The sequence below is a fragment of the Lysinibacillus sp. NPDC094403 genome (genome assembly GCF_050278745.1).
In the GTDB taxonomy this organism is placed as follows: domain Bacteria; phylum Bacillota; class Bacilli; order Bacillales_A; family Planococcaceae; genus Lysinibacillus.
In genome coordinates, this window is the sequence record NZ_JBNNTL010000003.1 from 173,015 (window position 1) to 221,753 (window position 48,739).

The 48,739-nt window shown below is 35.2% G+C and carries 45 protein-coding genes, 1 tRNA gene and 1 other RNA gene (1 of these 47 only partly in view); 20 read left to right on the plus strand and 27 right to left on the minus strand.

Going from position 1 to position 48,739, the window contains the following annotated elements; translation table 11 throughout:
* Positions 1-55: the beginning of a DNA methyltransferase gene (locus tag ACQKMV_RS07925; RefSeq protein ID WP_427503272.1), read on the minus strand. Its footprint begins 1,802 nt before the window's first position; only the first 55 of its 1,857 coding nucleotides appear in the window; its start codon is at positions 53-55; its stop codon lies off the left edge, out of view.
* 70 nt (positions 56-125) lie between these two features.
* Between ACQKMV_RS07925 and ACQKMV_RS07930 the strand changes: the two genes are divergently transcribed.
* On the plus strand, positions 126-908 hold the full coding sequence (locus ACQKMV_RS07930; RefSeq protein ID WP_427503274.1) for a hypothetical protein: 783 nt from the start codon (positions 126-128) through the stop codon (positions 906-908).
* 272 nt (positions 909-1,180) lie between these two features.
* On the opposite strand, the gene ACQKMV_RS07935 is transcribed toward ACQKMV_RS07930, so the two are convergent.
* Complete coding sequence (locus ACQKMV_RS07935) at positions 1,181-4,444, minus strand: DEAD/DEAH box helicase (RefSeq protein ID WP_427503275.1); 3,264 nt, start codon at positions 4,442-4,444, stop codon at positions 1,181-1,183.
* Positions 4,445-5,113: 669 nt separating this feature from the next.
* Complete coding sequence (locus tag ACQKMV_RS07940) at positions 5,114-5,647, minus strand: hypothetical protein (RefSeq protein ID WP_427503276.1); 534 nt, start codon at positions 5,645-5,647, stop codon at positions 5,114-5,116.
* Positions 5,648-6,165: 518 nt separating this feature from the next.
* Between ACQKMV_RS07940 and ACQKMV_RS07945 the strand changes: the two genes are divergently transcribed.
* The 5 genes from ACQKMV_RS07945 to ACQKMV_RS07965 all read left to right on the plus strand — a co-directional run bounded on the left by ACQKMV_RS07945 (position 6,166) and on the right by ACQKMV_RS07965 (position 9,598).
* Positions 6,166-6,507: a helix-turn-helix domain-containing protein gene (locus ACQKMV_RS07945; RefSeq protein ID WP_427503277.1), complete on the plus strand. Its 342-nt coding sequence runs from the start codon at positions 6,166-6,168 to the stop codon at positions 6,505-6,507.
* 500 nt (positions 6,508-7,007) lie between these two features.
* A complete protein-coding gene (locus ACQKMV_RS07950) occupies positions 7,008-7,130 on the plus strand; it encodes a hypothetical protein (protein WP_427503278.1) in 123 nt (40 codons plus the stop codon).
* A 186-nt stretch (positions 7,131-7,316) separates the two neighbouring features.
* Positions 7,317-8,333 (plus strand): hypothetical protein, encoded by a 1,017-nt coding sequence (locus tag ACQKMV_RS07955; RefSeq protein WP_427503279.1) that lies wholly within the window; start codon positions 7,317-7,319, stop codon positions 8,331-8,333.
* 1 nt (position 8,334) lies between these two features.
* The gene (locus ACQKMV_RS07960; protein ID WP_427503280.1) at positions 8,335-8,922 is read left to right on the plus strand and encodes a lecithin retinol acyltransferase family protein; all 588 of its coding nucleotides are present in this window, start codon (positions 8,335-8,337) and stop codon (positions 8,920-8,922) included.
* Positions 8,923-9,136: 214 nt separating this feature from the next.
* The gene (locus tag ACQKMV_RS07965; RefSeq protein WP_427503282.1) at positions 9,137-9,598 is read left to right on the plus strand and encodes a JAB domain-containing protein; all 462 of its coding nucleotides are present in this window, start codon (positions 9,137-9,139) and stop codon (positions 9,596-9,598) included.
* A 204-nt stretch (positions 9,599-9,802) separates the two neighbouring features.
* Here ACQKMV_RS07965 and ACQKMV_RS07970 read toward each other — a convergent pair whose 3' ends face one another.
* Positions 9,803-11,125: a hypothetical protein gene (locus ACQKMV_RS07970; RefSeq protein ID WP_427503283.1), complete on the minus strand. Its 1,323-nt coding sequence runs from the start codon at positions 11,123-11,125 to the stop codon at positions 9,803-9,805.
* A gap of 286 nt (positions 11,126-11,411) precedes the next feature.
* On the opposite strand from ACQKMV_RS07970, the gene ACQKMV_RS07975 reads away from it, so the two are divergent.
* The 4 genes from ACQKMV_RS07975 to ACQKMV_RS07990 all read left to right on the plus strand — a co-directional run bounded on the left by ACQKMV_RS07975 (position 11,412) and on the right by ACQKMV_RS07990 (position 15,021).
* Positions 11,412-12,026: a hypothetical protein gene (locus tag ACQKMV_RS07975; RefSeq protein ID WP_427503284.1), complete on the plus strand. Its 615-nt coding sequence runs from the start codon at positions 11,412-11,414 to the stop codon at positions 12,024-12,026.
* Entirely contained in the window at positions 12,019-13,584 is a 1,566-nt protein-coding gene (locus tag ACQKMV_RS07980; RefSeq protein WP_427503285.1) for a DNA primase family protein, read from the plus strand. The genes ACQKMV_RS07975 and ACQKMV_RS07980 overlap by 8 nt, the downstream gene beginning before the upstream one ends.
* Entirely contained in the window at positions 13,574-13,753 is a 180-nt protein-coding gene (locus tag ACQKMV_RS07985) for a helix-turn-helix domain-containing protein (protein ID WP_427503287.1), read from the plus strand. Before ACQKMV_RS07980 ends, ACQKMV_RS07985 begins: the two co-directional genes overlap by 11 nt.
* Positions 13,754-13,854: 101 nt before the next feature.
* A complete protein-coding gene (locus ACQKMV_RS07990) occupies positions 13,855-15,021 on the plus strand; it encodes a tyrosine-type recombinase/integrase (protein ID WP_427503289.1) in 1,167 nt (388 codons plus the stop codon).
* A gap of 124 nt (positions 15,022-15,145) precedes the next feature.
* Here ACQKMV_RS07990 and ssrA read toward each other — a convergent pair.
* From ssrA to secG, 5 genes are all read right to left on the minus strand, one after another.
* Positions 15,146-15,501: a transfer-messenger RNA gene (gene ssrA / locus ACQKMV_RS07995) on the minus strand.
* Between the two features lie 443 nt (positions 15,502-15,944).
* On the minus strand, positions 15,945-16,412 hold the full coding sequence (gene smpB, locus ACQKMV_RS08000) for an SsrA-binding protein SmpB (RefSeq protein ID WP_049669013.1): 468 nt from the start codon (positions 16,410-16,412) through the stop codon (positions 15,945-15,947).
* A 116-nt stretch (positions 16,413-16,528) separates the two neighbouring features.
* Positions 16,529-19,066, minus strand: coding sequence for a ribonuclease R (rnr, locus tag ACQKMV_RS08005; RefSeq protein WP_427503290.1), 2,538 nt, complete (start codon positions 19,064-19,066; stop codon positions 16,529-16,531).
* Between the two features lie 35 nt (positions 19,067-19,101).
* On the minus strand, positions 19,102-19,848 hold the full coding sequence (locus tag ACQKMV_RS08010; RefSeq protein ID WP_427503291.1) for an alpha/beta hydrolase: 747 nt from the start codon (positions 19,846-19,848) through the stop codon (positions 19,102-19,104).
* Positions 19,849-20,299: 451 nt separating this feature from the next.
* Entirely contained in the window at positions 20,300-20,527 is a 228-nt protein-coding gene (gene secG, locus ACQKMV_RS08015; RefSeq protein ID WP_370042596.1) for a preprotein translocase subunit SecG, read from the minus strand.
* A gap of 368 nt (positions 20,528-20,895) precedes the next feature.
* On the opposite strand from secG, the gene ACQKMV_RS08020 reads away from it, so the two are divergent.
* The 6 genes from ACQKMV_RS08020 to dltD all read left to right on the plus strand — a co-directional run bounded on the left by ACQKMV_RS08020 (position 20,896) and on the right by dltD (position 27,579).
* Positions 20,896-22,536, plus strand: coding sequence for an alkaline phosphatase (locus tag ACQKMV_RS08020; RefSeq protein WP_427503292.1), 1,641 nt, complete (start codon positions 20,896-20,898; stop codon positions 22,534-22,536).
* A 785-nt stretch (positions 22,537-23,321) separates the two neighbouring features.
* Positions 23,322-23,459, plus strand: coding sequence for a teichoic acid D-Ala incorporation-associated protein DltX (locus tag ACQKMV_RS08025; RefSeq protein ID WP_370042601.1), 138 nt, complete (start codon positions 23,322-23,324; stop codon positions 23,457-23,459).
* A gap of 18 nt (positions 23,460-23,477) precedes the next feature.
* Positions 23,478-24,950 (plus strand): D-alanine--poly(phosphoribitol) ligase subunit DltA, encoded by a 1,473-nt coding sequence (dltA, locus tag ACQKMV_RS08030; RefSeq protein WP_427503293.1) that lies wholly within the window; start codon positions 23,478-23,480, stop codon positions 24,948-24,950.
* Positions 24,947-26,110, plus strand: a complete 1,164-nt coding sequence (dltB, locus tag ACQKMV_RS08035) for a D-alanyl-lipoteichoic acid biosynthesis protein DltB (RefSeq protein ID WP_427503294.1) — start codon at positions 24,947-24,949, stop codon at positions 26,108-26,110. Before dltA ends, dltB begins: the two co-directional genes overlap by 4 nt.
* Before the next feature lie 63 nt (positions 26,111-26,173).
* Complete coding sequence (gene dltC / locus ACQKMV_RS08040; RefSeq protein WP_134026129.1) at positions 26,174-26,407, plus strand: D-alanine--poly(phosphoribitol) ligase subunit 2; 234 nt, start codon at positions 26,174-26,176, stop codon at positions 26,405-26,407.
* Positions 26,404-27,579 carry a D-alanyl-lipoteichoic acid biosynthesis protein DltD gene (gene dltD, locus ACQKMV_RS08045; RefSeq protein WP_427503295.1) on the plus strand — a complete coding sequence of 392 codons (1,176 nt, stop codon included), beginning with the start codon at positions 26,404-26,406 and terminating at the stop codon, positions 27,577-27,579. The genes dltC and dltD overlap by 4 nt, the downstream gene beginning before the upstream one ends.
* Positions 27,580-27,779: 200 nt before the next feature.
* Here dltD and ACQKMV_RS08050 read toward each other — a convergent pair whose 3' ends face one another.
* On the minus strand, positions 27,780-28,196 hold the full coding sequence (locus tag ACQKMV_RS08050) for an N-acetyltransferase family protein (RefSeq protein WP_427503296.1): 417 nt from the start codon (positions 28,194-28,196) through the stop codon (positions 27,780-27,782).
* A 16-nt stretch (positions 28,197-28,212) separates the two neighbouring features.
* Positions 28,213-28,737 carry a GNAT family N-acetyltransferase gene (locus ACQKMV_RS08055; RefSeq protein ID WP_427503297.1) on the minus strand — a complete coding sequence of 175 codons (525 nt, stop codon included), beginning with the start codon at positions 28,735-28,737 and terminating at the stop codon, positions 28,213-28,215.
* 269 nt (positions 28,738-29,006) lie between these two features.
* Between ACQKMV_RS08055 and ACQKMV_RS08060 the strand changes: the two genes are divergently transcribed.
* The gene (locus ACQKMV_RS08060) at positions 29,007-29,615 is read left to right on the plus strand and encodes a hypothetical protein (protein ID WP_427503298.1); all 609 of its coding nucleotides are present in this window, start codon (positions 29,007-29,009) and stop codon (positions 29,613-29,615) included.
* A 371-nt stretch (positions 29,616-29,986) separates the two neighbouring features.
* Here the strand turns inward: ACQKMV_RS08060 and eno are convergent, their stop codons facing one another.
* The 12 genes from eno to ACQKMV_RS08120 all read right to left on the minus strand — a co-directional run bounded on the left by eno (position 29,987) and on the right by ACQKMV_RS08120 (position 43,193).
* Entirely contained in the window at positions 29,987-31,279 is a 1,293-nt protein-coding gene (gene eno, locus ACQKMV_RS08065) for a phosphopyruvate hydratase (RefSeq protein ID WP_427425895.1), read from the minus strand.
* Between the two features lie 2 nt (positions 31,280-31,281).
* Positions 31,282-32,823: a 2,3-bisphosphoglycerate-independent phosphoglycerate mutase gene (gene gpmI / locus ACQKMV_RS08070; RefSeq protein ID WP_427503299.1), complete on the minus strand. Its 1,542-nt coding sequence runs from the start codon at positions 32,821-32,823 to the stop codon at positions 31,282-31,284.
* Positions 32,816-33,577, minus strand: coding sequence for a triose-phosphate isomerase (tpiA, locus tag ACQKMV_RS08075; RefSeq protein WP_427503300.1), 762 nt, complete (start codon positions 33,575-33,577; stop codon positions 32,816-32,818). The genes gpmI and tpiA overlap by 8 nt, the downstream gene beginning before the upstream one ends.
* A gap of 22 nt (positions 33,578-33,599) precedes the next feature.
* Complete coding sequence (locus ACQKMV_RS08080; protein ID WP_427503301.1) at positions 33,600-34,784, minus strand: phosphoglycerate kinase; 1,185 nt, start codon at positions 34,782-34,784, stop codon at positions 33,600-33,602.
* A gap of 461 nt (positions 34,785-35,245) precedes the next feature.
* Positions 35,246-36,262 carry a type I glyceraldehyde-3-phosphate dehydrogenase gene (gene gap / locus ACQKMV_RS08085; protein WP_427503302.1) on the minus strand — a complete coding sequence of 339 codons (1,017 nt, stop codon included), beginning with the start codon at positions 36,260-36,262 and terminating at the stop codon, positions 35,246-35,248.
* Between the two features lie 123 nt (positions 36,263-36,385).
* Positions 36,386-37,417, minus strand: a complete 1,032-nt coding sequence (locus ACQKMV_RS08090; protein WP_427503303.1) for a sugar-binding transcriptional regulator — start codon at positions 37,415-37,417, stop codon at positions 36,386-36,388.
* Between the two features lie 423 nt (positions 37,418-37,840).
* Positions 37,841-37,963 carry a hypothetical protein gene (locus ACQKMV_RS08095; protein ID WP_263297453.1) on the minus strand — a complete coding sequence of 41 codons (123 nt, stop codon included), beginning with the start codon at positions 37,961-37,963 and terminating at the stop codon, positions 37,841-37,843.
* 397 nt (positions 37,964-38,360) lie between these two features.
* Positions 38,361-38,969 (minus strand): FMN-binding negative transcriptional regulator, encoded by a 609-nt coding sequence (locus tag ACQKMV_RS08100; protein ID WP_427503304.1) that lies wholly within the window; start codon positions 38,967-38,969, stop codon positions 38,361-38,363.
* Positions 38,970-38,986: 17 nt separating this feature from the next.
* On the minus strand, positions 38,987-39,223 hold the full coding sequence (locus tag ACQKMV_RS08105) for a glutaredoxin family protein (protein WP_349661842.1): 237 nt from the start codon (positions 39,221-39,223) through the stop codon (positions 38,987-38,989).
* Between the two features lie 201 nt (positions 39,224-39,424).
* The gene (locus ACQKMV_RS08110; RefSeq protein WP_427503305.1) at positions 39,425-41,701 is read right to left on the minus strand and encodes a S9 family peptidase; all 2,277 of its coding nucleotides are present in this window, start codon (positions 41,699-41,701) and stop codon (positions 39,425-39,427) included.
* Positions 41,702-41,859: 158 nt separating this feature from the next.
* The gene (locus ACQKMV_RS08115) at positions 41,860-42,612 is read right to left on the minus strand and encodes a TPM domain-containing protein (RefSeq protein ID WP_427503306.1); all 753 of its coding nucleotides are present in this window, start codon (positions 42,610-42,612) and stop codon (positions 41,860-41,862) included.
* The gene (locus ACQKMV_RS08120; protein WP_427503308.1) at positions 42,612-43,193 is read right to left on the minus strand and encodes a LemA family protein; all 582 of its coding nucleotides are present in this window, start codon (positions 43,191-43,193) and stop codon (positions 42,612-42,614) included. Before ACQKMV_RS08120 ends, ACQKMV_RS08115 begins: the two co-directional genes overlap by 1 nt.
* A gap of 216 nt (positions 43,194-43,409) precedes the next feature.
* Between ACQKMV_RS08120 and ACQKMV_RS08125 the strand changes: the two genes are divergently transcribed.
* A complete protein-coding gene (locus ACQKMV_RS08125) occupies positions 43,410-44,018 on the plus strand; it encodes a spore coat protein (RefSeq protein WP_427425885.1) in 609 nt (202 codons plus the stop codon).
* A gap of 55 nt (positions 44,019-44,073) precedes the next feature.
* Here ACQKMV_RS08125 and ACQKMV_RS08130 read toward each other — a convergent pair whose 3' ends face one another.
* The 4 genes from ACQKMV_RS08130 to ACQKMV_RS08145 all read right to left on the minus strand — a co-directional run bounded on the left by ACQKMV_RS08130 (position 44,074) and on the right by ACQKMV_RS08145 (position 47,102).
* Positions 44,074-44,796 (minus strand): amino acid ABC transporter ATP-binding protein, encoded by a 723-nt coding sequence (locus ACQKMV_RS08130; RefSeq protein WP_427503309.1) that lies wholly within the window; start codon positions 44,794-44,796, stop codon positions 44,074-44,076.
* Positions 44,793-45,497: an amino acid ABC transporter permease gene (locus ACQKMV_RS08135; protein WP_427503310.1), complete on the minus strand. Its 705-nt coding sequence runs from the start codon at positions 45,495-45,497 to the stop codon at positions 44,793-44,795. Before ACQKMV_RS08135 ends, ACQKMV_RS08130 begins: the two co-directional genes overlap by 4 nt.
* 231 nt (positions 45,498-45,728) lie before the next feature.
* Positions 45,729-46,523, minus strand: a complete 795-nt coding sequence (locus ACQKMV_RS08140) for a basic amino acid ABC transporter substrate-binding protein (RefSeq protein WP_427503311.1) — start codon at positions 46,521-46,523, stop codon at positions 45,729-45,731.
* A gap of 504 nt (positions 46,524-47,027) precedes the next feature.
* Positions 47,028-47,102 (minus strand) — tRNA-Arg (locus ACQKMV_RS08145).
* 590 nt (positions 47,103-47,692) lie between these two features.
* Here ACQKMV_RS08145 and clpP point away from each other — a divergent pair.
* Positions 47,693-48,283: an ATP-dependent Clp endopeptidase proteolytic subunit ClpP gene (gene clpP, locus ACQKMV_RS08150; protein WP_079563765.1), complete on the plus strand. Its 591-nt coding sequence runs from the start codon at positions 47,693-47,695 to the stop codon at positions 48,281-48,283.
* Positions 48,284-48,325: 42 nt separating this feature from the next.
* Positions 48,326-48,739, plus strand: a 414-nt coding sequence (locus tag ACQKMV_RS08155; RefSeq protein WP_427503313.1) for a hypothetical protein, incomplete at its 3' end; no start/stop codon positions are given.

The following is a 48,739-nucleotide window of genomic DNA, read 5'->3' on the forward strand; positions in this document are numbered from 1 at the left end:
AATAATCATTATTTTTTTCAAGAAGATTTATAAGTCTCTTATTTATGTCAAACATTTTATTACTCCTTATTATTTATTTTTTTGAAATTATATGGGATAATTCACATATAGAAAGGTGGTATAATATGACTGCATTACTAAATTACATTTATAGTTCATTTAAAAGAGATAAAAACAAAAATGTGTTTATCAGTGATCCTCCAGGTCCTGCAATTCTACTTTGGACAAACAACCAAACACATCCCAACCTAACAGGTATATCTGTGGTAAAAGAATTAAATTTAGATTATCAGAATCAAAATCAACATATCTCACATAATTTAATCACTACTATAGCTAATGAAATCAAAACAAATACTTCTATTCCTTTTTTAGAAATAGAGTATGACTTCTTGAATGATATTCTTATTATTAATGGTACTCGATATAATGTTTCAAATGGCGGAAATATAATTGCTAACACTTTCAATCTAACAATTAGTAATACGCCTACTAAAGCTGTTAATAATTCTCAATCTGTTACAGATATGTTCCATATTTGGTCAAGGTCTTTCTTTAGTGGAACAGCCGTAAGAAAAATTGATACAGATCTAGTAGTGGTAGACATTATTGATAACACTCTTTCAAGTTTTGTAGAAATCAAAAGAAGTGATAGAGTCAACTTTAATAGCTGGCAACCTTTTTCTAATGATTTATCAAATTATGAAATGATGTTCGCTCTATCCGATGCTTTAAATATTCCATTCTACACCATCCACCATAACGACGTAAATAATAAAATTATTGATGCTAATAAACTGGTAAATGTGTTTACTTATGACCCTAACTCTCCTGTGAATTGGGGCACATTCAGAAGCTTACAAAACCGACAACAGTTAACGGCTCAAGATATTGTAAATTCATTATAAAAGATATTATTTATGATGTCTGCGGACCATAAGACCTATTATCTTAACAAAATAATAAGACATAGGAAAAGAGCATTATACTTAATGCTCTTTTCGACAAAAATAGTATGATTCTACAACTCTTATAATCTTAAATCGCTTTTTCTATAATCATTTCTCCAAAATAACCATTCGCCACCGTTCTTCAATTATTCATCTTTATATATCTTCCTAAGAAATGTATGTTCATCTGGTAAAAGAATGTTATGTTTAGAAATAAAAAATTTCCTTATTTACTTACTGCAAATAATTTTCAAATTTATTCCGCTTGTTTCTTTTAAAAAGCTCTCTGTAACACCTAGTAATGTTAAAATATCTTCTCCAATATTTGATTTAGATATACTTGGTTGAACAATGTAAATTTCAAATTGCATCGGAATACGCCTTTTAGCCTTATCTTTTAGTAATTCCAAATCTTCTTTTGAACCTCTTTCAAGTCTTGAACATGTTTGTTTATTGTATGTCTTTTGCTCTCTTCTTAAAAGATGTTTGAAAAACTCATCACCCTTTTTAGATTTCCAATAGATAGATTTTTGAGCTTGTCCACAAACTTGGTAAAGATTTTCTATACTTTTAGATGTTTTTCCACCTTTTGCGTATTTTAAATGGTACATTTCTATTTTAATAATTTTATTTTCTTCTTTGATTGTAATAATATCTGCAATTTCTCCAGAGCCGTCATCATCATAAATAATATGATAATCCCCAACTTTCAACTTTTGAATCATAGCATATTGAATAGAATCTTCTCTTTTAGGTTTTACATACTGTGACTCTTTGGCTATATTTACACCATTCCAATCATACGGAATTAGCTTTTCTAAGGGATATTGATTAATTGTATGTTTTAACTCTACATACTCATTTCCTGTTAACGAAGAGCCATCAGCAAACCAAAATGTTGGTACGTATTCCTCTAAAAATTCTAAAAGACTCATTTTTCTCGAACCCTTTCTCACATAAACCAGTTCATCAGAAATTATATTAAATTGATAATCATAAACATCTAATTCTTCTTCAACTATTTTAGATAAACTATATTCCACTATTACTTCATAAATCCCAATTAATAATTTAAACTTTATAGTTTCTGAAATGATAAATTCATGGATTTGGAGTTCTACCTCAGATAAATCCTTACTAATATTTTCTCCATAATAAAATGTACAAATAGTTTCTGACTCAAATAATATTTCATAATCCCAATCTATGGCAAGCGGAACAATTCTAGGTATTTCATGGACCATCATAGGTACAAGACATTCTTTCAAAATTTCATTTGGATCAATTTCTGGATCTGTAAGTTTAGCTCCAACATTAAAGCACCAATTCTTTAAGTTTTTTATGTTATTTTGAAGCTTTGTCCAAATTCTCCCTTTATAAGAGCAACCAATATTTACAGAATTACCATTTTCAAAACCGGCCCCTACTATATATGCCTTTTGACTTCGTTGCTTTTCCATTAAAGAAATAGCAGAAGAAAGATCACTACCTACACTCATTCGATATCTAATATCCCTCCCTAAATTTAGCTTTAACCCAACATTTTGCAATTTTAAACGTTTAATATTATGTAAAGCTTTAAAGACATTCATTCGATTTATAAGTTGCGCACCAGATACTACCTTCTCTGCTAACTCCTTGTACAGACTATTGTTATCTGTACTATTTATATACAGCAACTTCTTTTCTGGATCCCACATTAAAATAATCATATCCCATTTTAAATCGAAGCTATTTTTATCTGTAAGCCAATCTAATTTAGATTTTTTTGCAAATACTACTATAGCTACATTTTCTTTTAAGTTGTCATCATAAAAGGCATATTCATATTTACTTTCGTTAATGTACATAGATTTCATCATTTTAGGTGACCAATTTATTACATTTGTTTTATATACTACAGTACTTAGCTTTGGACGAAGATTTTGAAAAGAAAACATCGATTGATTTATATTTTTAAACCCATCTAAAAAATCTTTGTACTCCATTTCTCCATCTATTGCAGCGCCACTAAAATTAGATAGTAATTCATTCCAATCTGCATCACTACTATATAAGTCTTCTAACGCACCTGAAACATTTAGGTCCGCTATATTTGCTATAAATGCTGCTTTACCTAAATTTTGATCATGTTTTGTTCGAGTGAATCTTCCAGTAAATTGGAGTGTAACAGGTAAGCTCTTTCTGATATCATGTAACGCTGCTACCTTTAGTTCTGGTAAATCAAAACCTTCACCTAACATATCCACACAAACAATGATTTTATGTTTCTTTTGACGAATAGCGTTATATATTTCAGTTTTATTTTGAATACCTGAGTATATTAAAGCCGGTTGTAAATGATCATATTTGCTATATAGATTAAAAATTTCAATTGCTCTATTCTTATTTGCACATCTTGCCATTAATATATGGGGAAAACCTTTTTCTAAATCCTGTTCAAGCCTCTTTACAGCTAATTTAGCAATTTTTTCATCTTCTTTCGTTTTATCATATTCTTTGACAGGTAGGAATTCTATTTCTGTAAAGTAACCATCTTTTTGAGCTTCTTTCAGTGGAAAATTAAAGATGATTTGCCCATCCAAATTCTTCCCGTCATTTCTAAATGGAGTAGCTGTAAATTGAATTACTTCATTTTTATTAAATCGCTTTCTAAATTTTTCCCATGTAGTAGCTTTTACGTGATGTGCTTCATCAATAAATACATTCGAACAACTGTTGGCTATTAACTCTTGGCTTTCTTCATTTATTGAAGATAATAAATTCATAGTTGTTACAATTACATTACTTTCGTTAATAAAATCTTGTAAGCAACTTATTTCCTTAATACCCTTATATAAAATCCCTACTTTAGGGTTTATTACTTCGTCAGCAATTATTTCAAACTCTTTTAACAATCCTAAGGTTAAAAACTTTGAGGCAACTTGATCTCTCAAAGCATCACTAGGTACAATTATTAATAACTTCTTACATTTCATTGTTAACAGGCTAGATAACATTGTTTCAGTTTTCCCTGTACCTGTTGGCATTACAACTGTAGCTATATCATTTGATACTTTTGAGTGGCTTAAAATAGCATACAGAGCTGCAATTTGTGGTCTTCTTAGCCCTTTTTGATTTCCTTCGATAGATTCTTCTTTAAAGACAAAGTTATTTCTCCAGCTATCACGAACATTGTCAACTGAATAATAAATATCTTCATTGGGATGTTTCAACCATCGTTTTGCACTAACTGAGTTTATCACCCCTTCATTAATTGCTCTTAAATCTTCAGGTTCAATTAATAATATGTACGCAGCTTCTTCTATCTTTTTATTTTTATTTCGGGTAAGACAATAAACCTCACCTTTAATAACTAATGAAAAATAATATCCATTAATCTCATTAATTTCTCCCTCAATGATTTTCTCATTCTGATTTATCTGTTTAACAATATTTTTACTCTTTTTGTAGTATTCGATATTTAATTCTGGTAGCTTAATATAAACTTTCATCAGTACTCTCCTCCCAAAAAATTGTATGATATTACTAAAAAACATTTAAATGTACAAACTATTACTTATTTTAATAAACATTACCCACAATTAACAGATTTGTATCTTGATGTAAACAAACTTTCGTAATTTTTTTTATAAAAACTTGTTTTCTTGAGTTCTATTAAATCAATCGTGTTTCCTGAATAGGATGATATAAAGAATTTATATGAAGGTTTCATGAACTCTAAATTTGCTTAGATAGGACATGAGAATTTACAAACTAAACTTGGCATTTATATTCAAAATAGTAACTTTTAAGTTGCGAATAAATTAAGTGACTTCATCAATCAAAAAAACAGTGAAGAAAACAAGATTGAACCTTATAGTGGTAATCAATTTAATCTAACTCAATATCAACAGTTCAAAATTGTCCTCAAAAAATAAGGAATCCAAAAAGCCTTAACATACCGGGCTTTTTGGATTCCCACAACTCGAAATTCTCATATAATATAATTAAATATATTGTGTCGTATCTTACTCTCCTAAAGTTAAACCTTGATTGACCAAGATCTCTGAATGTAAAACGTTAGAAGCAATAAAGAAGAAAATTAGGAGTTATATTATTTATAATAATCATTATCGAGGGTCAGCGGAATTAAGAAAAGATGCCTCCTGCAAAGGCTAGAATTACTTATTTTTCAAAATACTTCGCGCTTGCTTATAATATTCAGACTCCTCACTAAAAGATTCAAATATTTTAACTGCTTCTTCATAATTACCACTATTCCACAAAGCAACTGCTTTATTATAAAGTAAATATTCTTCTGCATCTTTAATTAATTTTTGTGCCTTTTTATACTGTCTTGAATCTTCTGGTATTTTTTTTGCAACTTCAAACGCTTCGTTTATTTCACCTTCGTTCCACAAATCTACTGCTTTATTATATGTATCAACATCTTGATTTAAATAAATATAACTACCGATTGGTATACCCAATGTTATCAATATCCCCAACACGCCAACAAAAAAGCTTAAAATTTTTGAGCCGTTAGTGGGCTTTTTATGACGTTCCAGTTCATTTTTTTTAATATTTGTTAATGGGTCATCTTTTTCGTTATAATACCTTTTTCTAACAGCTACATCTTCGAAACTTAGCTTACACTTTTCACAATAATTATTTCCGTCGGGACTTGGATGTTTACATAGTCTACAGATTTTCATATTGACACCTCACATACCGTATTTCTCATCTTGTAAATAAAAATTCAATCTTTAAAATCCAATAAATGATTCAGAGTAATAAAATAGATATTCTATTTTATTACACCATCATTTACTAAATTCAAAAATTGTCTTAGATTTTGTCCTCCTAACAATCTATCAAGATTAATAAATTAACTTGTCACTCTCACTATATAATTGAAGTCATTTTCACAAATGTTTTTCATACTCATTACAGTATTTTATCCATTCATCTAATCTGCAAAAAATTATTAGTCATAAAAGATTGATCTGAGTAACGCCAGTACAATTTAATTTCTTATATTCTGAGTGACATTGATTAAATATAAAAATATTAAGTGACTTTAATATCGTGGTAACTTTTTGCAATTTTTCCTATTCACAGTTTGATTATACACCCAAAAAATAATAATAGTATATATAATAAGTCAATAAATATTAATAGTATGTAGAATAAACAGAACCTTCCTACTAGGGTTATCTTAGGAGGGAATTAAATGGATAGTTTAGTCGAATCAGTCGGAATACACATCCGTATGTTAAGGAAAAGTAAGAAACTTAGTCAAGAAGAGCTTGCTTTTAAAGCTAATGTTCACCCAACATATATTGGTCAAGTTGAACGTGGAGAAAAAAACTTAACTATCTCTAGCCTTTATCAAATTACAAATGCATTAGAAATTAATCTTGCAGAGTTCTTTTCTGTAATTGAATCCAACTATGGTTCTACTGAAAATCTACCATATCGCCTGATTATTAAATTACTACAAGATGTAGAAATAAGTGAGCAAAGACAGTTGTACGAAATACTAAAGCAAATTGTTGACTGGAAAAAAAACTAAGAAGCTCCATGTATGTTGAGCTTCTTAGTTTTTTTAAATATTATTCATCTTCATATTGTACTTTCTCAACATCCAAACCTAGGGTCTCCAATGCTTGATTTAATATAAGCAGTGGATGTTGAGGAATATAGTTTAAATTGTATCAATAACATTACTATACTAATTTCAATTATATATTATCTATAAAGAGCAGCTAATCCTTATATTAAATGGATTAGCTGCTCTATTCGTATTCAAAATGAATATTTTCGAAATAATGATTAAACTTCAAAGCTTATTTCCACTGTGTTCTGCCGGCTTCTCGTTTCATCTAAGTTTCTCTTTAAAATATCAAAATATAACTTCCTAAAAAACGAGAAAAATATTTTGTTTTAAGGAATTGCTATTAGAGGATTAATCATCTCTTAACCTATTTCGTAAAAAATTTCATTTTCTATTCGAGATTAAATTATTAAAAATCGCGGATAGCATTCAGATTCAATAAAGGAGGTGTGAGATAAATGAAACTGAAATCTAATGATCCTTCCATTAAATATTTAATGCGTACAAAGGTGGGATTACAAATAGAGATATTTTATGCAGCAGAACAAGGTGATTTTATTGGATGTCTTACGAATGCCTAAATTAGGAAAATTGAAATTGTAGGTCGTTTTTGCGTTGTTCCAAACACATTTTGCGTATTGCGTCTTATATCTATCCCTACAAATTAACACTTTAAGCCATGCTAAATGCGACTTTCTTACAGGATCAACTAGACATTAACCGTTTCATCTAGAAAATCAATAACAACAAAGGATGTGAAAGAAATTATGTTACCTTTTGAAATCTCACCAGCACATGATATTGTATTAAATTCTCTATCAAAGCAGTTTCAAAATGCATTAATAAATCGTGCTTCTTTTCAAAATATTATCGATAAGACTTTTAATGATCTAAAATACACTTTACCGTTGGAATTAGAAGATATTGTCGATTTTTATGAAATCAATAAAACTCAAGATGCTAATAATTTGGGAAAGAAGGATTTACCTGCCGAAGAAGTAATTTTTACAAATTTAGAAATAAGGGAGGACCTTGCAACAATACTTTTGACCCGCAAGTTAAAAGATATTACTGATTTTAAAATAGGGATCATTTGTAAAAATGCAGAATCAATTGAAGTAAATCAAAATCTCTTAAAACTTAAAGTAAACACAGAAACTTTTGAAGTTATTGGATTAAATAAAAACGATTTTAATAGTTTAATCATTGCTAAATATTTATACTATTACTTTGTATCATCAGTTGGGAAAGAACAATTAGCGCAGTGTCTTGAAGTTATCGAAAATAAGCCATTAAAAACTTTAAAAGTTGGCCAATTGAAGCAACTACAAATCCCGATATATCCAAACCTTCGATACGTAGTTGAAAACATCGAAACTCAAATTAATTGGCATGATGCAGATCGATTTTCTAACCAATTGGATCATTTAACCACTTTGTTCGATTCGTTTGAATCAATAATTGGGGATTTAGCTAATAATCATCACCTTACCTATTTAGTTCCAAAAGATTTATTTACTTCACGTGAATTTGGTTTTTTATTGGCGCAGTACCTTGTAAATACCCCATTTTATTGTGATATAAATATTTCCGTTGTTTTAGAAAGTATGGTTCACTATGGATTGTTTGAACGTCATCAACAAAAAAACTGGGATGATGTACCAATAGAATTTTATAGCCCCCACCATGAAATCGAAGGTGATATCATAATCATAATTAAAAATTTTGAACAGGCATTACATTTACCTGCACAAGCAAAATTAATTTATTTAGAGGAGCGATAATATGCATTTTTTCAATGAGTTAAAAGACTTAGTAAAAAATATTTCCGCGATCAATAAAGAATTTGTTAGCGACGTAAAAGACCTCACAACTGAAACAAAACGAGATATCATTTCCGATTGGAAAAGAGAAGTTCCCGTAGTGGGTAATACCGTAGAGAAAGTGGATAGGGCTATAACAACTTTAAAGAATGTAAAAGAGCAAATACCCGATCCCTCTCCAAGGCCGTTTAATCCAAATCTACAACCTAGAAAAATTATTATACAAACAAAAAGAGCTAATAAAAAGGCCGTTAAAGATTCAATACAACGAGCTCAGCACTTAAAAGTAAACCGACTTTGTTATTCGCATCACGCTTTATCTATCGATGAATATGAAGTGATCCATTACCAAGACGGTGAAGTAAAGATTGAATCTATTGAAAGCTTTGCTAAAGGTGCTGAAATTTATATTTTAGCTACACCAAGGCTTTATAAAAAAGATGAGGTTATTGCTCGTGCTTATTCGAAGTTAGGTGAAAAAAAATATAATTTAATTTTTAATAACTGTGAGCACTTTGTGAGATGGACATTGAATGGTGATAAATATTAATATCTTTTAATAGCAAAATGCTTCATAGGTTATAATTGCTGTAGCAATCCATATAGCCTCATATACTTCAAATCTAACCTAACCCCTTTTAGGGAAATTATACATTTATTATATCATTCGATATTAAATTCGTTTTCAATAGATTTTCAAATCTATATTATCAATGTGAATAATAAGTATTATTCAGTATATATACAAAGGAGTGTATACGGGTATGAAAAGTAATTCTTCTAAACATGCAAAACGTGTCCAAATTGTCCAAGTCAAACTAGTTCGCGAAAAATCAATACTTTATAAAGAACGTAAAATTAGATCTCCTCACGATGCTTATACTCTTATGAAAGAATTCATTGGAGATGCTGATCGTGAACATTTTGTAGTTTTATGCCTTGATACGAAAAATCAACCGACATGTATTCAAGTAGTTCATATCGGCAGTTTAAATGCTAGTATTGTTCACCCACGTGAAGTTCTCAAATCTGCACTATTAAGTAATACTGCTTCAATTTTAGTTGGACATAATCACCCTAGTGACGTTCCAACTCCAAGTCAAGAAGATATCGAGGTAACTGAACGGTTAAAAGAAGCAGGAAAAATATTAGGTATCGACTTATTAGATCATATTATAATTTGCTCAGATTCGTTCATTTCATTAAAAGATAAAGGATATATTTAAGGAGTATAGATCTGTATCACTCAATAATAATATGCTTCTTCTTTATATTTGTGTTTATCGAGTTTATTTATTCTCTACTCCTCCCTCTTTGGATCGACGGATTGAGGCATTTGAAAAAAATTTAATGATGCAAAAATAAATTACGGACTTACTAAAGATCTTTAGTAAGTCCGTAATTATAGTTTTTTATTAGTAAAATAAATTTTAAAGATCTATCTCCTCATACATCTTCATATATCTCCCTACTTTACACATTAGAAAATCTGAATCTTTATTAATCTTTTCAATGTAATCATAGTGTTTTTTCATTTTTATTTGATATTTACAATCCATATTTATCTCTTCATCAACTATGTTAAAGTATGGATCAAATAATTTTAGCTTTCTAATAATTTTAAAGTCATCTACTTGCTTAGCAATATTAACTAACTCTAATTTCTCAGATTGAATAATAAAACACTCTAGACTCTGTACCATAGCTTCAAAGATTTGATTATAAATTTCAACTTCCTTTAATGGATTTTTGAAAATATTTAGTTTTCTTTCTTCATATATTAAATATCTTTTAATACCCAACCCGTTAATTTTCATAAGATGTCCTAGTTGAAACGAAAGTAAAAAATCGAAATTAAATAATCTATTTTTTTTACTTCTCTTTAATAATTTAGCTAGTTTTGAAAGGCTTTTTTCTAAATAAACAAAATCTACTAATCTTGAATACTTATTTAATGCATATAAATTCAACGATGCATTATAGCATTTTAACATTGTTGAAAGGTCATCCTTTTCGAAATTTATATTTCCTTCATTCATCTTTAATAAATTTATTTCATCAGCTATTTTCAAAAAATATGTATACTCTTTCCTGAAATCTAATGCTATTCGACAACGTTCTTTATAAGATTTAGATTCTACAACCTTAATAAAATTTTTTTTAGCCTCATCAAATTTTTTTACATTTATATTTTTGTTTCTTACGCACCTATGAACTAAATACAAATTAAAAACAGAAAGAATTTCTGGAAACTCTTTTTGTATATGTATTGTATTCTTTTGAAGATATTCTATATCTTCATGACTACAATCACCAATATTTTCCAATGAACTAATCAAATAATCTAAAGTACTTTCTTTTATATATGCAGTGGGTTCTATAATGTCTTTTTCATTCAAACCTTCTATTTTTCTTAACAAAAGTTCTAAACTTGCATCGTGGACCATCCATACTAAACTAGATGAATTTCCAAGAAACTCTTCTAAAAAATATAATATTTCAAGATTATTGATGCTATTTAATCTAATTTCTCCCGTCCCCCCATCGATTTCCCATTTAAAATCTGTTTTAAAATCGATATTCAACGATTTATTAAGAAATTTATCGTACTCTAGTTCATCGAAATAATAATCATCATAAAGATCTCCGCTACTCATCATTTCAATAATTTTATTTATCAAGATTTTTTCTTTCCTGATATAATTATTTTTTCTCTGAAACCTCCTGTTGTTTTTTATTTGATTAACTACCATCCTATTTCTCACTCCAATTCTATGTTCCAAAGTTCCAATTTTATTTTTATTTTAATTTAAATAACTAGGTAAATATTTAATTCCAAGGGTTATTTCTTCTATTATTCCTATAAATATTTGGAACAATGGAACAACTTTCCCTTTAGAATTCCAGTAGTTTAAAAAGTCAATAAAACTATATCGAAATATCTTTTTCCCAATTCATTTTAGTACCCATTTTCAAAACATCAGACACACGCCATAATACCCTTGTATAACAAAATAAAACTTTAAAGGGGAACATAACATGACTAAAGAAAAAAAAACAAAAGAAAACAATCTTCAAAATAAGTTGATGAAAATCTCTGAGCTATCTATGAAAGGTGGATATGATCATTTCATCATTGCGATGTCAAATTCCTTTACAATTCTCGATGGCTTAGGAAAAAGAAACTTAAATCTTTCCACTTGTATTTCTATGACTGATTTAAAAGACTCAAATACTTTGCAGGGCCATATCTATAACCAAAATATTAATAAAGAAATTATGAACCATAATAATGAAGAATCTAAGATTGTTTTATCTGCTGGGATAAATTTAGAGAAAAAAGATAACATTGAAATTATAACTTTTTCTCACAAAAAAGAAAGTTTGGAACAGAAAATTTTTTCTTCTAAAAAGAAAAACGGGCCATCAGGGTTACTGTATTTTGAAATTGAGAATTATTCATTTTTAATTATCACTTTAAATATTTCAGTTGAAATTAAATCAATTTCTCATGTTTACAACGGGAATACTTTAAATAAACTCTATTATAATAGAGCTTTATTACTGAATTTATTACCGATCGAGTTATCAGGGAATTTACGATCATTATTTGATAAGAAAACTTCAATATCTGAGGAGACTTTAAATGAGTAAAAAGATCAAGTTTGATAACAAATATTTTACTGAGGAATTCGTATCTATATATCTTGAGGTACAGAAAGATTTACCTTTATTTTCCGTACAAGATATTCTGCAACCCCCAGATATATCAGATGACCTCCCCTTATTTAATGAGAATCTCTGTTATTTGGACGGACTGAATTCTAATGATCAAATTAAATCTGAAAAACTCAATGTAAATCCGAATTCGTTAAGACCGAAGAATATTTCGGATCCTGACACTAACAAGAAATCTGCACGAACTATTTCAAATTCAGATATAGCTGACCTCTTTTTAGAGAATTTTCGATTCAAGTTATATCAGGATGTTCTTTATATTTGGGATCAAAGCAAGTCTTACTATATAAGATTTGAATATATTGCTGATAAATTTATTCGTCAAAATGTCCCAGCTGGCATCAAGGGTAAAATATCAAAAAATTCTATCATTGAAATTATTCAATGGATAAAATCATCTCCAAATATCGAGATTGATGAAGATAATATTCACCGTAAACTATCCTATGTCTGCTTTAATAATTTTATTTTCGATTTTCAGAACAATATAAGAATTCAACACGATCCAAATATATTTTTCACTTCAAAGATTCATGCTGATCATAAAATGAATCCTAATTACGGCAATACTTTCGAAAAATTTTTGGAGGATATTACCAAAGGTGATATGAAAATATATTATCGGATCCAAGAACTTTTTGGTTACGTTATTTCTGAAATTAGAAATATAAAATGTTTACCTATATTATACGGACCAAAAGATACTGGAAAATCAATTATCTTAAAACTGTTGGAAAAGTTGATTGGAGAGAAACACGTTTCTAACTATAGTTTCGAACAACTAACTAAAGATGATTTCTTATCTAATTTAATCGGTAAAAGGATGAATACATGCGGTGAAGTTTCTGATATTACACTTACTAGATTAGATTCTTTAAAAAAACTCACTGGAAACGACCGATTTTCTACACGTCAACTGTATGGACAACCGTTTGAAATGGTTAATGAAGCAGCTATTATATTTGCTGGAAATCAACTACCTACAATAAAAAAATATCATGAAACAAAAGCTTTCATAGAAAGGTTAGTAATTATTCCATTTTTAAATCCCATACCTAAAGAAAAACAGGATACAGAGTTAATAAAAAAATTATTACTTGAACTTGATTACATTGCCCAATGGTCAATTATAGGGTTAAAAAGATGGGTTAAAAATAATCACATTTTCACTAAAATTGATATAGAAGAAACAATAATAGAAACATATTATCCATCTAAAAATAGTTTTATTAAATTCATTGAGCAAAATTGTATTCTACATCCAGATGAAAAAGTTTACAAAGGGGATTTAGAAAAATATTACGAAAAATATTGTATACAAAATCAAATTAAGCCTGTTCTTAAAAAAGATAGGGAAATTCACCTTTTAGAATTAGGTGTAGGATTTTCTAAATTCCGACTAAATAATGATTCTACACCTAGACACGGTTATAAAGGTATCGTACTTAGAAAGGATGTTATAAATGCAAATTAATCCAGATAAAATGTGGTTATCACTTAAAGAAGCTGCCAATTATGCCGGCGTTTCCTATAACACCTTCATCAAATTCCGTCACAGAGGCTTAAAAGTTTGTGAAATTGAAGGTATTAAACGAGTTTCAAAAAAAGAAATAGATCGTTTTTTAGAAGAATATATTTTTTAAATGTTATGAGAGGATTTTTCCACAGTTAAATTATATATTATAACTGTGAGGATTAATCCTCTCCTTTATCTTGCCCCCGCAACGATATTAGGAGGATCGCTATGACTAAAAATAATTCTTCACCCATCAAAAGTTATCACAACAAAGATGGTAAAACGTTATATAAGTTTCAAGTTTATTTAGGTGTAGACGAGCTTACTGGTAAAGCGCGCAGTACTACTCGTAGAGGTTTTAAGACTAAAAAAGAAGCGGAGCTTGCTTTAGCACGCATCAAACTTCAAGTCTCTGAGGGCACCTACAAACAAAAGAGAGCGGAGACGTACCAAGAAGTTTACGACCTTTGGATTGCTCAATATGAAAATACTGTAGAAGAAAGTACGTTTGTTAAAACAGTTGGCTACTTTAAAAATCACATCTTACCTTCTATGGGCAATTATCGTATCGAGAAAATCACTATCGCTGTTTGCCAAAAACACTACAATGAATGGGCAGCAAAAGTAAAAAAAGCTCGTACAATTAAGTCTTATGCAAAAAAGGTATTAGATTTCGCTATTGTGCATAGCTTTATTCAAACGAACCCGTTCACTCATGTTGAAACAAAGGTAAAAAAAGCTTTTATAGATAGTGAAGAAGATGAAAATGAAAACTTTTATATAAAAGATGAGTTAATTTCATTTTTAGATAAAGCAAAAGAACATCTTAACTACAAAGCATATGCCCTATTCCGTTTGATCGCATATACAGGCATGCGTAAAAGTGAGGCTCTAGCTTTAACTTGGAATGATGTGAGCTTTGTAGAGAGTGAGCTTACTGTTAATAAAGCGATTGGGCGCGGCAAACAAACACAGCTTTATTTGAAAACGACTAAGACTGGTAAGTCGCGTACGATCAAATTAGATAAAACAACCTTATCAATCTTGAAAGAATGGAATAAACTTCAAAAGCAGCAGTATATTCAGCTAGGCATCAATACTTTAAAGAAAAACCAATTAATGTTCAGCAATACAAAAAATGAATATATACAGCCGGGACAAGTGCAGAAGTGGATGTATAGTGTACAAAATAAATACACTTTAAAAAAAGTGTCGCCACATGGATTACGCCATACTCACTGTTCGCTATTGTTCGAAGCTGGTGCGAGTATTAAAGAAGTCCAAGATCGACTTGGCCACTCTGACGTAAAAACTACTTTAGATATTTATACGCACGTTACGAAAAAGGCCAAAGAAGGCGCTATACAGAAGTTTGTGAACTATTTAGAAGGCTAAAGTTACTTGACTAGAAATTGACTAGATTTGAATGAAAACAGATGAAATCATATGAAATAAAAAAAGTGTCAAAACCCTTTCATATCAAGGGTTTTGACACTCATTGAAATCATTTGATTCCATAAAATGGAGACGGCGGGAGTCGAACCCGCGTCCAGAAACTCCAATACTTCAGCTTCTACGCGTGTAGTTTGCCTATTTACGATTCACGTAACATTATGCCGACAAACAGGCGTCCTGTACGCTAACCTGGAAATCTCTTGCCGGTGACTCAGGTGGCACCACCGACCGTATCCCACTAAAGTTGGGCCCCACGTTCTCTACATGGGCGATAGAGAGGCAGAGCGCTTAAGAGCTTACGCTGCGAAAGCTAAGTTTTGTTGTTTGCCAGTTATTATATAACTTCCGTTGATGACGGAGCCGAGACCTCCGACGCGCGACCAAAGCTTGAACCATCCCTGTCGAATCCGTAACGTCCCCTTGAATATGAATCGAAGCACTTGGCCTCGTTCAAGTATAAGGAGCTAGAATTTCTTCTAGTACGGTGGGAGCTAAAAGTACGCTTCCATGTAATCTGGCATTCAGTAATACATATTATAAAACAAAACTAGCTATAGTTCAAGTGTCCCGCCATAGTAGAAAAAATTGGCTAGCTCACTATGATTTTCTTATTTCATAATCTTAAATTTCATTTCTCGTAGTAGCAAAATTAGCTTTCCTAATTTGTAATCTGAGAGATAGCCGTAATAGACATCTACCTATTGCCAGTCAAAGTCGAATGCTCTATGTTCTTTCCTTCCTATTATAGGAATGCTGATTTCTCCTTATTAAAATCAGCGTCCTTTAGAACTTCCCCTGAGAATTCCATCCGTTCAAAGACAAAAAGCTCACCATCCATAAATAGTGAGCTTTCTAACAATCTATTAATCTTGATTTTTTGCTTTGAAGGCGCGTTCCATGTCGCGTTTTGCTTCTTTTTTACGCATATCGTTACGTTTGTCGTAATCTTTTTTCCCTTTGCCGACGCCGATTAGGAGCTTGGCGTAGCCGTCTTTAATGTACATTTTTAATGGGACGATTGTGTAGCCGTCACGTTTTACGGCACCGACTAGCTCGCCGATTTGCTTTTTATGAAGCAGTAGCTTGCGGGCGCGCAGTGGGTCATGGTTAAAGCGGTTGCCTTGTTCGAATGAGCTGACATGCATATTGTTGATCCATGCTTCACCGCTTCGGATTTGTACATAGGATTCTTTTAGTTGAACCCTTCCTGCACGGATGGATTTAATTTCTGTGCCTGTTAGCACCATACCCGCTTCGATTGTTTCTTCGATGAAGTAGTCGTGCCCGGCTTTTTTGTTTTGTGCTAATACTTTACCAGTACCTTTTGCCATATTATTCACCCTCTACTTAAAGGATAAGCAGGGTCAACCTGCTTTTATTGATAAAGTGAAAGCACCCGCTTCAAATTGCTTAAAGCGCTAATGGTGCCTTCGCCTATACTTTTACTTTATTTACGTTTTGATTTTTTCTTTTTGTTTTTCTTAGCGACGCCCTCGTAGAACTTTTGCTTTTGCTTCACGCCTTTTTTAGGGCCTGGGCTTGAGCCATCTTTGCGGCGTCCTCGTGGATCACGGTCGTTTTCACGTCGCTCTCCTTGTCCGCCTCGTCCTTCTTCATCGCGACCTCTACGACTGCCACGTCCGCCTCGTTCTTCTTCGTTGCGACCACTGCGACTGCCACGTCCGCCTCGCTCTTCTTCGTTGCGACCACCGCGACTACCACGTCCGCCTCGCGCTTCCTCGTTGCGACCACCTTTGCGGCCATTACGACCATCTTTGTTGTCGCTATAGTTTTTGCGTGCGTGAATAACAGTAGGTGCTGCTTTTCGAGTTCGTCCATAAGACGTTACCATTCCGACGATTTCAAAGTCAATTGATGACTCCTCAATAATAACATTTGCTACACGAACTGTAACTTCATCACCAATACGGAATTGACGATTTGTACGTTCACCAATCATGATCATTTGACGATCATCGAAGCGGTAGTAGTCATCTGTCATATTGCTAATATGGACAAGTCCTTCAATCGTGTTTGGTAGCTCCACGAAAATCCCGAAGTTTGTAATAGATGAGACGATACCTTCAAACTCTTCGCCAATTTTATCGGACATATATTGTGCTTTTTTCAGTGCGTCCGTGTCACGCTCTGCATCGACTGCACGGCGTTCACGTTCTGACGTATGGTCAGCGATTTCATCCATCGCCATACTCCACTGTGCAATGGTTTCTTTTGATGTATCTTTATTAATTAAATACGTACGAATTAAACGATGGACGATTAAGTCCGGATAACGTCGAATTGGTGACGTAAAGTGTGTATAGAAATCAGTTGATAAACCAAAGTGACCTATGCTTTCAGGGTAATATTTTGCCTGCTGCATTGAGCGTAGAAGCATCGTCGAAATAACAGGCTCCTCTGGCATGCCTTCAATGGCCTTTATTACATCCTGTAGCGCTTTAGGGTGCACTGTGTTTCCTGTACCTTTGATTAAAATACCGAAATTCGTGACAAATTCAAAGAAGCGTTGCAGCTTTTCTGGCTTTGGATCTTCGTGAATACGGTAAAGGAACGGTACATTCATCCAGTGGAAGTGCTCTGCTACTGTTTCATTGGCAGCTAGCATGAAATCTTCAATTAATTTCTCAGCTACTGTACGTTCGCGTAATTCAATATCTACTGGCCAGCCATCTTCGTCCACGATTACTTTAGATTCTTTAAAGTCAAAGTCAATTGCACCACGCATTTCACGTTTGGTACGTAAAATGTTAGAAAGCTCAGCCATATGTTTAAACATTGGCACTAGTGGCTCGTAGCGGGCAATTAGCTCTGCGTCTTGTTCCTCTAAAATTTTGTAAACGTCTCTATATGTCATACGCTCAGTTGTTTTAATGACACTTTGGAAAATTTCATGTGAAATCACATTACCATTTGCATCAATAATCATTTCACAAGACAGTACTAATCGGTCAACCTGTGGATTTAAGGAACAGATACCATTCGATAATCGATGAGGAATCATCGGAATAACGCGGTCTGTTAAATATACACTCGTCGCACGATCATAAGCTTCAATATCTATTACAGAGCCTTGTGTTACATAATAACTAACATCTGCAATATGTACGCCAAGTTTAAAAGTACCGTCTACATTTTTCGTTACGGTTACAGCATCATCCAAGTCCTTCGCGTCAGCTCCATCGATTGTCACAATCGTTTCGTGGCGTAAATCACGGCGACCTTCTAAATCTGCCTCTGTAATTTCATCCGGCACTCGTTGCGCAGCAGCAACCACTTCTTCTGGGAATTCAGGTGGAATGTCATGCTTATATAAAATAGATAGAATGTCCACACCTGGGTCATTTTTGTGCCCTAAAATTTTTGTGATATAGCCTGTTGCTGATTTTAAATCTTCTGGCCAAGTTGCTACTTCAACGACAACCTTGTGTCCATCGACAGCTCCTAACGTATCGCCCTTAGCAATGAAAATGTCCATCGGTAGTTTTTTGTCATCTAAAACAACAAAGCCGAAGCCTCGATTTGCTTGGAACGTCCCAACAAAGCTCGTTTGTCCACGCTCTACTACCTTTGTCACTGTTCCTTCACGGCGATCACCGAATGATTCCTTTAAAACACGTATCAAAACGATATCGCCGTTAATCGCACCATTTATTTCATGCGGTGGAATGAAGACATCATCCATCCCCTCAATATCAGGTGTCACAAAGCCAAAGCCTTTCGCGTGTCCGATAAATTTACCTCGAAGTAAATTCATGCGCTCTGGTAGGCCATAACGATTGGAGCGAGAACGCACAACTAAGCCTTGCCCCTCCATACGCACTAACGTTTTTACTAGCTCTTTAAATTCGTCAGCATCTTCAAAGCCAAATAAGTCTTCGATTTCACCAACGGTTAATGGTTTATATTCTTCTTCACCGAAAAAATCGAGTAAACGACTTTGTAGTGTATCTTTTTGGTCTTTCATAATTTCCCTCCTTCATGAGAAAATCCTAATATGTTTTATTGTGCCCAATTTAGGCTTTCTAAAAAGCGATAAATATCTTCATGTAGCTGATCTTTTTCTTGATCTAACGTAATAACATGTTTTGAGTTTTCATACCACTTGATCTGTTTTTCAAGTGACTCAGTTTGATTATATATAATGTTGGCAGATTCTGTCTCAATTACCTCATCATTTGTCGCCTGTACGACAAAAATTGGTGCATAAATCATGTCAATTTCCTGACGTGTCCGAGCAATGAATTCTCGCAACTCTTGTAGAGATGGCATGCCCTTTTCAGCAATTAACGCAACCTCAGCTTCGATTTGATCCTCGTCTTTACCTTGGAACTTTTTATAGTCCCTCGCATATTTCAGTACACCTTGAAACATAACATCCGTTGTACGCATCGTCATCGGGGAACACATTGTCACAATACCTTTCACCGGGTTATTCAGTGCAACGTTTAAAGCCATAACACCACCCAATGACAAGCCAGCAACAGCTATTTCCTGATAGCCCGCATCCTGCAGCTGTTTATACGCAGCTACGACATCCTGCCACCAATCAGCAGGACCAGTTGTAATGAGTTCCTCAGGTTCCACACCGTGACCTTTATAATGAGGTGCTAATGTAGTATACCCTTTTTTCTCTAAATATCTACCAAGCATTCGCACATCCGCCGAACTTCCCGTAAACCCATGCAATAATAAAACTGCTCTAGGTCCTGCTTGAAAGAAAAAAGGCTGTGATAACGATTTTTTCATTGCGAGCTCTCCTTCATCCAAATATGTACTATAACCATTATAGCCATACTAAAGCTTCTTCAAAAGCTTCTGCGATTGTTACTTTTTTATGAGGTTTTATTGGATAATTTGATGGGTTTTTTCAGCATTTTGATGGTCTTTCTGGCATTTTGAGAATTCTATCCATCATTTTGGCTCTTCAATCCACGATTTTGGGGATTCTATCCACGACTTCGGGGTTTCTATCCACGGTTTTGAAGATTCTATCCATCATTTTAGCTTTTCCATCCGTGATTTTGCGATTCGCGGGTATTTCCTTGCTTCGCGCGGGTATTCGTCTTGCTTCCGCGGGTATTCGCCTTGATTCCGCGGGTATTTTCCTGCTCCGCGCGGGTATCACTTTACAGAGCCAACTATGTAACCATAAAAGAAAACGCCCAACCAGTAAGGTTAGGCGATATATCTTCAACTATTAGATTTTTGTAATAGCGAGTGCTAAAATAAAGAATAATATTGCTAACACAATTGTTGCACGGTGAAGGATTAGATCCATACCACGTGCTTTTTGCTTTCCAAATAGTTGTTCAGCTCCACCCGAGATGGCACCTGACAAGCCTGCACTTTTACTAGATTGAAGTAATACTACAACGATCAACGCTATTGATACGATAACTAATGAAACTAATACTACTGTATGCATCCACTGCACCTCCCGAACTTTGAACATCACAACACATCACATTATAACAAAAAAAGGTTCCTTTGACAAACTGATAATAATTAATTACCTTATTCCCTCATCGGTTAGTTTTACGCATATATTTTGTGAATGACGAGAAACTAAGTGAAGATCATATATTCTGTTGCTACCAGCAATGTGGACGCAGATACTGTTGGAAACGTTATTGTTGCTCTGACGCCCCCAAGAAAGTGCTCAGTCGGAACGGAAATCAACCACACGCTTTGATGATAGGACTTATCTTTAACAATATCCCCTTTAATAATTAATTCATCCTGCTGTACAACCTTCCTTTACACTTACTTGAATTCATCCAAAGGAGAAAAATCATGAAATACTCAAAAAAATGGAGTTCATTGTTGTTTGCAAGCGCTATTGCTTTATCGTCGATTAGTATCGCTCAACCGCAAGTACAAGCAGCTCAAGTCAAGAAGCCAACAAATGTGATTATGCTCGTGATGGACGGCAGTAGTAATAATGCTGTTACCCTTTCTCGGTGGTATAAAGGTGAGAATCTAGCAATGGATGAAATTTTATCAGGGGCAGTGCGTACGTACTCTGCCGAATCAGCCATTACAGACTCAGCTCCAGCCGCTACTGCATTAGCCACTGGGCATAAATCAAATGCTAAATTTATCGGTGTACTACCAGCAGTTATTAATTCACCGGGCTTAGCACAAATTGCTAAAGAGGATGCTTATAGACCTGTAGCCAATGTTTTAGAAGGGGCAAAACAACAGGGCAAGGCAACTGGATTGATTGCTACTTCCGAAATTCAGCATGCTACACCAGCTGGCTTTTCTGCACATGTGAAGCATAGAAGTCAATATGATGACATCTCTGAGCAGCAAGTTTATCAAAACATTGACGTTGTGTTAGGTGGCGGCTTTGACTCTCTGGCGCCAGGCACAGCTATAAATGCTCGTCAAGATGGCGAAAATTTAGTGGATGTCCTTAAAGAAGAAAATTATGACATCGTTAAAACACGAGATGAGCTTTTAAATAGTAAAAAATCAAAAATTTGGGGAGGCTTTGCTCCAAGTGCCCTTGCGTACGATTTAGATCGTGCTGCAACAAGAGCATCCGAGCCAACTCTCGCTGAGATGACACATAAAGCAATTGATACCCTTAAAAAGAATGAGAACGGCTTCTTCTTATTTATAGAAGGCAGTAAGGTGGACTGGGCGGCTCACGCTAATGACACAATTGGCATTATTAGCGATATTTTATCGTTTGATAGTGCAGTCAAAGAAGCCGTTGATTTTGCAAAAGAAGATGGAAATACAATGGTCATTGCTGTTACAGACCACGGCAATAGTGGTATTACAATGGGGAATGCCAACACGACAAGTACTTATTCCACCACACCTGTATCTGCCTTTATCGCTCCTCTAAAGAAAGCTAAAATGACAATTGAAGGTGCGCTAAGCCAATTAAACGAAGATAAATCAAATATTGTTGAAGTTGCCGCACTTTATGGATTAGATGATCTTTCTAAAGATGAGCTTGCTACATTAACATCTGCTAAAGACATGGGCAAAGTAATGGTAAAAATGCTTGCCAATCGTGCCAATATTGGCTACACAACCGGTGGGCATACTGGTGAGGATGTATACTTATACTCATTCGGACCATCTAAAATTACAGGACTTGTAGAAAACACAGATTTAGCACAGGCGATGGCAAATTTTATGGGCTTCGATTTAAATAAGCTTACCGATGATTTATATATACCCGCTACAAAAGCATTCACAGAAAAAGGCTATGCATCAAAAATTGATTTAACTGATAAAGAAAACCCTACATTTATTGCACAAAAAAATGATGTAACTGTTACAATCCCAGTTAATAAGAACATTTTAATATACGAAAAGGACAAGACAGCAAAAACGTATACATTTGACACAATCAACGTCTACAACGGCACTGATTTTTACATGTCAAAAAAAGTTTTAAAAGTTCTCAAATAAGTGAAGACTAATAATCAGCGGGGATATTCTTCATTCCCTCTGATTATTAGTCTTCACCAATAGGGCTTTTACGGGCAGTTAATCTCCCACCTTACTTTTAGCTATTGCTGTATTTATTAAATAGAATTCTTCTTTTACCTAACGCTTCGCTTTCGCGGTACTTACTCCCCGTTAAAGCGGGATATAAATAAAGGTGTTATCATAAGTTGAGATGATTAACTTTATGGTATGTATTTGCAATAGTCCTCAAAAGATTATCGATTTCATCATTTGCTTAATATTTTTTTCTTCCATACTGTTTATCCCCTGTGCATCTCATCATATCTTCTTATCAAAAAATACTGACATTTTCCATTGAATTTACTTTGATTTTACTTTCATTTATTATGCTTAATATAACGAATGAAAATCGTTTGTAGCATAAATGGTCTCGAATGTTCTTTAACAAGATTTAAGGATTTTTTAAGTACACATGGAGCTAAAAAACGGCGATAATAAAGATGGTTCTTAATCAATTTGAGATGAAACTAAGAATTGTTAAGAATCCATTTTTTCTCTTCATTTCTAGTCACGTTTTCTAAAACCTTAATTTAATCTTAATTTTATCTTATGATTTCATGAATATATAGAAATTGAGCAACATTTTTCTCTACAATCCGTCAAATCAGTGTTAAAAATTAAATTAATGTTAAATAATAATTAGAAATAACTTGAAAAAATATCTATTTATTTAGTATATTTACAAAGTTATAATTCATTTTTCATTTTTAATTGGAGGTGGATATATGCAATCCATTAAAAATAATGAGCTTTTACGTTTTATAGGCTTTACGTTATTTTATTTCATCATTTTGGTGCTCTTGTTTCTTATTCATGGTTTCCATGATATGAATGCAGGACCATTTATATATACGGAATTTTAAGAAAAGGAGATATAAATTATGTTAAGTATTTTAGAGGCTATTCACAAAGTGGCACAACAACATCCAGATCGAACTGCATATCAAACTAATAGTGATTCCTTAACGTATGGTGAGCTTTGGCATCTTTCTGATTGTGTAGCACAATATTTAATGGCTCTTGATTTAAAAAGACAACAACCTATCGTCGTCTACGGGCATATGTCACCTTTACAAATCGTTGCCTTTTTAGGTGCTGTAAAGGCAGGTCATCCGTATGTACCGGTTGACTCTTCTACACCGTCTGAAAGGTTACAGATTATTGTAGAAGCTTCTCAGGCTTGTTTGTTACTAAAGACGGAAACATTAAGCTCGAACCAATCAGTCCCAGTAGTAGAAGTAAGTGATATTGTGGCACAAACAGCTAGCGTTTCGACAGAGCCTTCAACTTGGGTTAAGGATGAAGAAATTCATTATATTATTTACACATCTGGTTCTACTGGTAAGCCAAAAGGTGTCCAAATTACAGCTGATAATTTAGCACATTTTGTTGCTTGGATGCATGAGTATTTCCCTTTACAAGAATCTGGTGTGTTTTTAAATCAAGCGCCTTATTCCTTTGATTTATCTGTGATGGATTTATATCCTGCACTAGTTAGTGGGCAAACACTTTATGCTATTACGAAAGAGCAAATTGCTAATCCAAAAGCGTTATTTGAGTCATTAGCTTCATCTGGCATTCGCGTTTGGACTTCCACACCTTCCTTTGCGAAGATATGTTTGATGAACAAGGAATGGGATCAGGAGTTAATGCCTTCTTTAAACACGTTTTTATTCTGCGGAGAGGTTTTACCAGTATCCGTATCTAAAGAATTAATGCAGCGCTTCCCACAAGCATCTATTTTTAATTTATACGGTCCTACTGAAACAACCGTTGCCGTATCTTATGTGGAAGTAACAAAGGAGCTTTTGGAGCAATTTGACCAACTACCAATCGCCCCTGTATCTGAGCCTAATCTATCCTTGCAAGAAGATGGCGAGATTATTATTTCTGGGCCGACTGTAAGTGCAGGTTACCTTGGTGCGCCTGATTTAACACTTAAAGCGTTTCCTACAATAGGAGATCAACGTATTTATAAAACTGGAGACGTTGGTTATGAAAAAGATGGCTATCTGTTCTTCTCAGGACGAAAAGATTTTCAGGTGAAACTGCACGGTTATCGTTTAGAAATTGAGGAAATTGAAAAACAAATTGGCAATCTTCCACATGTTTCTAGCTGTGTTGTTATACCTGTTTCAAAAGATGATGAGATTATTTCACTAAGTGCGTATGTTGTTCTTCGAGAACCATTGACGGACTCTGCCTTCAAAATGACGAAGCAGCTTAAAGCATTGTTATCGGAGTATTTACCATCTTATATGATTCCAAAAACATTCAAATACATTGACACGTTACCTTTAAATACTAACGGTAAAGTTGATCGTAAAGGATTGGCGGTTATGGAAACAGTATGACGCCTTATGGAAATATAATTTTTTTCATCATCATTGGTATTTTGTTACTGCCAACAATTATTTTAGGACTACGTGGGAAATCAGCTAAAGGCTATAATATCTTTATTTCGATTGTCGTGTTAGCTCTTATTTTTGGTAACTCCTTAAATGGATCAATTTCTCTTATACTCTTTACAGTATTTCAGTTATTATTAATTATCCTTTACCAAAAATATCGCTTACAGAAGAATAGCACCTCGGTATTTATAATCGCTGTGCTACTGTCCATTTTTCCACTTGTGCTTGTGAAGGTTCTACCAATGCTTGGCCTTAATCATTTATTTGGATTCTTAGGGGTATCCTATATTACCTTTAAATCTGTACAAATGATTTTAGAAACACGAGATGGATTAATTAAGGATAAAATTTCAGCAGTCGAGCTTGCCTATTTCTTACTGTTCTTCCCTACAGTATCATCAGGTCCTATCGATCGTTGGAGACGCTTTGATAAAGATTTTCACACAGTGCCGTCTGGTCAAGACTATCAAAAACTGCTGTTAAGTGGGATCAATTATATATTTGTAGGCTTTTTATATAAATTTATTTTGGCTTATTTAATATACAATTACACACTTATTTATTTACCAAATCAAACTTATAACTATTTGACACCTTTTCAAGGGCAAATAGCGTATATGTATATGTATAGTTTTTATTTATTTTTCGATTTTGCGGGCTATAGTGCTTTTGCAGTTGGTGTCAGCCGCATTATGGGTATTCAAACGCCAATTAACTTTAACCGTCCATTCACGAGTCGCAATATTAAAGACTTTTGGAACCGTTGGCATATGAGTCTTTCCTTCTGGTTCAGGGATTATGTTTATATGCGCTTCGTACTTTGGATGACGAAGAAAAAATGGATTAAAAACAGATATACAGTTTCTTATCTTGGCTACTTTTTACTGTTCTTTTTAATGGGTATTTGGCACGGATTAGAATTGCACTATATTGTCTACGGTCTCTACCATGCCTTGTTAATTATTTGCTTCGATAAATTCGAACGCTGGAATAAAAAGCGCAAGATTTGGCCAAAAAATAAATGGACTCATGCAATAGGCGTATTTATCACTTTTAATGCCATTTGCTTTGGTTTCTATATTTTCTCAGGGACATTATTTTAATCAACAGCTTTAATCGTATATTTTTTGAATAACACAGCCTAAACAATAAAGGAGATTTTTAATATGGATAAACAACAAGTTTTAGAAATGCTAGTAGAGTTATGTGAGGACGATATCATTTTAGAAAATCCAGATATCGATTTATTTGAAGAAGGGCTTCTTGATTCATTCGGTACAATTAATTTATTAGTGGAAATTGAAAATCGTTTTAATATCTCAGTGCCAATTACTGATTTTAACCGTGAGGAATGGAACACGCCAAATCGTATTGCAGCGGAATTAGCTGAAAGACAATGATTAAGAAAGGCTTTCTATCATTACTAATTGCATTTGTTCTTTTTGCTGCCTTTTTATTCTTCCCTAATTCTTGGATAAAAGCTTGGATATCAGATGAAGATGTAGAGCAAGCAAAAACTAGTATGTCTCCGTTAGTGTTCCAAGGAATGTATTTCCAGGAGCGTATGTTGCAGGAGCCTAATACTATGCCTTTATACGGCTCCTCCGAGTTAAATCGTTTTGATCCTTTCCACCCTTATAATTATGCTCGAGCTACAGATGCTCCGTATACGACATTTATGGTCGGGCGTGGTGGAATGCAGTCTATTACACACTTTTTAAATTTTGCTGCACAGGAAAAGAATTTAAAGGGTAAGAAAATTGTCTTCATCATTTCCCCTCAATGGTTTACGAAAAAGGGAATGAATGAATTACATTTTTCTCCTAACTATTCGATGCTGCATGCTTATGATTTAGCATACAATAAGGACATTGATGAAGATCTTCGAAATCGAGGAATGAAACGCCTTCTTGAATTCGATACTGTAAGTCGCGATGAGCTGCTCAAAACAATTTATGAATATAAATTATCTGGTGGTAAAGAAAAACCAATCATTGGACGACTTGCAATGATGGCTGGCCATATCCAAAAGGCATTTTTAGAGAAAAAAGATTTGTATTACTCTCTATTCCCTCGAGAGCCACATAATCTAAAAAGCAATGACAAACTAGTTGTAGATCAAACATTTGAGCAACAACTGCAAAATGCCGAGAAATATGGCGAGAAACGTGTATCCAATGATCTAATGATTGAAAATAAGTTTTATAAGCGACTTGTGAATGCGAAAATTTCTAAGTTTAAAGGAATGCGAAAAGACGAAGATTATACGACTTCACCTGAATATGCGGATTTACAGTTAGTCATTGATGTTTTAAAGGATGCTGGTGCAAAGCCACTATTTGTTTCTATTCCAGTAAATGGTCATTGGTATGACTACACTGAATATCCTGCTGATCGTCGTGAAAAATATTACGAAAAAATGAACCAGATGTTGACTGCTAATGGTGTTCCATTTGTTGATTTCTCAGGCCATGACTATGATCCTTATTTCATTATGGATACGATTCATATTGCATGGAAGGGCTGGGTATATCTAGATCGAGAGCTAGACAAATATTGGGCACAGCAATAATGAGTAACTTTAATCAGTGGAGGTTTTCTTCATCTCCTCTAATTATTAGTTCCACCAATCTGGCTTTTACGGGCAGTTAATGCGGGATAAAATACTTTGTTCTCGTTTAACGAACGTAGAGACAGTCTAAAGTGTGTTAATCACTTAAGACTGTCTCTTTTTTTGTAAATTTCTTCGAGGCTTATTGGAACTAAGTTCTTTTATTCATATATCATAACCCAATATTTTTCCTTATCCCCTTCTTCAATTACCTTCTTCCAACCATTCTTCTCATAAAATTTTAACGCTTTATGATTTTCGGATACACATTTTAATCTTAATGGTTTATTCATCTTTTCAATGGAGGCATTTAGTAAATGACCCCCTATACCTTTACCAAAGTAATTTGGATTAATAAATAAATTATGAATGAAGTTATCTGGCAAGTATAATGAAGCAAATCCAAGTAGATGATTATCCTCTTCCGCTACAATTATATGCTCTTCTATAGTGTCTTTATCAAAATCGTTTAAAGTCATTTCTTCTGAAGCCGCCCAATGGAAATTTTTACGACGTGATTCCAGATAGATTTTTCTTAATTCTGGGTAATCTAATTTATTCGCTTCTCTAATATTCACATTCTCACCTTTACTTTCATAATGTTTTTGAGTCACTATTGAATGAAAAAAGTCTAAGTTCTTCAGCATCATTGGAAAACTGGACTAATCTTTCAAACTTCAAACCTATTTTTTCTAGTAGCTTTGCTGAAGCTTCATTATCTTGAGTTGTGATAGCCACAATGCGATTTAGCCCTAGTGTATTTACACCATATGCCAATGTCGCTGAAGCTGCTTCGTAAGCGTATCCTTTTCCCCAATACTTAGGTAGAAAAGCGAAGCCAATATCCACATTTTCTAGTGAGTCTCTTTTAACTAGACCGCAAATTCCAACCGGGCTTCGATCTTCATTTCTTTCAACTAAATATAGACAAAAGCCAAATTGCTCGTACATGCGAATTGGTCCATTCACTATATACTCACGTGCATCCTCTACTGTTCTCAAACCACGATCACCAATGAACTGTAGCCATGAAGGATCATTCATTAATTCAAGGATAAAATCTGCATCATCTGTTGTTTGTAGGCGTAGGGTAAGTCGATCTGTTTCAAGAATTTTCATCGTATCCACATTCCTTTCAGTACTGTATTTTCCATTTTCTAAGCTTTTTTCTCCTATATTTTATGTTTTTCTAATATTAAATATATAATAACGGACTTACAACTGCACTTGCTTAGCTCTAATAATGAGAAAAGAGTAAATCCAATTTCTCTGGCTCATCTAAAAATGTATAAAAGCATTACAGGGTATTTTACAAAATTTGTCGAATATAATCTATAAAGCAAGTCTTTTAAAGGCAGTGAAAATTCATAAAAGGTGAGGGTGTTTTTTTGAGAAATAAATATTTTGTTTTTAGTATCCTATCAACATTATTTTTGTTATTGCTTTCAGGTTGTACGGATCAAAAGGATACAGAAATAGCGACTATTTCAATTAACACTGATTCTAAATATGTGAGTACTTTCAAAGATTTAAATTTAGGCATAGTATTAGACTTTAATTTCAAAGTAAATAATGCCGATAAAAATTGGGTTGATCTTTGGGTGGAAAGTTACAAAGACGGGCAATTGGATTCCAATTCATTAACGACACTATCATATGGGCAAAGTCCAAACAAAGTAGAGAAAGGCAATATAGGGTTTGGAATAATAAATACTAATGATGAGTCTTTTGCTTTTCTTTATGGACCAAGTGTTAAAGCAACTCCTCAAAAAATCGACAAAATTCTATCTGGTGGTAGCATTAGTGGATGGGATTATGCAATTGGCGATGAAACAGTAAAATTAGAGTTAAATGAAACTTATTTACTAGGTGTATACAGAGAATCAAAAGGAGTCTCTATGCGAACATATGACTTACAGGACGAAAATGAAGTGAAGAAAATGATAGATGATGACCATCTTGTGTATTTATTAAAATTAAAAATTCATAATAAGTAACTGTATCTTTGTTAATTGGCAATGGTTCTAGTTAAAACCTAATTTCCAGTTGAACTTTAAATCATAGTGAGATTATATCCTCCCTGAACGGTTCTCTCAGGGGGGGAACACAGAGGGCGCATATATCAACCCTCCCTGACATCTACGATTTATTAAACAACATTTCTCCATTCAAAAAGGCCGAAAACAATCCTAAGCAGTTTCCTTATACCCGATCACTTTTTTCTCCTACCTGAGCAGTTTCCTGCGATACCCGATCTCTTTGCCAAAAGTTGCCCCCTCTTCAATTCCCACCCAAGCAATAAAAAAAATCGCCTCAAAAGTATTTGTATACCTTTGAGGCGATATTTGTGAAGCTATTAAGTAATAGCTTATTTTAAATTATAGAATGAATTTAAACCAAGGTACTCAGCTGTTGAACCAAGTTGATCTTCGATGCGAAGAAGTTGGTTGTATTTAGCTACGCGGTCTGTACGTGATGGAGCACCTGTTTTAATTTGACCAGCGTTTGTAGCAACTGCGATATCAGCAATTGTTGCATCCTCAGATTCACCAGAACGGTGTGAGATAACAGCTGTGTAACCAGCGCGTTTTGCCATTTCAATCGCTTCGAATGTTTCTGTTAACGTACCGATTTGGTTTACTTTGATAAGGATTGCATTACCAACACCTTGCTCAATACCAGCCGCTAATTTTTTCGTGTTTGTTACGAATAGATCGTCGCCTACTAATTGTACGCGAGCGCCAATGCGATCTGTTAATAATTTGTGTCCAGCCCAGTCGTTTTCGTCTAAGCCATCTTCAATTGAGATGATTGGGTATTTAGCAGTTAATTCCTCGTACCATTCAACCATTTCTTCAGAAGTTTTGACAACACCTTCACCGTCTAAGTGATATTTGCCATCTTCTTTATTGAATAATTCAGATGAAGCAACATCCATTGCAAGTTTCACTTCTTCACCTGGTTTATAGCCAGCTTTTTCGATTGCTTCTAAAATTACAGTAATTGCTTCTTCATTAGAACCAAGGTTTGGTGCAAAACCACCTTCATCACCTACAGCTGTATTATAGCCTTTAGCTTTAAGTACTGCTTTTAAGCTGTGGAAGATTTCAGCACCCATACGTAATGCATGACGGAATGATTCTGCTCCTACTGGCATTACCATGAATTCTTGAATGTCGACGTTGTTGTCAGCGTGAGCACCACCATTTATGATGTTCATCATTGGTACTGGTAGTTGTTTTGCGTTAAATCCACCAAGATATTGATAAAGAGGTACATCTAAATAATCTGCCGCAGCATGTGCAACTGCCATTGATACACCTAGAATGGCGTTAGCACCTAATTTACCTTTGTTTTCAGTGCCATCTAGCTCGATTAAAGCTTTGTCGATGACTACTTGATCAAGAACTGAGTAGTTACCTTCTAGCTCTTGAGCAATAATTGTGTTTACATTTTCAACTGCTTTTAATACACCTTTGCCTAGGTAACGAGATTTGTCACCATCGCGTAATTCTACTGCCTCATATTCACCTGTTGATGCACCTGATGGTACGATTGAGCGTCCAAAAGCACCTGATTCTGTGAATACTTCAACTTCTACTGTTGGGTTCCCACGTGAGTCTAAAACTTCGCGCGCATAGATTTGTGTAATAAATGGCATAATTAATTCTCCTCTTTTTCAATTAATGATTGACCTGTCATTTCAGAAGGTTGTGACACCTCTAATAATTCTAACATGGTTGGCGCCAAATCGGCTAAAATGCCACCATTTCTTAACATTAAATTTGGTTTTGTCACAATTACTGGAACAGGATTTGTTGTATGAGCTGTCATTGGATTCCCTTCTAAAGTAAGAACTTCATCAGAGTTACCATGGTCAGCTGTAATAATAGCTGCGCCACCTTTTGCAAGGAGTGCATCTACTACTTTACCAAGACATTCATCGACTGCTTCAATGGCCTTGATCGTTGGCTCTAACATTCCACTATGCCCAACCATATCAGGGTTAGCGAAATTAAGAATAATGCCATCAAATTTATCGGCCGCAATCTCTGCAAGCAATGCTTCTGTTACCTCATAGGCACTCATTTCAGGTTTTAAATCGTATGTTGCAACCTTTGGAGATGCAATTAAAATACGCTCTTCCCCTTCAAATTTCTCCTCACGACCACCACTCATAAAGAATGTAACATGCGGATACTTTTCTGTTTCTGCAATACGAAGCTGTGTTTTGCCATTAGAAGCTAACACTTCACCAATCGTATTTTTTAAGTTGTCATTTGCATACGCAACCTGAGCATGTACTTCATCACTGTAGTGTGTGAATGACACAAATTTTAAATTCTTTGGTTGTTTAGCTGATAAAGCAAAGCCATCGAATTCATTATTTGTAAACACTTTAGACAGCTGAATTGCACGGTCAGGGCGGAAGTTGAAGAAAATAACAGCGTCATTATCGTCAATTGTTGCCACTGCTTCTCCATGCTCTTGAACGCTAAATGGAATAACAAACTCATCTGTTACATCACGCTCATATGATTCAGCTACACCACTTGCTGCGCTATCAGCTGTTTGACCAACACCATCTACTAGTACATTGTACGTAAGGGTTACACGATCCCAACGTTTATCACGATCCATTGCATAATAACGACCATGAATAGAAGCGAATTGACCTACACCAATGTCCTTCATTTGTTTTTCAGTTTCTTCAATATAGTCTAAAGCTGTTTTTGGTCCAACATCACGACCATCTAAGAAACCATGTACAAAGACTTTGTCTAATCCTTGTTGTTTTGCAAGCTTTAATAGTGCAAACATATGCTCATAATGGCTATGTACGCCACCATCTGATAGTAAGCCCATAATATGAAGCTTAGATTGATGAGCCTTAACATGTGCTATTGCATCCAAAAATGCTTTATTCGTAAAGAAATCTCCTTCACGAATAGATTTGTTTAAGCGTGTTAAGCTTTGATAAACAATACGTCCAGCACCGATATTTAAGTGTCCAACTTCAGAGTTCCCCATTTGACCATCAGGTAAACCCACCGCTTCACCTGCTGCAGTTAAGGTTGAATGTGGAAACTCATTCCAAAAACGATCGAAGTTAGGTTTATTTGCTTGTGCTACTGCATTTCCGAAAGTTTCGTTGCGAAATGCAAAGCCATCTAGAATAATTAATGCTACTGGCTTTTTAGGCATTTGCTGCCGCCTCCAATAATTTTAAATATGATTCTGGTTGTAAACTTGCACCACCGACTAAAGCGCCATCGATATGCTCTTTTGATAATAATTCCTGAATGTTCTCAGGTTTTACGCTACCGCCATATTGAATTCGTACAGCAGCGGCCGTTTCAGCATTATATAATTCCTTCACTACTGCACGAATTGCGCCGCATACTTGGTTAGCATCATCTGCTGTAGCTGTTTTACCTGTACCGATTGCCCAAATAGGTTCATATGCGATCACCATATGCTCCACTTCTTGTGCTTCAAATCCAGCAAGTGCTGCCGTAATTTGATGAGCAACCTTTTGCTCAGTAGTGCCCGCTTCACGTTCCTCAAGCGTTTCTCCACAGCAAATAATAGGTACGATATTGTGCGCTAGTGCTGCTGCAACCTTTTTATTAATTGCTTCATCTGTTTCATTATAATATTCACGTCGTTCAGAGTGACCTAAAATAACATAGTCTACTTCCACACTTGCTAGCTGTGCTGGACTAATTTCCCCAGTGAATGCACCTTCGTTTTCGTAATGCATCGTTTGTGCACCAATTGCTAGCTCAGATTCACTAGCAACTTGCACAAGCGTAGGTAGGTAAAGTGCTGGTGCACAAACAACAGCGTCTACTTTATCATTTGAAGGAAGTTTGTCCTGTACCGCATCGACAAACTGGATAGCCTCTTCAAATGTTTTATACATTTTCCAGTTACCTGCAATAATTGGTTTACGCATCGTTTTTGCCTCCCAAAATGTATTATTTATCGTTTAATGCCACAATTCCAGGAAGTTCTTTCCCTTCCATTAATTCAAGTGATGCACCGCCACCTGTAGAAATATGGTCCATTTTATCGGCAACTTCAAACTTTTCTACTGCTGCTGCAGAATCTCCGCCGCCGATTACTGTATAGCCAGCTGTTGTTGCCATAGCTTCAGCTACAGTTTTTGTACCATTCGCAAATTTATCCATTTCAAAGACACCCATCGGTCCATTCCAAATGATTAATTTAGAATTTTTAATAACTTCTGCATATTTAGCAGCTGTTTTCGGACCGATATCTAAACCCATCCAATCAGACGGAATAGCATCTACATCTACAATTTTTGTTTCTGCATCTTTTGAAAATTCGTTTGCGACAACTGCATCGATTGGCATATGTAATTGCACGCCTTTTGCTTTCGCTTTTTCAATAAAGGATTTTGCTAAGTCGATTTTATCTTCTTCTAATAAAGATTTACCGATATCATGGCCTTGCGCTTTAATGAAAGTGAATGATAAACCGCCACCAATAATTAGATGGTCTACCTTTTCTAATAAGCTTTCGATAACACCAATTTTGTCTTTCACTTTGGCACCACCGATAATGGCTGTAAATGGATGCTCTGGGTTAGATAATGCTTTACCTAGCACATCTAATTCCTTTTGCATAAGGAAACCAGATACTGCTGGTACATGCTTTGCAATTCCTTCAGTTGACGCATGTGCTCGGTGAGCTGCACCGAACGCATCATTGACATAAACATCCGCTAATTTTGCAAATTGCTCTGCTAATGCTGGATCATTTTTCTCTTCACCAGCGTGGAAGCGTACATTTTCAAGTAGAATCATGTCACCATTTTGCATGTTTGCAACAGCTTCTTCTACCTCTTTACCAATTGACTCATCTAATTTTGTAACAGGCTTGCCAATTAATTCAGCTAAACGTACACCTACTGCAGTTAGGCGCATATCCTCTTTTACTTCACCCTTTGGACGTCCTAAGTGAGAGGCTAAAATTACTTTGGCACCTTGTTCCACTAAATATTCAATTGTAGGAATTGCTGCTCGAATACGTGTTTCGTCAGTAATCGCACCATCTGCCATCGGTACATTAAAATCAACACGTACAAATACGCGCTTACCTTTTACATCAATATCTTTCATCGTCTTCTTATTTAACATGAAGAAACCCCCTTCAAAGTTTTTAGTCGTGAATTCCTTGGATTCACCCTTCTTGGCTCCTCACATCATTCACTTAACTATATTAGATAAAAATAGTTGGTCCATCATCACATAGGATTGATTCTGTTTAACAAGCCTATTCAGCTAATATTATCCAGCGCTCATTCAGAACGGAAATCAACCCACGTTATGGTGAAGTACCCTTTTACTTGCTTTTATAGTAGCAAAAGTCACGTTCTATGTCTTGCAATTACATAACCAGTCATAAGGTTAGCACCTTTTGCATGTATTTATTCACGCATCTGCCTTATATTACGTATAAAAAAGGAGTAAGGGTAAATTTCCCTTACTCCCATTACCCTTGTATATTATATCTTTTAGATATTATAAAGGCTATACTTTTTGTGCGCAAAAAGCAGTATTATGTCACACTTTTTACTTTAGTTTTCGTAATATGACACTTATTTATTGTTTAATCCTTTTTCTGCGATATATAAAGCTAAGTCCATTAAACGAGTAGAATAACCAATTTCGTTATCATACCATGCTAGAACCTTCACCATACTATTTTCTAATACCATTGTAGAAAGACCATCTACAGTTGAAGAGTTATGGTTACCATTGTAGTCAATTGAAACTAATGGTAGTTCGTTGTATCCTAAAATACCTTTAAGTTTGTTTTCTGAAGCTTCTTTTAATGCAGCATTAATGGATTCTTTTGTTACTTCTGATTTTAGCTCGACTACTAAGTCAACACATGAAACGTTTGGTGTCGGTACACGCATAGAGAAGCCATCTAATTTACCTTTTAATTGAGGTAATACTTTTGAAACTGCTACTGCTGCCCCTGTTGTTGTTGGAATCATTGACACTGCACCAGCACGTGCGCGACGTGGATCAGAGTGCGGGAAGTCAAGGATGCGTTGATCGTTTGTATAAGAGTGAATTGTCGTCATCATACCGCGTTCAATACCAAATTTTTCATCAAGTATTTTTGCAACTGGCGCTAGACAGTTCGTTGTACAAGAAGCATTTGAAATGACATCATCTGTTTCAGGGTTGTAATCCTCATGGTTAACACCCATTACAAACGTTGGCATTTCGCCCTTCGCTGGAGCAGAAAGAATTGCTTTTTTAGCACCTGCTTGAATGTGCTTGCCTACTTCTTCCATTGAGCGGAATCTACCTGTACATTCAAGTACTACATCAACACCTAGTTCACCCCAAGGTAAATTAGCAGGATCTTTTTCAGCATAAACATTTATTTTTTTTCCATTTACTACGAAAGAATCGCCATCTGCATAAACATCAGCATCGTAGATACCGTGTACTGAATCATAAGTTAATAAGTGTGCAAGCTGACCTGCATCTGTTAGGTCATTTACTGCAACCACTTCGAATTCATCGTGCTTCATAGCTTCACGAAATACTAATCGTCCAATACGTCCAAATCCATTAATTGCTAATTTTAATGCCATTGTCAATTCCTCCAATATTGTTTAAATAATTTATTTGCCTCGGACATTTATAATATCCACAATTGGCTTTATTCTCATTCAGGGGTATTGTAGAACCCTCTGAAATACGAGTGACATAGTAATTTATAAAGAAGGTAAACCTTCAGCAATAGCTTTTGCGGCTACCTCATCCGTTATAAAAATTGTTTGCTTTGGTGCTACCTTAAAGTATGAAAGCATTGCCTTCACTTTTTGTTTACCAGCAGCAACTGCAATGACTTGCTTACTTCTTTGAACCTGCTCAAACTGAATACCGATTGTTCGAATTCGATGTACAATTTCGCCTTCTGCATTGAAATAGTAGCCAAATGCTTCACTAACTGCACCCTTGTCTTCGAGAATCCGTAAATCCCCCGGCGATGAATTACGACGAACAGCCATCTCCTCTGCCGAGCCAATACCATGAATAACACAATCTGCATGATCATAATAATTCATCATTTCGGTTACCATAGGCTCTGTTAACATTGCTTGATAGGCCTGCTCACTTAAATGCTCCGGTAAAAACAAGGTACGATACTGTGCATCCATCTGCATGGCAAATGTTGAGACAAGTGTATTAGCTTGCATTTGCATTTCATGCCCAATACCTCCACGAGCAGCAACAAATGTGATGTTGTGTGTATCAGTTGGGTGTAAAAATTGTGCGAGTGATGCAACCGACTTTCCACCAGTAACAGCTACAATTTGATCATCAAAGCATGTCGACATAAATTGATGTGCTGCCTCTTTTCCAAGCAATGTTAATATCGTATCGTCTTCATTGTAATCACCTGGAACAACAATTACATGCTGTAAGCCAAAATGGTTTTCCAGTAATTTAGCTAGCTGTGTAAGACCAGACCATTCATAGACTAGTGCTCGTAGCTTGTCAATAACTACTTCACCATCATCTGTACATACCATACCCGATTTTTGAGAATCTAATAACCCTTGCTCACGTAAATTGTCCGTTTCTTTACGAATTTCTCGTTCGGTCATTTTAAGTGAATCTGCAAGAGTACGACGCCCAATAGGCTGCATGAGCTGAACTGTTTGTAAAATACGATATCTCAATTGAAGAAGCGGATACATTTCTGGAAGTAGTCTTTGCTGTGCCTCAGCTACAGATAACATATTTATCTACTCCCTTTTTAATAGCTATGGGTTAAATTTCGTCCCACCACTTAAAATTATGTCCCACTTATAATTTGATTATAATACTCTTTATAATAAAGAGCAAGTAAATGCTATGTATTGGCATAAAGAATTATTATTTACAGCAAAGTAGCTTAAATCATGTAAGTGCTGGGGTTCATTGGACGAAATTTTTACTGATTTGCCTTTGATAACACATATGGCCTTCTAAGTTGGATGGCCTAAAGCAGCTGCAGCACTAAACGTAATACTGAGTAAAAATTGACCATATGATAAAGCTTCTATTTAACAGGGAACTCTTAAAGCGCAACGACGTTCACAAAGATTTCCTTGACCATTTTGTTTTTCAACACAATAAAAAACTCGTAACCAATTTGGCATGGCTACGAGTTTTTAGTTAACTTATTTCGTGAAAGATAAAATTGCGTTTTTCTTAAATCCGCCTAAAGCTTTTGTTGCTTCATTTTTATTTGTGTATTCAAAAATACGAACGTCCTTTTTCTCAAATACTGTAATAACCCACATTGTAAAATCTCCCTTCGAACACGTTTTTGTAATATAACAACCATTAATAAATGTGATAATTTTATAAACTGTTTTATAACAATTCCTTTACTTGATTCCTATTCTACTCCGATTTTTTTAAAAAGAAAGCCTAATGTGAAGGTCTTCACAAACTGTTCAAATTCTAAACGCTTTCATTGAACAATTTGTGAATTGTGGTTTTTACCGCTAAAGATTCGGGTAAAATACATCCGCCGAGGCTCTAGGCACACAGATGTTTTTTGTGCGAAAGCGTAGTGCTAACGTAGCGGCAGAAGCGTTTTTTGGACACCCGCTGAAAGAAATAAAAAAATTCCGCTCCTTCTTCACTGCCACATACGTAGCAGGAGAAATGCAGAATTTTTAGTGATGATTTCATTCATTTTATGTTTTGCTTCATTAAACGAGCGATTTGCTGCTCATTTGTATGTTCGATTTCTTCTAATTTTTGAATCACTAATTGCTGTCTTTCGCTAGAATGATTCTGACTTAATTTCTTTTTGCCTTCCATACTTGAGATTTTTATTTTAAAGCCCTGAACTCCTTTGTTTAGATTGCTTACAAGCTGCTCATCTACATGAGTTAGGCTATATGTGCTGTTTGGATGTTCATATTTTTCAATCATATTGTTGAAGGATTTCATTAATTCATCATTGTGCTCGATAAGCTCTATTTCACCATATACATGTACTGTTACATAATTCCATGTTGGGACAGCTTGATTTGTTTCATACCACGATGGGGATATGTAGCAATGCGGCCCATGAAATATTGCTAAAACCTTTTGATTTTCAATATCCTTCCATTGAGGATTCCCTTTTGCAAAATGCCCAATTAAGCAGTCCTTTGTGTCATTCAACAATAAAGGGAGATGTGTAGCAAAGGGTATTCCTTCATGGGTTGAAAAGAGTGTTGCAAAACTGTTCTCCTGAATAACTGCTATCATCTCTGAAATATCCTTCATTTTAAAAGCCGTTGGTATGTACATAAGCAGATCCCCCTTTGTTATTCGCTACACAAATGCTCCATCAGTGTTGCGTAATCCAAATTTCCGTATTGTATAACTTGCCCATCCTTTTCCACTACCGGAATCATTAACATATACTTTTCATGTATGCTCTCATCTTCTTCAATATCAATAATTTCAATATCGAAATCTATATCTTCCTGTACAAGTTTTAATGTATGCAGTCCCTCTACACATAATCCACAATTAGCTCGACTAAAAAATTTCACGTTCAATTACAGCACCTCCATAAAGTAATAATAAAACGAAACAGTTATCTATAAGTAAGATACTGTAATCCCCCCTTACTTGCCAACTCTCTAATTCTCGTACTAGCATGCCTCCTTCTACTTAACTTATTAGTATTACCCTTATAATAAGTCCTCTAACTAAAAAAACTGTGCAAGCAATTACTTCCTGCACAGTCTTCTATCATATTATTTTTTTAAATGGCTATCTAAGAATTTTAGCATTGCATTATAGAATTCGATACTGTTTTCTTCATTATGGAAACCATGGCCTTCATTATCTTTCACCATGTATTCTACATCAACGCCTCTTGCACGTAATGCTTTAACGATTTGATCAGATTCAGCCTTGTTTACACGTGGATCATTTGCACCTTGAGCTACAAATAACGGTGTTTTAATTTTATCCACATGGAAGACAGGTGAAACAGCTGTTAATAGCTCTTTATCCTTCTCTGGATCACCTACACGCTCATACCACATATTGCGCACTGTTTCCCAATATGGAGGAATTGTATTTAATAATGTAAAGATATTTGATACACCTACATAATCAACTGCTGCTGCATATAAATCTGGAGTGTAAGTGATACCAGCTAAAGTTGCATACCCTCCAAATGAAGCCCCATAAATTCCGATACGTTTAGGGTCTGCAATACCTTGGTCGATTGCCCATTGTACGCCATCTGTAATATCATCTTGGATTTTTAGACCCCATTGTTTATAACCAGCCTTTAAAAACTCTTTTCCATAGCCAGTTGAAGTACGGAAATTCACTTGTAGTACTGCATAACCGCGGTTTGCTAGTAACTGTACCTCTGGATTAAAACCCCACGCATCGCGGTACCATGGACCACCGTGTGGATTGACGATAAGTGGCAGATTTTTAGCCTCTTTGTTTTTCGGTAATGTTAAATAACCGTTAATCGTTAAGCCGTCACGACTCTTATATGAAATTGGATGCATTTCTGCAAGCTCCTCTGGGTTTAACCAAGGGCTTAATGTTGTCAATTCTGTTAATTCATCTGTTGTTGAATCGTAGTAATAATATTTTCCGTAAACAGTGTCACTAGAAACGCTGACAATGAATTTTGTCATTTCTTTGTTGTAATCATTAATACCTAATTCACTTTCATGAACACCTAATTTGTTTTGAATTTTACGGAATAGTTTTTCAAAGTCCTCGTCAAAGAATTGATAATGTGTCTTATCTGATACATATGCACCGTACAATACTTTATCTTTCTCAGAACTATATAATACACCCGATACATCTACTTCTGAGTTAGACATAATCACTTCTTCATGACCTTCTAAATCATATTTAACTACTTCTACTTTGTCTCTTCCTTTATTAGACTTCGCCAAAATATGTTTATTGTCTTTAGTGAAAGCAAGTGGCGTTACTTCATCCCCTTCTTCCATTTCAATAAATGGCTTGAATTCATCTTTCTCTGAATCTCGATATAGAACAGTGCCTACTACACCATCTGAAGCAACTGCCATACGTACATTTCCATCACGATCTGCTATCCAGCTCGTAATGTTACCTGGGTTTTTCGCAACATGTGTAGTTTTACCAGTCTTTAGGTTAAGCTTGTACACATCAAAGACTTTTGCATCTTCTTTATTCATCATAATAAGGATTTCGTCTTTAACGCCCTTTAAGCTACTTAATAACCCTACTGTTACATTCGGATAAGGTGTTAAATCCTTTTCCTCATTACCATTAAATGTTGTTGAATAAATGTGGAAGTTTTCATCGCCACCTTTATCCTTTACATATAGTAAATTATCATCTTTCCAGAAGAATCCCCCTATATCACGATCCTTTGAATTAGATACACGTACTGGCTCGCTATCGTCATTCATTTTTTTCACGAAAACGTTTGAACGATTTTCCCATGCAGAAGCATAAGTAATGTAATTGCCATCTGGTGAAAGTTCATAGCCAACGTTTCCTGGATTTTTCATAAAACCTTCGACGGAAATTTCTTTCACACCTTCATTATTGCTAACACCATTTTTCACATTTTTAGCATTGTTCAAGATTTTAACCGCATCTTGTTTAGAAATCGTTTCACTAGCTGACAGACCATTAAATAAACCAAGCTTATTTGCTTTTTCTTGATAGTCAGCAAGTGTTGTTTCTTTTTCCTCTTTATTTAGCGCTCTTACTAAAATACGTGCCGCTTCATCACGTTTAATATGTACACTTAAATCTTTTAATTCTTCACCTTTTACCCATTGATCAATGATTTGCTGACGCATCGTCTCTGACCCATGTTGGAATGTTAAAGCTGTTACAGTTAAATTTAGAAACTCCTTAGCAGATAAACGTTCCTCTTTTACTTCTACTTGACTACTAGTTTCATTGGCAGCGCGCACTTCCTGCATAGATACAGGAATGACAGCAGATGTCGTTAAAATTACCGCTAATGATGCTGATAAAAACCTTCTTTTCAAAATGATTCCTCCTTATATCAGTTCGCGTTATATCGTTTGTCGATACAATAAAATTATAGCAACTTTATCCTTATTGTCAATAATTGATAATAATTAAATAAAATTACCTTTTGAACCAATAAAAAAGTGAACTTCAATGAGTTCACTTTTTGAATATATTAAAATTTCCGACTCGCTCCTCCACCAGCAGATGAGCCGCCTCCGAATCCGCCAAAGCCACCGCCCTTAGAGCCGCCTCCTCCAAAACCACCCGGAAAACCGCCACGTCTACCAGAACGCGGCCCTCCTCCTCTTCCGTTAGAAATAAATGTATAAACAACAAGTACTATGATAACGATTAAAATAACCATCCACGTTGGCATTTCTTCATTGTCAGCTGTATTTTTAGGCATCTCTCCATTCCAATTGTACTCTTTCGCGACAGTTTGAAATACTTCTGCGTACGTTTCTTTAAATGCCTTATCAATGTCTCCAGCACTTGCATTTGGATAAAACACTGTATCTAAGATGCGCCCCAGCTTGCCATCAGGTAATGCTCCTTCGAGACCTTGGCCTACAGCAATGACGACATCATTTTTACCTTCGCCCTGCCCAAACGTTGCTAAAATTAAAACACCATTATTTTTTTTGGCATCTCCAATGCCCCATGAACGAATCATTTTTGTTGCATACATTTTTGGTTCTTCTCCGTTAATATTATCCACTGTTACGATCATAATTTCTGCACCTGTACCTTTGTCTAGCTGCTCTGAATAATGATTGAGCTCTTCCTTAACGGATGAAGATATGGCATTAGCAAAATCATGAATATACGTATTTTTCATCGGTGTCGGCATTGCGGCATCTGCCACTTTCATAGAGAAAGCAAACATGATACCAACAATAGTAAGTTGGATAATAAACCGTTTCATTATTGTTTACCTGAACTGCCAAAATCTATAGATGGTGCCTTTTCAGCGCCCGCAGCTGCTTTAAAGTATTCTTTCTGCTCAAAACCAAACATCCCCGCAATTAAATTGCCCGGGAAACGTTTGACCGTTTTATTAAAAGCCTGCACTTCATTGTTGTAGTCTTCTCGAGCAACAGCTAAGCGATTTTCTGTCCCAGCTAATTCATCCATTAGTTGACGGAAATTTGCATCTGCCTTTAAATTCGGATAATTTTCTACGACTACTAGCAATCGACTAAGTGCTCCGTTCAATGCATCATTAGCCACCGCCTGTTCCTTTGGACTATGTGCACTTCCCATTTGTGCACGCGCCTCTGTAATGCTAGCGATAACTTCTTTCTCATGGTTGGCATATCCTTTAACAGATTCTACTAAGTTCGGAATCAAATCGTAGCGACGCTGTAGCTGATTTTCAACCTGAGCCCATTTCGAAACTACGCTTTCCTCAGCCGTTACAAGGCTATTGTATTTTGGAATAAAAAGTAAGGCCAATACAACTAAAATAATAACGATAATTCCTATAGGTCCAAATATTTTTTTCAATTTTAAAACCTCCTTCGCTTTCTTTTAGCTATCATTCAAAATTAGGAATGATATTTGTTACTTGGTAATAAGCCATTCTTTTTTATTTACCATTAATGTGCAGCAAATAAAAATCTCTATTCTACATATATGCAAATGCATTAATACCGTATGAAATTTATTTAACGTGCCATACTTAATACTGTAACAAACTATGATATTTAGGAGGCGCTTTTTTTGACACAATCGTTTCATAACGAATCATCAAACCAATTCAACCAACAACAAAGCCCAAATCATGGTGGACATGAGCAAATGGACTTGCATGAAACAATCGGTGCAATCATTGCTTGTATGAATCAATCCATTGTTTTACGTCCACAGGTTAAGGACACAGAGTTGCTTAGCATTTTGGATCGCCAATATAATTTCACATTAGGTATGTATAACACTATTGTGGAATCTTATAACACAGGTCATGATCCATCTGTTCCTACAGGTCGCTATCAAATGGAGACGGGGAATAATTTCAAATATGGAATGAATCCTGGCCAACCTAAAAAGCCTATGCAAAATGCAAGCGAGCTCAACGATGAATGTATTTCTGGCTTCTTACTTGGCGCTCAAAAAGGTTTGGCAAAAGGTATGACTGCAGCAGCAACAGAAACTACAAACCCTGTTGTCCGACGTGTTATTGCAGATAGTATTCCCAACTGCATTGAAATGGCATACGAATTATCTATTTACCAAAATATGCATGGCTACTATCAAGTACCTCAATTTTCTCAACAAGATATGCAAACGATGCTTAATGCATACGGCACTACAACAAATCCCCTTCATTAATAAAAACAAGAGCAGTCCCATATGTGGTGCATTATCACAAGGGACTGCTCTTGGTTTATAAAACTTTTCCTAAAAATGCTTTCGTTCGTTCATTCTGTGGATTACCAAAAATATCCTCCGGCGTTCCCTCTTCGACAATATAGCCACCATCCATAAAGACGACACGATCACCAACTTCACGAGCAAATCCCATTTCATGTGTTACCACAATCATGGTCATACCTTCAGCTGCTAAATTTTTCATTACATCTAGCACTTCTTTTACCATTTCAGGGTCTAGTGCCGAAGTAGGCTCATCAAATAAAATGGCTTTTGGTTTCATCGCTAAAGCACGAGCAATGGCAACACGTTGCTGCTGACCACCTGAAAGCTGCTCAGGATAGTTATAAGCCTTACTATCAAGACCGACCTTTTTCAACAGCTCATGTCCAAGTTCTTCTGCCTCTGTCCTACTCATTTTACGGATTTGCATCGGAGCCATCGTGACATTATCTATAACTGTCATATGCGGGAATAAATTAAATTGTTGAAACACCATGCCCACTTCTGCTCGAATAGCATTTATATTTGTTTTTGGCTCGTTAACCTTTACATTCTCGATATAAATTGCACCATCTGTTACTTCTTCTAGCATATTGATGCAACGTAAAAATGTACTTTTCCCTGAACCTGATGGGCCTATAACACAGACAACTTGCTTTTCCTGTATTTCATAATCAATGCCCTTTAATACTTCCAGCTTGCCAAAATACTTGTGTAAATTCTCAATTTTAATCATCGTGCTTCCCTCCCTTTTGCATTACGAGGGACATAGCTATTACTAAGTCGTTTTTCGATAAACGCTACAATTTTTGTTACACCATACGTTAAAATTAAATATAGTACCGCCGCAACTATATATGGTTCCCAGAAACGGTAACTAGCTCCGGCTACGATCTTACTTGCATATAAAATATCTGGTGCCGCAATAACGGTTACTAAAGATGAGTCTTTTAATAAAGCAATAAATTCATTACCTAACGGTGGAATCATACGTCTAAAAGCTTGTGGTAAAATGACTTTTCGCATCGCTTGGTTATGTGTTAAGCCAAGGGAACGAGCTGCCTCCATTTGCCCTTTAGCGATACTTTGAATACCCGCGCGGAAAATTTCTGCATTGTATGCCGCACAGTTTAAAATAAGCGCCGTAATCCCTGACACCATATAGCCTAATGAATGTCCAAAAATGGTTGGTATCAACGCTAAGTGAATTAATAAAATTTGTACAAGCATCGGTGTCCCACGGAATAAATCTACGTACAGCTTACATGGCCAATAAATCCATTTTCTAGTCGATAATTTTCCAAGTCCTAAAAATAGCCCCAAAAAAATCCCGCCAAAATAACCACTGAGTGTTAAAATTAACGTCACACCAATACCACGTATAAACATATCACGGTAGTTCCAGACTATGTCCCAGCGTAAGTCAAAGATGTCCATCCGAAAACCCCACTTCCCCTTAAAAATTAAATAAGGAGTTGCCTAAAAGTCCTTCATAAGTAAAAAATCCGCAACAGTGTTCTCCTGTCGCATAATCAGTTTTACCACCATCTCTGCCGGGTCTCTTTTTTTCCGTTGGAGTCTATGCGGATTTTTACTTTATATCAATATATAGAATTTCTTTGATCATATGATATTTCTTTTAGGAAAGCCCCATCATGCAGTCAGTTATTACTTAAAGTCTACACCTGTAATTTCTTTTAATTTACCGTTCTCTTTAATTTTTTTCAGTCCTTCATTTAACTTATTTAAAAGTTCTGTATTCCCCTTCTGAACCATAAATCCATAGTATTCTTTTTCAAATGCATCATCTTCGATCACTTTAAGTTTCTCTGTTGGATGAGCTTTCATATATTCATAAACTACCGCATTATCACCAATCGTAGCATCCACGTTACCATTCAGCATTTCTTTGATAGCAACTGGCTGATTTTCAAACGCCATAATATTTGGACTCGATTCACCTTGTAGCTTTTTCGCAGCTTCATGACCTGTAGCATTAATTTGTACTGAAATCTTTTTATCCTTTAAATCAGCTAATGATTTAACCTTGGAATCTTCTTTTACAACAATTAATAATTGAGATTCATAATATGGATCTGTAAAGTCAAACGTTTCTTTACGCTTATCATTAATTGAGATCCCTGCTGCACCGATGTCTGTTTCACCATTTTTAACAGTTTGGAAGACTGGCTCCCAGCCAATATTTTGCCACTCTACTTTAAAGCCCATTTCATCAGCAATCGCCTGCAAAATATCGAAATCTAATCCTACAATATTTCCTTTATCGTCAAGTGATTCGAATGGTGCAAATGTCGCTTCAGTTCCTACCTTATAAATTTTCTTACCATCTCCATCTTCAGATGGCGCGCTACCTGATGATGTCTTTTCTTTTGTGCCGCAACCTGCTAGAACTAACACAAATGCTGCTACGACCACAAGTAACATAGATAAACTTCTTTTCATAGCTACTCCCCCTAATTCGATTATTCTCCGAATATAATTATTTTTTAAGCAATTCGGAAATGTTAGACTATTAGGTCAATTATAGTAACATTATTCTCTTTAGACAATAACCTTTCGTATAAAAGTAATTATTTTTTCATAAAAATTTATTCAAATTGGATTTCCTAGAATAAAACGGCATGAAAAAAAGAAAATAGCACCGAAAATGAATATTTATACATTCATGATTGATGCTAAAATTAGATATATTTTTGAAAAAAAAAAGAATCCCCTCAGATAGGATTCTTTTTTTCGACCAGTATAAACTAGTCTTCACGTACAGTATGTTCACTAAAAAATAATTTGGAATTGTTGCTTTTTTGAAGGTTTGAAAGGAAACAAATACGGGAATAATGCCAACTAGGAAGTATTCCCATTTTTTACCCTCTCTTTCTCCACTAAGCAGGCTGCTAAACTACTTATTAGGAGAATTGAGTTGTAAAAGTATATCAAATATCAGTAAAATGGCGCCCTCGGAGGGAATCGAACCCCCAGTGCAAGAACCGGAATCTTACGTGTTATCCATTACACCACGAGGGCAAATCAAGGCTTTAACTTATTTCAGCCGATGTCCGCTGAAAAGTAAAGTTAGACACAAAAAAAAAGTACTCACCCTAGGCTTTATGAAAAGCATGATGTAGATAACCCTCATTTTGAAGCATACCTGCAAAATAGTGTACTGTACTTTAACTTATGACCTTATCAATTATACAAACGTATTGCCCATAATTCAACTATAGAATGTAAAACATTTTAAATTTTTTTCTCCATTCAGCAAGTGTCCGTCTAAACACCTACAGAATGAAGATAAGGATGTTAGCCTAATACCTTCAAATCCTAAAAAAATGGCTAACAGACCTGCATCGGTAAAAATGTCACGTCCTGTAGCATTACCAAGATGATCGACATCGCGTCGGCCTGGGCACAATTCAAAACGTATTGTTTATCTGTGGGAAAGTGCAGGCGACAACTACATTACAGCAAGGCGAAATTGATTTAATTAATTTCACTTTAGCAGGGTTAACATTTGACCTTCCCTGACTATAATGTGTATGATAAGGTTACAGCTGAAATACAAAGAGTGTTTTCAGCAAAAGTAATCGAATTTAGCTTTATAAGGAGGATTTAACATGAATTTAATTCCTACAGTTATTGAACAAACAAGTCGTGGTGAACGTGCATATGACATCTATTCACGACTACTAAAAGACCGTATTATCCTATTAGGAAGTGCGATTGACGACAACGTTGCAAACTCAATTGTTGCTCAACTTCTATTCCTACAAGCAGAAGATCCAGATAAAGATATCTTTCTTTACATCAACTCACCAGGTGGATCTATCACTGCTGGTATGGCAATTTACGACACAATGCAAATTATCAAGCCACAAGTACAAACAATTTGTATAGGTATGGCAGCATCTATGGGTGCTTTCCTACTTGCTGCTGGTGAGCCAGGCAAACGTTTCGCATTACCGAATGCTGAAGTAATGATTCACCAACCTCTTGGCGGTGCACAAGGTCAGGCAACTGAAATCGAAATCGCTGCAAAACGTATTTTATTCTTACGTGAAAAATTAAATGGTATTTTATCAGAACGCACTGGTCAACCACTTGAAGTCATTGCAAGAGATACAGATCGCGATAACTTCATGACTGCTGAGCGTGCAAAAGAATACGGCTTAATCGACCAAATTATGGATCGTAACGACCGTAAATAAAAAATTAAAGGCATCCCAGATTTATTTCTGAGATGTCTTTTTTTGTTCGACATCAAATTTATGTATGGTTTGATGGGGCTATCCTTCACTTTGATCGTTCTATCCACGATTTTGGCTGTTCTATCCATCATTTTGACGTTTCTATCCACGATCAGAAAGTTTGAAGCGTCTGTCTTTCCGTCGCTTCGGCTTTTCTTTCCGTCGAGTCCTTTTCTTTCCGTCACTTCGGCCTTTCTTTCCGTCGCTTTGGCCTTTCTATCCGTCGCTTCGGCTTTTCTTTCCGTCGCTTCGGCTTTTCTTTCCGTCGCTTCGGCTTTTCTTTCCGTCGCTTCGGCTTTTCTTTCCGTCGCTTCGATTCTTCTTTCCGTCGCTTCGATTCTTCTTTCCGTCGCTTCGATTCTTCTTTCCGTCGCTTCGATTCTTCTTTCCGTCGCTTCGATTCTTCTTTCCGTCGCA

What these genes read in the sequence shown, in the direction of transcription:
- ACQKMV_RS08025 (WP_370042601.1), top strand. Translation starts at nt 23,322, where the DNA reads ATGCAATCCATTAAAAATAATGAGCTTTTACGTTTTATAGGCTTTACG.
- ACQKMV_RS08115 (WP_427503306.1), bottom strand. Translation starts at nt 42,612, where the DNA reads ATGAAACGGTTTATTATCCAACTTACTATTGTTGGTATCATGTTTGCT.
- rnr (WP_427503290.1), bottom strand. Translation starts at nt 19,066, where the DNA reads ATGAAAGACCAAAAAGATACACTACAAAGTCGTTTACTCGATTTTTTC.
- ACQKMV_RS07975 (WP_427503284.1), top strand. Translation starts at nt 11,412, where the DNA reads ATGACTAAAGAAAAAAAAACAAAAGAAAACAATCTTCAAAATAAGTTG.
- dltA (WP_427503293.1), top strand. Translation starts at nt 23,478, where the DNA reads ATGTTAAGTATTTTAGAGGCTATTCACAAAGTGGCACAACAACATCCA.
- ACQKMV_RS07990 (WP_427503289.1), top strand. Translation starts at nt 13,855, where the DNA reads ATGACTAAAAATAATTCTTCACCCATCAAAAGTTATCACAACAAAGAT.
- ACQKMV_RS08020 (WP_427503292.1), top strand. Translation starts at nt 20,896, where the DNA reads ATGAAATACTCAAAAAAATGGAGTTCATTGTTGTTTGCAAGCGCTATT.
- ACQKMV_RS07955 (WP_427503279.1), top strand. Translation starts at nt 7,317, where the DNA reads ATGTTACCTTTTGAAATCTCACCAGCACATGATATTGTATTAAATTCT.
- clpP (WP_079563765.1), top strand. Translation starts at nt 47,693, where the DNA reads ATGAATTTAATTCCTACAGTTATTGAACAAACAAGTCGTGGTGAACGT.
- ACQKMV_RS07965 (WP_427503282.1), top strand. Translation starts at nt 9,137, where the DNA reads ATGAAAAGTAATTCTTCTAAACATGCAAAACGTGTCCAAATTGTCCAA.
- ACQKMV_RS08135 (WP_427503310.1), bottom strand. Translation starts at nt 45,497, where the DNA reads ATGGACATCTTTGACTTACGCTGGGACATAGTCTGGAACTACCGTGAT.
- ACQKMV_RS08100 (WP_427503304.1), bottom strand. Translation starts at nt 38,969, where the DNA reads ATGTACATACCAACGGCTTTTAAAATGAAGGATATTTCAGAGATGATA.
- secG (WP_370042596.1), bottom strand. Translation starts at nt 20,527, where the DNA reads ATGCATACAGTAGTATTAGTTTCATTAGTTATCGTATCAATAGCGTTG.
- ACQKMV_RS08130 (WP_427503309.1), bottom strand. Translation starts at nt 44,796, where the DNA reads ATGATTAAAATTGAGAATTTACACAAGTATTTTGGCAAGCTGGAAGTA.
- ACQKMV_RS08140 (WP_427503311.1), bottom strand. Translation starts at nt 46,523, where the DNA reads ATGAAAAGAAGTTTATCTATGTTACTTGTGGTCGTAGCAGCATTTGTG.
- dltC (WP_134026129.1), top strand. Translation starts at nt 26,174, where the DNA reads ATGGATAAACAACAAGTTTTAGAAATGCTAGTAGAGTTATGTGAGGAC.
- ACQKMV_RS08055 (WP_427503297.1), bottom strand. Translation starts at nt 28,737, where the DNA reads ATGAAAATTCTTGAAACAGATCGACTTACCCTACGCCTACAAACAACA.
- ACQKMV_RS07980 (WP_427503285.1), top strand. Translation starts at nt 12,019, where the DNA reads ATGAGTAAAAAGATCAAGTTTGATAACAAATATTTTACTGAGGAATTC.
- gap (WP_427503302.1), bottom strand. Translation starts at nt 36,262, where the DNA reads ATGGCATTAAAATTAGCAATTAATGGATTTGGACGTATTGGACGATTA.
- ACQKMV_RS08080 (WP_427503301.1), bottom strand. Translation starts at nt 34,784, where the DNA reads ATGTTAAATAAGAAGACGATGAAAGATATTGATGTAAAAGGTAAGCGC.
- ACQKMV_RS08095 (WP_263297453.1), bottom strand. Translation starts at nt 37,963, where the DNA reads ATGTGGGTTATTACAGTATTTGAGAAAAAGGACGTTCGTATTTTTGAA.
- dltD (WP_427503295.1), top strand. Translation starts at nt 26,404, where the DNA reads ATGATTAAGAAAGGCTTTCTATCATTACTAATTGCATTTGTTCTTTTT.
- ACQKMV_RS08010 (WP_427503291.1), bottom strand. Translation starts at nt 19,848, where the DNA reads ATGAAAAAATCGTTATCACAGCCTTTTTTCTTTCAAGCAGGACCTAGA.
- eno (WP_427425895.1), bottom strand. Translation starts at nt 31,279, where the DNA reads ATGCCATTTATTACACAAATCTATGCGCGCGAAGTTTTAGACTCACGT.
- ACQKMV_RS07940 (WP_427503276.1), bottom strand. Translation starts at nt 5,647, where the DNA reads ATGAAAATCTGTAGACTATGTAAACATCCAAGTCCCGACGGAAATAAT.
- ACQKMV_RS07970 (WP_427503283.1), bottom strand. Translation starts at nt 11,125, where the DNA reads ATGGTAGTTAATCAAATAAAAAACAACAGGAGGTTTCAGAGAAAAAAT.
- ACQKMV_RS07950 (WP_427503278.1), top strand. Translation starts at nt 7,008, where the DNA reads ATGAAACTGAAATCTAATGATCCTTCCATTAAATATTTAATGCGTACA.
- ACQKMV_RS07930 (WP_427503274.1), top strand. Translation starts at nt 126, where the DNA reads ATGACTGCATTACTAAATTACATTTATAGTTCATTTAAAAGAGATAAA.
- ACQKMV_RS07985 (WP_427503287.1), top strand. Translation starts at nt 13,574, where the DNA reads ATGCAAATTAATCCAGATAAAATGTGGTTATCACTTAAAGAAGCTGCC.
- gpmI (WP_427503299.1), bottom strand. Translation starts at nt 32,823, where the DNA reads ATGCCTAAAAAGCCAGTAGCATTAATTATTCTAGATGGCTTTGCATTT.
- ACQKMV_RS08090 (WP_427503303.1), bottom strand. Translation starts at nt 37,417, where the DNA reads ATGTTATCTGTAGCTGAGGCACAGCAAAGACTACTTCCAGAAATGTAT.
- ACQKMV_RS07935 (WP_427503275.1), bottom strand. Translation starts at nt 4,444, where the DNA reads ATGAAAGTTTATATTAAGCTACCAGAATTAAATATCGAATACTACAAA.
- ACQKMV_RS07945 (WP_427503277.1), top strand. Translation starts at nt 6,166, where the DNA reads ATGGATAGTTTAGTCGAATCAGTCGGAATACACATCCGTATGTTAAGG.
- ACQKMV_RS07960 (WP_427503280.1), top strand. Translation starts at nt 8,335, where the DNA reads ATGCATTTTTTCAATGAGTTAAAAGACTTAGTAAAAAATATTTCCGCG.
- smpB (WP_049669013.1), bottom strand. Translation starts at nt 16,412, where the DNA reads ATGGCAAAAGGTACTGGTAAAGTATTAGCACAAAACAAAAAAGCCGGG.
- dltB (WP_427503294.1), top strand. Translation starts at nt 24,947, where the DNA reads ATGACGCCTTATGGAAATATAATTTTTTTCATCATCATTGGTATTTTG.
- tpiA (WP_427503300.1), bottom strand. Translation starts at nt 33,577, where the DNA reads ATGCGTAAACCAATTATTGCAGGTAACTGGAAAATGTATAAAACATTT.